This window comes from Limnobacter olei (assembly GCF_029087225.1).
GTDB classification, from domain to species: Bacteria; Pseudomonadota; Gammaproteobacteria; order Burkholderiales; family Burkholderiaceae_B; genus Limnobacter; species Limnobacter olei.
The window spans coordinates 57672-115342 of sequence record NZ_JARFJD010000017.1 but is presented as its reverse complement, the minus strand read 5'-3'; the positions used below and the strand labels follow the sequence as shown (position 1 = coordinate 115342).

At 53.6% G+C, this 57671-nt stretch carries 50 protein-coding genes (2 of these 50 cut by a window edge); 25 read left to right on the top strand and 25 right to left on the bottom strand.

Translation table 11 applies throughout. The features are described 5' to 3' along the window. Together ppc and zwf are read right to left on the bottom strand one after the other, a co-directional pair. Window positions 1-984, bottom strand: partial view of a phosphoenolpyruvate carboxylase gene (gene ppc, locus PY990_RS11830; protein WP_275271770.1) — the start only. 1761 nt of this gene lie to the left of the window's left edge; 984 of the gene's 2745 nt are visible here — the first part of the coding sequence; the start codon lies at window positions 982-984; the stop codon falls past the left edge of the window. Then, a complete protein-coding gene (gene zwf, locus PY990_RS11825) occupies window positions 981-2447 on the bottom strand; it encodes a glucose-6-phosphate dehydrogenase (protein ID WP_275271769.1) in 1467 nt (488 codons plus the stop codon). The genes ppc and zwf overlap by 4 nt, the downstream gene beginning before the upstream one ends. A gap of 107 nt (window positions 2448-2554) precedes the next feature. On the opposite strand from zwf, the gene edd reads away from it, so the two are divergent. Both edd and PY990_RS11815 read left to right on the top strand, forming a co-directional pair. Continuing rightward, window positions 2555-4348, top strand: coding sequence for a phosphogluconate dehydratase (gene edd, locus PY990_RS11820; RefSeq protein WP_275271768.1), 1794 nt, complete (start codon window positions 2555-2557; stop codon window positions 4346-4348). A gap of 14 nt (window positions 4349-4362) precedes the next feature. Further along, window positions 4363-5031 (top strand): bifunctional 4-hydroxy-2-oxoglutarate aldolase/2-dehydro-3-deoxy-phosphogluconate aldolase, encoded by a 669-nt coding sequence (locus PY990_RS11815; protein WP_275271767.1) that lies wholly within the window; start codon window positions 4363-4365, stop codon window positions 5029-5031. Between the two features lie 11 nt (window positions 5032-5042). Here the strand turns inward: PY990_RS11815 and PY990_RS11810 are convergent, their stop codons facing one another. From PY990_RS11810 to def, 11 genes are all read right to left on the bottom strand, one after another. Beyond that, a complete protein-coding gene (locus PY990_RS11810; protein WP_040511986.1) occupies window positions 5043-5291 on the bottom strand; it encodes a BTH_I0359 family protein in 249 nt (82 codons plus the stop codon). A gap of 83 nt (window positions 5292-5374) precedes the next feature. Continuing rightward, window positions 5375-5782, bottom strand: coding sequence for a GTP-binding protein (locus PY990_RS11805; RefSeq protein WP_275271766.1), 408 nt, complete (start codon window positions 5780-5782; stop codon window positions 5375-5377). Next, window positions 5779-7239: a TrkH family potassium uptake protein gene (locus PY990_RS11800; protein WP_275271765.1), complete on the bottom strand. Its 1461-nt coding sequence runs from the start codon at window positions 7237-7239 to the stop codon at window positions 5779-5781. Before PY990_RS11800 ends, PY990_RS11805 begins: the two co-directional genes overlap by 4 nt. A gap of 15 nt (window positions 7240-7254) precedes the next feature. Then, entirely contained in the window at window positions 7255-8631 is a 1377-nt protein-coding gene (trkA, locus tag PY990_RS11795; protein WP_275271764.1) for a Trk system potassium transporter TrkA, read from the bottom strand. Next, window positions 8628-9350 (bottom strand): response regulator, encoded by a 723-nt coding sequence (locus PY990_RS11790; RefSeq protein WP_275271763.1) that lies wholly within the window; start codon window positions 9348-9350, stop codon window positions 8628-8630. Before PY990_RS11790 ends, trkA begins: the two co-directional genes overlap by 4 nt. An 18-nt stretch (window positions 9351-9368) precedes the next feature. After that, window positions 9369-11642, bottom strand: coding sequence for a sensor histidine kinase (locus PY990_RS11785; protein WP_275271762.1), 2274 nt, complete (start codon window positions 11640-11642; stop codon window positions 9369-9371). Further along, complete coding sequence (locus tag PY990_RS11780; protein ID WP_275271761.1) at window positions 11639-12256, bottom strand: DUF4390 domain-containing protein; 618 nt, start codon at window positions 12254-12256, stop codon at window positions 11639-11641. The genes PY990_RS11785 and PY990_RS11780 overlap by 4 nt, the downstream gene beginning before the upstream one ends. A gap of 9 nt (window positions 12257-12265) precedes the next feature. Beyond that, window positions 12266-13633, bottom strand: coding sequence for a 16S rRNA (cytosine(967)-C(5))-methyltransferase RsmB (rsmB, locus tag PY990_RS11775; protein ID WP_275271760.1), 1368 nt, complete (start codon window positions 13631-13633; stop codon window positions 12266-12268). Next, a complete protein-coding gene (gene htpX / locus PY990_RS11770) occupies window positions 13630-14487 on the bottom strand; it encodes a zinc metalloprotease HtpX (protein ID WP_275271759.1) in 858 nt (285 codons plus the stop codon). The genes rsmB and htpX overlap by 4 nt, the downstream gene beginning before the upstream one ends. 98 nt (window positions 14488-14585) lie before the next feature. Beyond that, the gene (fmt, locus tag PY990_RS11765; RefSeq protein WP_275271789.1) at window positions 14586-15557 is read right to left on the bottom strand and encodes a methionyl-tRNA formyltransferase; all 972 of its coding nucleotides are present in this window, start codon (window positions 15555-15557) and stop codon (window positions 14586-14588) included. Between the two features lie 26 nt (window positions 15558-15583). Continuing rightward, window positions 15584-16093: a peptide deformylase gene (gene def, locus PY990_RS11760; RefSeq protein ID WP_275271758.1), complete on the bottom strand. Its 510-nt coding sequence runs from the start codon at window positions 16091-16093 to the stop codon at window positions 15584-15586. A gap of 95 nt (window positions 16094-16188) precedes the next feature. Here def and dprA point away from each other — a divergent pair, with 95 nt between their 5' ends. After that, window positions 16189-17277, top strand: a complete 1089-nt coding sequence (gene dprA, locus PY990_RS11755) for a DNA-processing protein DprA (RefSeq protein ID WP_275271757.1) — start codon at window positions 16189-16191, stop codon at window positions 17275-17277. A 122-nt stretch (window positions 17278-17399) separates the two neighbouring features. Beyond that, the gene (locus PY990_RS11750) at window positions 17400-19964 is read left to right on the top strand and encodes a DNA topoisomerase III (protein WP_105027792.1); all 2565 of its coding nucleotides are present in this window, start codon (window positions 17400-17402) and stop codon (window positions 19962-19964) included. 28 nt (window positions 19965-19992) lie between these two features. On the opposite strand, the gene mnmC1 is transcribed toward PY990_RS11750, so the two are convergent. Beyond that, on the bottom strand, window positions 19993-21087 hold the full coding sequence (gene mnmC1, locus PY990_RS11745) for an FAD-dependent 5-carboxymethylaminomethyl-2-thiouridine(34) oxidoreductase MnmC1 (RefSeq protein WP_275271756.1): 1095 nt from the start codon (window positions 21085-21087) through the stop codon (window positions 19993-19995). A 114-nt stretch (window positions 21088-21201) separates the two neighbouring features. Here mnmC1 and PY990_RS11740 point away from each other — a divergent pair, with 114 nt between their 5' ends. Together PY990_RS11740 and PY990_RS11735 are read left to right on the top strand one after the other, a co-directional pair. Next, window positions 21202-21630, top strand: coding sequence for a YeeE/YedE family protein (locus PY990_RS11740; RefSeq protein WP_275271788.1), 429 nt, complete (start codon window positions 21202-21204; stop codon window positions 21628-21630). Between the two features lie 28 nt (window positions 21631-21658). Then, entirely contained in the window at window positions 21659-22069 is a 411-nt protein-coding gene (locus PY990_RS11735; RefSeq protein WP_105029749.1) for a DUF6691 family protein, read from the top strand. Here PY990_RS11735 and PY990_RS11730 read toward each other — a convergent pair. From PY990_RS11730 to PY990_RS11720, 3 genes are all read right to left on the bottom strand, one after another. Continuing rightward, a complete protein-coding gene (locus tag PY990_RS11730) occupies window positions 22052-24256 on the bottom strand; it encodes a CHASE domain-containing protein (protein ID WP_275271755.1) in 2205 nt (734 codons plus the stop codon). The genes PY990_RS11735 and PY990_RS11730 overlap by 18 nt on opposite strands. 88 nt (window positions 24257-24344) lie before the next feature. Further along, a complete protein-coding gene (locus PY990_RS11725) occupies window positions 24345-25349 on the bottom strand; it encodes an MBL fold metallo-hydrolase (RefSeq protein ID WP_275271754.1) in 1005 nt (334 codons plus the stop codon). 66 nt (window positions 25350-25415) lie between these two features. Next, window positions 25416-25997: a cytochrome P460 family protein gene (locus PY990_RS11720; RefSeq protein WP_105029748.1), complete on the bottom strand. Its 582-nt coding sequence runs from the start codon at window positions 25995-25997 to the stop codon at window positions 25416-25418. Between the two features lie 278 nt (window positions 25998-26275). Here PY990_RS11720 and PY990_RS11715 point away from each other — a divergent pair, with 278 nt between their 5' ends. The 7 genes from PY990_RS11715 to PY990_RS11685 all read left to right on the top strand — a co-directional run bounded on the left by PY990_RS11715 (window position 26276) and on the right by PY990_RS11685 (window position 35322). After that, complete coding sequence (locus tag PY990_RS11715) at window positions 26276-26827, top strand: cache domain-containing protein (protein ID WP_105027788.1); 552 nt, start codon at window positions 26276-26278, stop codon at window positions 26825-26827. A gap of 10 nt (window positions 26828-26837) precedes the next feature. Further along, the gene (locus tag PY990_RS11710; RefSeq protein WP_275271753.1) at window positions 26838-28484 is read left to right on the top strand and encodes a methyl-accepting chemotaxis protein; all 1647 of its coding nucleotides are present in this window, start codon (window positions 26838-26840) and stop codon (window positions 28482-28484) included. Window positions 28485-28600: 116 nt separating this feature from the next. Then, a complete protein-coding gene (locus tag PY990_RS11705) occupies window positions 28601-29989 on the top strand; it encodes an alkaline phosphatase PhoX (protein WP_240605650.1) in 1389 nt (462 codons plus the stop codon). 33 nt (window positions 29990-30022) lie between these two features. Continuing rightward, window positions 30023-31765 (top strand): alkaline phosphatase D family protein, encoded by a 1743-nt coding sequence (locus tag PY990_RS11700; RefSeq protein WP_275271752.1) that lies wholly within the window; start codon window positions 30023-30025, stop codon window positions 31763-31765. Between the two features lie 71 nt (window positions 31766-31836). Continuing rightward, window positions 31837-32754: an acetyltransferase gene (locus PY990_RS11695; RefSeq protein WP_275271751.1), complete on the top strand. Its 918-nt coding sequence runs from the start codon at window positions 31837-31839 to the stop codon at window positions 32752-32754. Window positions 32755-32824: 70 nt separating this feature from the next. Then, window positions 32825-33169, top strand: coding sequence for a hypothetical protein (locus tag PY990_RS11690; protein WP_275271750.1), 345 nt, complete (start codon window positions 32825-32827; stop codon window positions 33167-33169). A gap of 92 nt (window positions 33170-33261) precedes the next feature. Beyond that, complete coding sequence (locus PY990_RS11685; RefSeq protein ID WP_275271749.1) at window positions 33262-35322, top strand: TonB-dependent receptor; 2061 nt, start codon at window positions 33262-33264, stop codon at window positions 35320-35322. Between the two features lie 15 nt (window positions 35323-35337). Here PY990_RS11685 and PY990_RS11680 read toward each other — a convergent pair whose 3' ends face one another. From PY990_RS11680 to PY990_RS11665, 4 genes are read right to left on the bottom strand one after another with little or no spacing between them, the layout of a single operon-like run. After that, window positions 35338-35892, bottom strand: a complete 555-nt coding sequence (locus PY990_RS11680; protein ID WP_275271787.1) for a copper chaperone PCu(A)C — start codon at window positions 35890-35892, stop codon at window positions 35338-35340. A gap of 5 nt (window positions 35893-35897) precedes the next feature. Then, window positions 35898-36599, bottom strand: coding sequence for a DUF4197 domain-containing protein (locus PY990_RS11675; protein WP_275271748.1), 702 nt, complete (start codon window positions 36597-36599; stop codon window positions 35898-35900). A gap of 23 nt (window positions 36600-36622) precedes the next feature. After that, entirely contained in the window at window positions 36623-37318 is a 696-nt protein-coding gene (locus PY990_RS11670; protein ID WP_275271747.1) for a response regulator transcription factor, read from the bottom strand. Window positions 37319-37340: 22 nt separating this feature from the next. Beyond that, a complete protein-coding gene (locus PY990_RS11665; RefSeq protein ID WP_275271746.1) occupies window positions 37341-38300 on the bottom strand; it encodes a patatin-like phospholipase family protein in 960 nt (319 codons plus the stop codon). Between the two features lie 191 nt (window positions 38301-38491). Here PY990_RS11665 and PY990_RS11660 point away from each other — a divergent pair, with 191 nt between their 5' ends. The 7 genes from PY990_RS11660 to PY990_RS11630 all read left to right on the top strand — a co-directional run bounded on the left by PY990_RS11660 (window position 38492) and on the right by PY990_RS11630 (window position 47619). Next, complete coding sequence (locus PY990_RS11660; RefSeq protein ID WP_275271745.1) at window positions 38492-40213, top strand: NADH-ubiquinone oxidoreductase-F iron-sulfur binding region domain-containing protein; 1722 nt, start codon at window positions 38492-38494, stop codon at window positions 40211-40213. Continuing rightward, entirely contained in the window at window positions 40210-42948 is a 2739-nt protein-coding gene (gene fdhF, locus PY990_RS11655; protein ID WP_275271744.1) for a formate dehydrogenase subunit alpha, read from the top strand. Before PY990_RS11660 ends, fdhF begins: the two co-directional genes overlap by 4 nt. A 154-nt stretch (window positions 42949-43102) precedes the next feature. Further along, window positions 43103-44971, top strand: a complete 1869-nt coding sequence (locus tag PY990_RS11650) for a hypothetical protein (RefSeq protein ID WP_275271743.1) — start codon at window positions 43103-43105, stop codon at window positions 44969-44971. An 83-nt stretch (window positions 44972-45054) separates the two neighbouring features. Then, a complete protein-coding gene (cfa, locus tag PY990_RS11645) occupies window positions 45055-46215 on the top strand; it encodes a cyclopropane fatty acyl phospholipid synthase (RefSeq protein WP_275271742.1) in 1161 nt (386 codons plus the stop codon). A gap of 86 nt (window positions 46216-46301) precedes the next feature. Then, entirely contained in the window at window positions 46302-46739 is a 438-nt protein-coding gene (locus PY990_RS11640; protein WP_275271741.1) for a MarR family winged helix-turn-helix transcriptional regulator, read from the top strand. Beyond that, window positions 46736-47152, top strand: a complete 417-nt coding sequence (locus PY990_RS11635) for a PaaI family thioesterase (RefSeq protein ID WP_275271740.1) — start codon at window positions 46736-46738, stop codon at window positions 47150-47152. Before PY990_RS11640 ends, PY990_RS11635 begins: the two co-directional genes overlap by 4 nt. Continuing rightward, complete coding sequence (locus PY990_RS11630; RefSeq protein WP_275271739.1) at window positions 47152-47619, top strand: PaaI family thioesterase; 468 nt, start codon at window positions 47152-47154, stop codon at window positions 47617-47619. The genes PY990_RS11635 and PY990_RS11630 overlap by 1 nt, the downstream gene beginning before the upstream one ends. Window positions 47620-47628: 9 nt before the next feature. On the opposite strand, the gene PY990_RS11625 is transcribed toward PY990_RS11630, so the two are convergent. The 4 genes from PY990_RS11625 to dnaA form a co-directional block, all read right to left on the bottom strand. Next, window positions 47629-49131 (bottom strand): MFS transporter, encoded by a 1503-nt coding sequence (locus tag PY990_RS11625; RefSeq protein ID WP_275271738.1) that lies wholly within the window; start codon window positions 49129-49131, stop codon window positions 47629-47631. A gap of 93 nt (window positions 49132-49224) precedes the next feature. Continuing rightward, window positions 49225-51750, bottom strand: coding sequence for a DNA topoisomerase (ATP-hydrolyzing) subunit B (gyrB, locus tag PY990_RS11620; protein WP_275271737.1), 2526 nt, complete (start codon window positions 51748-51750; stop codon window positions 49225-49227). Window positions 51751-51782: 32 nt separating this feature from the next. Beyond that, complete coding sequence (gene dnaN / locus PY990_RS11615; protein WP_105027770.1) at window positions 51783-52889, bottom strand: DNA polymerase III subunit beta; 1107 nt, start codon at window positions 52887-52889, stop codon at window positions 51783-51785. Between the two features lie 228 nt (window positions 52890-53117). After that, a complete protein-coding gene (dnaA, locus tag PY990_RS11610; protein ID WP_275271786.1) occupies window positions 53118-54506 on the bottom strand; it encodes a chromosomal replication initiator protein DnaA in 1389 nt (462 codons plus the stop codon). A 283-nt stretch (window positions 54507-54789) separates the two neighbouring features. On the opposite strand from dnaA, the gene rpmH reads away from it, so the two are divergent. The 5 genes in view from rpmH to mnmE are tightly spaced (at most 33 nt apart) and all read left to right on the top strand, a layout consistent with a single transcriptional unit that may run on beyond the window. Further along, on the top strand, window positions 54790-54924 hold the full coding sequence (rpmH, locus tag PY990_RS11605; RefSeq protein ID WP_008247028.1) for a 50S ribosomal protein L34: 135 nt from the start codon (window positions 54790-54792) through the stop codon (window positions 54922-54924). Window positions 54925-54957: 33 nt separating this feature from the next. Beyond that, window positions 54958-55317, top strand: a complete 360-nt coding sequence (locus tag PY990_RS11600; RefSeq protein ID WP_168426848.1) for a ribonuclease P protein component — start codon at window positions 54958-54960, stop codon at window positions 55315-55317. Then, window positions 55224-55529, top strand: coding sequence for a membrane protein insertion efficiency factor YidD (yidD, locus tag PY990_RS11595; protein WP_339384329.1), 306 nt, complete (start codon window positions 55224-55226; stop codon window positions 55527-55529). Before PY990_RS11600 ends, yidD begins: the two co-directional genes overlap by 94 nt. Before the next feature lie 28 nt (window positions 55530-55557). After that, window positions 55558-57258: a membrane protein insertase YidC gene (yidC, locus tag PY990_RS11590; RefSeq protein ID WP_275271736.1), complete on the top strand. Its 1701-nt coding sequence runs from the start codon at window positions 55558-55560 to the stop codon at window positions 57256-57258. After that, window positions 57230-57671 carry the beginning of a tRNA uridine-5-carboxymethylaminomethyl(34) synthesis GTPase MnmE gene (mnmE, locus tag PY990_RS11585; RefSeq protein ID WP_275271735.1) on the top strand. 938 nt of this gene lie beyond the right edge of the window, so the window shows 442 of its 1380 coding nt (coding positions 1-442); the start codon lies at window positions 57230-57232; its stop codon lies beyond the right edge, outside the window. The genes yidC and mnmE overlap by 29 nt, the downstream gene beginning before the upstream one ends.

The following is a 57671-nucleotide window of genomic DNA, read 5'->3' as shown; positions in this document are numbered from 1 at the left end:
GCGGTGGGCTGAATCTTCCCCCGAGGCATTGGCCAATTCGGTCAAAGGCGGGTTGGGTTTCAAGAAATAATCGGTCACGCTGAATTCGCGAATCAGGCAATTCACCTCGGCCAAATAATGCTCCAGCACCTTGCGACTTTGAATTTTCAACGTGGTGTCCAGCACCTGCGCAGTCACAAACGGGTTGCCATCGCGATCGCCACCAATCCACGAGCCCACTGTAAGAACCTTGCCCAGTGGGTCCTCATTCACTGGCAAAAAGTTGTCCGTACTGGGCAAATTCAGGAGGCTTTGCAGCTTGCGGTACACCTGCGGCACCTGCGCAAAAAAAGTGGAGTCGAAATAGGCCAGCGCATTGTTGACCTCGTCAATCACACTCAATTTGTTTCGGCGTAACAAGCGGGTTTGAAACAAGCGCTGCACAGCTGCTTTCAGTTCATCCCGCCAGGCGTTGGCCTCTTCAAGCGTCAATTGAATTTCATCGCGGTGGCGGATCAGGGCGATGATGCTTTGCTGCGCATCCAGTACGCTTTTGCGCTGTACCTCAGTGGGGTGCGCGGTAAGCACTGGCACAGATTCGGTTTGTTTCAGGCGTGCAAGCACTGCATCACGATTTACACCCACGCGTTGCAACTCGGGGATTGTGTAATCCAGACTGGCTTCGCGCGCAGGCATTCCTGCCAACTCATGCTGGCGATTGCGGCGAATCAAATGGCAGTCTTCGGCAATGTTGCTCAACATCGAAAAAATCGAGAAAGAACGAATCAGCGAAATGGTCTCGTCTTGCGACAAGGCTTCAAGCCGCGCCTCCAGTTTGGCGCGCGCTGCATTGTCATCAAACCGCCGGTACTGCACCGACAACTGTCGCACTTCTTCAATGGCTGCGAACACTGGCAAGCCCTGTTGCTCGGCAATAATTTCACCCAGCAATGCGCCCAGCAGGCGAATGTCGTCGCGCAGTTGGGAGTCTTTGTCATCGATCACAAACCATCCTCCGACCACAATGCACCAGCCCGCAAAGCCATGGCTGTGGCCGATGAAGGGCCATAAGTGCCGCTGGTGTAAGGCACAGGCTCCATGCCGTGGCTTTTCAAGTCATTCAAAATACGGTCTACAAATTGCCACTGGGTTTGCACCTCGTCCCGGCGCAAAAACAAGCCCAGGCGACCACGCAAAATATCGGTGATCAATCGCTCGTATGCATCCCGCACGGGAATTCGCCAGGTGTTGAAAAAGTCCAGGTCCAGTGACACCGGCTTCAAGCGTTCTCGCTCACCTGGCGTTTTTGCAAGCAGCTTCAGTTCAAGTTTGTCCTCGGGTTGCAGGTGAATCACCAACTGGTTGCCCACCCATTGCCCGCCCACAGGTTCAAACAGGGGCTTGGGCACATCGCGAAACTGAATCACAATTTCTGCAAAACGGCGCGGCATGCGTTTGCCAGTGCGCACCAAAAACGGTACGCCCGCCCAGCGCCAGGTTTGTACTTCGGTCCGGAAACTCACATAAGTTTCCGTGGTGGAATTGGCCGCCACACCCTTTTCATTGCGGTACTTGGGCACAGCCTGGCCTTTCACGTAACCCTCTCCATACTGACCCACCACAATTTCAGGTACGCCTGTAATTTGGGGCACTTTCAGTGAACGCAGTACCTTCAGTTTTTCATCCCTTAGCGAATTGGCCTCAAGGCTGACGGGCGGCTCCATGGCCACAATGGCCAACAGTTGCAGAATATGGCTTTGAACCATGTCGCGCAGCGCGCCAGCATGCTCATAAAAGCCGGCACGGTCTTCCACGCCCAAATCTTCGGCCACGGTAATTTGTACATATGCCACATGCTCGCGAGTGAGCAGGGGTTCGAATATACGATTGCCCAAACGCAACGCCAACATGTTCTGCACAGCCTGTTTGCCCAGGTAGTGATCGATGCGGTACACCTGCGATTCATCCAGCTTCGCGGCCACAGCTTCTTCAATCAGGGCAGATTCTTTCGCATTGAAACCCAGTGGCTTTTCCAGCACCAGGCGCAGTTTCTCGGGGTCGCGCACCGTGGGAATACAATTGATCAAATCGATGAATCGTGACGAAGGCAGGGCGGCGTAATGCACCACAGGTTCAGGGCTGCCGGCCACCGCATTGGCCATTGCTCTGCAAGATTCCGGCGTGCCAAGCACCACTTGCAAGGTATGCAGGTAGGGCAACAAAGCCGGAATCGATTCGCGTGCTGCTTCGTCGCCAGCTGCTTTCAAGAACGAATCGACTTGTGTCAAAGCCTGTTCAGGACTTAGGGTTTCGCGTTGGGCAAAAATGATTCTGGATTCCGCGGAAAAGTATCCCGATTTTGCCAAGTGCGCCAATGCCGGAATTATTTTACGCTTGGCCAAATCGCCGCCCGCCCCATGCAACACAAAGGTAAAAGCGCCAACGGGCAGGGGGGAATTGTCAGTCATTTTAATTTCCGGCTCAATTGTTCAAGTTAGTTACATTAATTGCTAGTTTTTTGTAATTATGTTACAAACAAGGCATATTCACAAGTAATCTTCTCGAGGTTTGCGCCATGGCAACTACTTTGAACCCCACATTGCAGGCGCTTCGCGAACGCATCGAAGAACGCTCCAAAGCCACGCGCACAGCCTATTTGAACAACTTGCCACAAGGCCCGCAAAACCGCACAGCTGTTGGCTGCGCCAACCTGGCCCACACCACCGCAATTTACCCAAGCACCACCAAACGCCTTATTTCATTGCACAAGTCGCCGCACCTTGGCATTGTCACTGCATACAATGACATGTTGTCGGCCCATCAGCCATTTGCGGTTTACCCTGAATTGATCGCCAAACACGCGCGTGCATTGGGCGCCACCACGCAGGTAGCGGGCGGCACACCGGCCATGTGCGACGGTGTAACCCAAGGCCGCGAAGGCATGGAGCTGTCGCTTTTTTCACGCGATGTCATTGCACTGTCAGCCTGCATTGGCCTTTCTCACGATGTATTCGACGGCGCCATTTTGCTGGGCGTGTGCGACAAAATTGCACCCGGCCTGTTAATTGGCGCACTGGGCTTTGGTCACCTGCCTTTTGTATTTATTCCCGCCGGCCCCATGGAAACAGGCTTGTCCAATGCCGAAAAAGCCAAAACCCGCCAACTGGCTGCGCAGGGCAAAGCAAGCCGCGAAGACCTTTTACAGTCTGAGGAAAAGGCATATCACAGCCCGGGCACCTGCACGTTTTATGGCACGGCCAATTCCAACCAGCTCATGCTTGATTTCATGGGCTTGCAGTTTCCCGGTGGTGCATTCGAGCCACCCAGTAGCCCGCAGCGCCAGGCGCTGATCGGTGAAAGCGTACGCGCACTTGAAAGCGCCACACGCAACCCGGCATTGAAACTGGGCACACTGGTCGACTCCCGCTGCCTGATGAATGCACTGGTGGGCCTGATGGCCTCGGGTGGTTCCACCAACCACACCATTCACTGGGTCAGTGTGGCCCGTGCGGCTGGCTACTTGATCGACTGGACCGACCTTGAAACCATTTCTAGCATCACCCCCTTGCTCACACGCGTATACCCCAACGGCACCGAAGATGTAAACGCATTTCAGGCCGCAGGCGGTACCGCAGGTTTGCTGGCCACGCTGATGGATGGCGGTTTGGTAGATGGAGACGCGCTCACCGTGTGGGGCACCACCATGGCCAACACCGTGGCCGAAGTATTGCCCACGGCTGAAACCTTTTCAACGCGCAAGCCGGGTGCATCGCGCAATACAGAAGTATTGCGCCAGCACACCAACCCCTTCCAGCCCGATGGCGGCATTCGCCTGATGAAAGGCAACTTGGGCCGAGGCGTGTGCAAGGTGTCGGCTGTTAAACCAGAACACCGATTTGTTGAGGCGCCCTGCCGTGTGTTCACCGACCAACACCAAGTGATTGATGCGTTCAACAAGGGCGAATTGACTGAACCTGTGGTGGTGGTACTGGCCCACCAGGGCCCGCGTGCCAACGGCATGCCCGAGTTGCACAAGCTCACGCCCATTCTGGGTATTCTGCAAGACCAAGGCTTGCCAGTGGCCTTGGTGACAGACGGGCGCATGAGTGGCGCATCGGGCAAGGTGTTGTCGGCCATTCATGTGTGCCCGGAAGCCAAAGCCGATGGGCCCATCTCACGGCTTCGCGATGGCGATGTGGTGCGGGTAGATGCCAATGAAGGCGTTTTACACACCACCGCCGACTTGAGCGTGCGCGAACCCATGCCTACACCTGCGCAGGCAGTCAGCCATGGGCGCGGATATTTCCAGGTGTGGAGAAACACAGTGAGCAGTGCCGAGGAAGGCGCAAGCAACCTGTTTCCCCAATAAAACAAGGACAAACCATGAACACGCAACTTTCCCCCGACACCCGAATTGAACGCACACGCAGCTGGCTGCGCCAGGGTGTGTTGCCCGTGGTGGTTATTCCCCATGTTAAACAAGGTTTGGAAATTGCCGAAGGCTTGTGTGCGGGCGGTATTACACAAATTGAAATTACACTGCGCACCCCGGAAGCACTGCAAGCCCTGGGAGAAATTGCCAAGCGATTTCCTGACATGCAAGTGTCTGCCGGCACGGTGCTGACACCCGCGCAATTTGATCAAGCCGCTGACCTGGGTGCAACGCTGTTCATCTCTCCAGGCTTTACCGAAACCCTGGCCGAACATGCCCTGAGAAAAAGCTATGCCTGGGTGCCCGGCGTGGCCACCGCTTCGGAAATGATGCGCGGGCTTGAAATGGGGTTTGAGTTGCTGAAATTTTTCCCAGCCATGGCGGCAGGCGGCCCCAAAGCTCTTGCTGGTATTACAGCACCACTGGCGGCAGCGCGCGTAGTGCCCACTGGGGGCGTAACACTTGAAAACCTGCCGCAATGGCGCGAAATCAAGGCGGTGCAAGCCGTAGGCGGCACGTGGTTAACAACGGGGTTGGATCAGGTTGCCAATGTGGCCAAGGTGGTTGAGCAACGTGCAGTGCAGGCTGTAGCAGCTTGGAACGGCACGGTGCTGGTTTAACGTGGTTATTATCAGTGCAACGTTACAGGGTGTTGCATCCAGGGTTTGTAGCTTTCAATAAAAGCTTCGATGTCGTCGATATCGGGTTCTTGGGCGGCAAGGTATTTCACCTCTTCGCGGAATTTTTCAGCGGCATCGCCCTGCAAAAACAGTTCGCGCTGATTGTTCTTGTCCACGATTTCAATGCCAAGGCTGGGTTGCCCCTCGCTCATGACCAAATCCACCACGCAGTAAAAGGGGCTATCAATCATCATTAACATCGCAAACCTCCAAATAATACTTTCAGGTTGAATATGGTGATCTATCTAGCAATTTCAAGGCCACGCCTTGGGCGTCTAACCCCTTACGCAACATCCTCCACAAGTGTTATATCGGCAAACCAATCATTCCATTGAGGCTCTTTTAATAACTGTAACACCTGTTCCGGGTGGCTTTGGCTTTCCAGTTCCATTAACAATACATTGGGTTGATTCAATCTTAAGGTGCGAGCTAGGTGGGTTGTTAGCACTAGTTTGGAGGAACAACACAAGCAACCGGGGCTAAGCCGAAGTACATGAATGCCGCGCGCTTTGCGCTCAATGTCCAGACGGAACAACTCTGCTTGAGCCTCCACAGAGGTGTAGGAAAAAATTTCGGTGCTGGCCATCAATGTAATTTTGCCAACGCCGGCCTGCTCGGAAAGCAGTGCTTCGATTCGCCGGGCTCGCGCTTCCGGGTTGCGGCCAGACACCAGGAAAACATGTGTTTTCATTTGCGCCAGAAGGCTGGCGTGAACAGCACCAGAATGGTGAACATTTCCAGGCGGCCCAACAACATGGCAAAGGAGTACACCCAGGTTTGGAAATCACCCAAACTGGCATAGTTGGATGCAGGGCCGAGAACTCCCATGCCAGGGCCCAAACAGTTGATCATCGCAATCGTGCCGGTCAGCGCTGCAATCGGCTCCAGACCCGTAAACATTTGAATCATGGTGATGGTGATGATGCTCATGCCGTACATCAACATGAAAGCAAGCACGCCTGAAATAACCTGCGAATTAATCGCTGTTCCCCGAATTCGAACCGGGTTAATTGCACGTGGATGCAAAGTGCGAGACAACTCACCAACAGCATGCTGAAAAAGAATAACAGCGCGTAACATTTTAATGCCGCCACCGGTGGAGCCTGCTGCGGATGCAAACACGCTTAGAAAGATCATGAACAAGGGTGCGAAAACAGGCCACAAGGCGTAGTCGGTGTTGGCGAAACCGGTTGTGGTAGCTACCGAGACAACATTGAACAAACTGTAGCGAAAAGCTTCACTGAAAGTAGTGTATTGCTGATGTGCCATCAAAAATACGGTGATCAGCATCACTGATGCGAACATCAAAAGCAGAAACCACTTGGTTTCCGGGCAAACAGCATAAGGTCGAAATGACTTCCCGCGCCACGCTAAAAAATGGATGGAGAAATTAATACCTGAGATCAGCATAAACGCCACAGCCACCATTTCAATCGCCGCCGAATCGAAGTAGGCGTAGCTCGAGTCATGTGAAGAAAAACCCGACAGGGACATGGTGGTACCCGAGTGCATGAATGCATCCAGCCAGGTCATGCCAGCCAACTTGTAACTGATCGCACACGCAAGCGACAACACAAAATAAACCAGATACAAAGACTTTGCAGTCTCTGTAATACGAGGGGTCAATTTGCTGTCTTTCATCGGCCCTGGGGTTTCGGCTTTGAAAACCTGCGAACCCCCCACACCCAGCAGGGGCAAAATGGCCACCGCCAGAACCAAAATACCCATACCGCCGATCCAGGACAACAAATGTCGCCAGATATTGATACTGGCAGGCATGGTATCGAGACCCGTAAGAACAGTGGCACCCGTGGTTGTTAGACCAGATACCATTTCAAAGTAGGCGTCGGTAAAACTGAGCGTGTCAAAAAACAATACTAGCGGAATGGTGCAAAATGCGGGGATCAGAGACCACACTGCCGACACCAGCAAGAAACCATCGCGAGGTTGTAATTCGCGCTTGAATCGACGAGTTAAAAAGTGGGCAAGAATGCCCACCACGAATGTAACCAAAAACCCGGTAGCAAATGCCTCTACTGTTGGCTCACCTGCAATGAACGCGTAGACCAATGGGACTAAAAAGGACACGGAAAACAGTGCCAACGCGAAGCCCAAAACGGTGACGACCGGAAATATCGAGTTCCTCATGATGCCAGCGCCACGCTAGATGAACCCCACACCGACCTGGAACAGTTTTTCCACCTGCGGCACCAATTTGCGGTTTTCTACAAAAGTAATGATGTGATCTTCAGCCTCAATCACCGTATCGTGGTGCGCCATGATCACTTTGTCACCACGTACGATTGCACCAATCACTGCACCCTTGGGTATGTCGATTTTTTCAATGGCACGGCCTACCACTTTCGACGACTTGGAATCGCCGTGCGCAATGGTTTCAATGGCTTCCGCTACACCGCGACGCAATCGGTGCACAGCCACCACATCTCCCCGGCGGATGTGCTTGAGCAATTCACTGAGTGTGGCATTCGAAGGCGCCAGTGCAATGTCGATTTGCCCACCCTGCACCAGCTCGGCATATACCTTGCGCTGAATCAGGGCGATAACCCTGCGTGCGCCCATGCGCTTGGCCAACAAGGACGACATAATGTTGTTTTCATCGTCATTGGTCAGTGCAATGAAGGTGTCTACGTCTTGCACATTTTCTTCGGCCAGCAAGTCTTCGTCGGTGGCATCGCCATACAACACGAGGGTGCGTGAGCCCAGCTGACTCGCCAGGTCTTCACAACGTTTGCGGTCGGCATCAATCACCTTCACCTGGTAGTTTTCTTCCAGGCTACGGGCCAGGCGTAAACCAATGTTGCCGCCACCGGCAATCATCACCTTGGTGACCGGTTTGGACATGCGGCGAAGTTCCGCCATCACCGTGCGCACATGCTCGGTGGCCGAAAGGCAAAACACCTCGTCGCCGGGCTGAATCATGGTGTAGCCCTCAACCGCCACAGGCTGGTTTTCGCGGAACAACGCCACAATGCGAACGTCTACTTTGGGCAAGTGCTTGCGAATGTCTTCAATGGGGTGGGAAACCAACGGTCCGCCAGCGTAAGCCCGCACAGAAACCAATGTTACTTTGCCGTTTGCGAAATCAAGCACCTGCAAGGCATCGGGAAACTCGATCAGGCGTTCAATGTGTTCGGTCACGCTTTGCTCGGGGCAAATGACGTGGTCCACATTAAAGCCCTCGTCACCATGCAAATGCGCTTGCTCCATCATTTCTGGCGAGCGCACACGGGCAATTCGGCGGGGCACATTGAACATCAGGGCAGCCATGCGGCAGGCCACCAAATTCGTTTCGTCGCTGCGAGTTACAGCCACCAGCATGTCGGCATCTTCGGCGCCTGCCTGTTTCAGCACGCGCGGCAAAGCGCCGTTGCCAGCAATGGTACGCAAATCGTAGCGGTCTTGAAGATCGGCGAGTACCCTAGGGTCCGGGTCGATCAGAGTGATGTCGTTGTGTTCGGACACCAGGCTTTCAGCGAGGCTGGCCCCCACACGCCCGGCGCCGACGATGATAATTTTCATGCGATATTTTTGCGCGCCGTGCGGCCTACTTCTACGCCCAGCTGCTTGAGTTTGCGATACAAGTGTGTGCGCTCAATGCCGGTGCGCTCGGCCAGACGCGTCATGCTGCCATTTTCCAGCCGCAGGTGGTATTCAAAATAAATACGTTCAAATGAATCACGGGCATCGCGCAGTTGGGCATCCAGGTCGAGTGTCGACAACTCGGCCAGGGCCTGGCCCAAGGGGCTTGAGTCGGGCGCTGCGGCCACACCACCACTTGCAGAAACAGATGCGCCACTGGCCTGGTTGGAAGCGCTACCCATGCCGTTGGCCTTGGGCTGGGACTGCATCAGCGCGCGAGCCGATTGCACCATTTTTCCGCGCGCCAAACCTTTCTCTACCGCACCCAGCAACTTCTGCAGGGAAATTGGTTTTTCCAGGAAATCAAGCGCACCAATGCGCGTGGCTTCAACAGCTGTGTCGATCGTAGCGTGGCCACTCATCATGATCACTGGCATGGTCAGCAGACCTTTCACTGACCACTCTTTCAGCAAAGTAACGCCGTCAGTGTCGGGCATCCAGATGTCGAGCAACACCAGATCGGGCTGCTCTTGGTCACGAAGTGCGCGCGCCTGACCTGCATTTTCAGCAAGCAGCACCGCATGCCCTTCGTCGCCGAGAATCTCGGACAAAAGTTCTCGAATTCCAATTTCGTCATCGACAACGAGAATGGTCGCCATGGTGAGAGAGTTCCTTCTTTATGCGGCCTGACTATGTTCGGCATTGTTCAAGGTGTCCTGCAACACGGGGAAAGTTAATTCCACCGCCGCACCAACCACCCGCCCTTGTGCATCTACCCTGTTTCTAATGGCTATTCGCGCCTTGTGTTCATCTGCAATTTTTCTAACGATTGCCAAACCCAAACCGGTGCCTTTGGTTTTCGTGGTGATGTAAGGCTCGAAAGCTTTTGCCAGCAGGTCGGGATTGAACCCCGGCCCGTTGTCAGCCACCACCAGCTTCACGCCCACCAACTGTTCCTGTTCACCTTCCGGTGCTTTCAAACCTTCGGTTCGCACTTCTACTTTGGGTTGATCGCAATCGACACATGCGTCTAGTGCATTTTGCAACAAATTATGAATCACTTGGCGCAACTGCGACGAATCTCCGGCCACCAGCGGTAATTTTTCAGTCAATTTTGGAATGAAGCGGGTTTCCACCTGTTCTTCAATGCCCACATGCACATCGTACAGCGCGAGCACATCGACCACCAAGTCATTCAAATCCAGCGGCTTCAGATCAGCCGGCGGCAGTCGCGCATAGTCGCGGAAATCGTTGACCAGACGTTTCAGTGATTCCACCTGGTTCACGATCGTACGGGTGGCACGCTGCAAAATGCCGGATTCCGGTTCTTGCAGCTTGTCAGCCAACTTCATTTGCAAACGCTCGGCAGAAAGCTGAATCGGGGTCAGCGGATTTTTAATTTCGTGGGCAAGTCGACGCGCTACTTCACCCCAGGCCGCCGTGCGCTGCGCAGAAATCAAAGCAGTAATGTCGTCGCATACCAGCACGTAACCGGCCTTTTCACCAGGCAGGCGAGAGCCACGCACCAGAATGGATTTCGAACTTTGCGAATCAAAAGCACGGGGAATTTCCAGCTGCTTTTGCCAAATGCCGCTTTCTTCTCCTTCATTGCCCTGGTTGTCGGCCACGCTGGCACGCACTGCCATGGCAAATCCCTCCAGGCCGGGCATGTCGTCCAATGGATGACCCTGGTTCTCGGCCAGTGAACGATCAAAAATTCGCAGTGCACCATCGTTGTACATTTTCAGGCGCAGCTTGTGATCCAGCACCAGCACACCCGCCGACAAACTGGTCAGCAAACTTTGCAGGAAATCATTGTTGGCAGCGAGCTGGTTTTGATTGGCCTGCAAGCGGCGTTGCGCTTCCGACAGCTGCCGGGTCATGGTGTTGAACGAATCCACCAACTCGCGCAACTCATCATCAGCATTCACAGGCTGCATGGTTTTGAAGTTGCCACTGGCCAGGGCTTTGGTGCCCTCGGCAAGCCACAACAAAGGCGACGATAATCTGGATGAAAGCCAGAACGCCGCAGCCACCGACACAAACACAGTGAGCAACAGTGCCAGGGTCAGCGTAATGCCATAAATTTTCCGCAAGCCCGAGCGCGACAGTTGCAGTTCCTGATAATCGCGATACACACTTTGAACCGCATTGGCCCGCTGCGAAAGTGTCGTGGGCACCGGGTGCATAATTTGTACATAGCGCTGACCCAAATCAAAACTGGTCAAAGGTGGCGCAATCGGCACCACCACGCGCATGTACAGGCGGCCGTCGGGGTCTTCGGGGTCAGGCTCAATTTGCTGAAAAGGCCTGGTCATCAGCGCCTGGCGCAGCATCACCTGCGTGGGCAGGCTGGGCAACAGGCTATCAAGTGCGCCTCCTGAACTTCCCAGAATTTGCCCGGTTTCAGACAGCAAGGTGAGTTCTTGCACATTGGCCGCATCACGAAGCCGGGGCAGTTCCAGCAATTGCTCGCTGGGTGTGGCACGAGACAATTCAATTGAAATGGACTGCCCTTTCAAAGCCAGCTCATTGATCAAACTGTCCAGCGCAGTCTGGCCAAGATTCAAACCCGATTCCAGTGCGCCGTCGACCCGCACATCGAACCAGCTATCAATACTTTTTGCCAGAAACTGCACCGACACCAGGTACAGCACAAAGCCGGGAATCAGCCCCATGAGGGCGAATGACAGCGACATGCGCAGCATCAGCCTCGAACCAAACACACCTGCGCGATACCTGCGCACCATGCGCACGATCAGCAAGATCAGAATGCTGAACAAACCCGCAGCGATGATGCCGTTCAAGGTAATCAGCAACGGGTAATTGCTTTCAAAAAAATCGGTGTTCGATGAGGCCGAGGCCAGCAGAAACAGCAAAACCCCACCTAGGCTACCCAGAATCAGCAGCGTGTAACGCAGCCATCGGGTATTTTCCAGCCAGGGATTCATTTCAAGGCCTCGCGCTTGGGTGTGAATTCAAACGACAGCCATTCTGACGATAAATCCCATTCGCTGTTGACCAGTGCACTGATCTGGAAAGGCTTGGGCAGTTCTGTCAGAAGCAGTCGAAACCGCACCTGCGCGGTGTAGGGTTGGCCGATCTGGATTCGGTCACGCGGAATAACCGCCCAGTCGCGCACCTTGGTCATGTGCTGCATGGCGTCTTCAAGCGTGGGGGTGTTGTAGGTGTTGTTGGGGGTTACTACGCGGTAAGTGCGGGTCAGGGCGTTGTACGACAAATTCAGTGGATAAGTGGTGCTGACCACTTCTTCGTCCACCCAGTACCAACGGGAACGCATCAGCTGGAAATCGACTGTGAACTGCAAAGGCAGGCCGCGATCAACGGCCTCCCGCAACTTGTAGCCCAACTCAATTTCGAATTCTGCTGCCAGGTTCCATGCCGCAGAGGCGGGAGCCTTACTGGGCTCAAGTTTAACCGCGGTGACCCGCGTTGAAGAATCAAGCTGGGCCAAACCCACGGTCAGGACACACATCAGCACCAGGCCGAGCAGCCCATGCGCAATGCGGGTCCATGACGAAGGTAGGGCCAAGCTAAATTTCAAGGCACGCCCTCAGGAACTTGGAGATTTTTCGAACTTGGCGTAGAAGAATCCGTCAGGAGACGCATCAAAGCCTTGCTCGGGATTGCCCGGTACCGCCGGCAACACCCATCCGGGCGCAGTTTGCGCCAGGGCGTCGGGATGATTGTCTTGAAAAGCTTTTGCCAACTGGGGCCCCTCTTCAGGAAAGATGGAACAGGTCACCAGCAAAAGTGTACCGCCCGGCTTTAGGGTAGACCACAAGGCATTCAGTATTTTGTGTTGAATCTGCGACAACTTGGCAATATCGTCCGGTCTGCGCAACCATGGAATGTCGGGGTGGCGACGAACCACGCCTGAACCCGTACAAGGCACATCGGCCAAAATACCGTCAAAAGGCACACCGTCCCACCAGGTATCCAGCAACTCGGCCTGCGCCACCTTCAAGCGCAAATCCCATTTGCCATTCAGGGTGGGGGCGATTCGGCGAATATTGTCTTCCACCTTGCCAAGGCGCTGAGGACTCGAATCGAGTGCGACCAGTTCAATGTCGGCCAGCTCGAGCAAGTGGCCTGTTTTACCACCCGGTGCAGCACAGGCATCCAGAATGCGTTGTCCGTTCTGCGGGTTCAGCAACTGAGAAGCCAATTGCGCAGCACTGTCTTGTACCGACACCTGGCCCAAATCAAAACCGGGCAGGGCAGAAACAGGCACCGGCTTGGCCAGCAAAACGGCCTGCTGACCGATCACACAGGCTTCCATGCCTGCGGCGTTTAACTGCTCGGCATAGGCGGGCGCTGAAATACTGCGGGTGTTTACGCGGACCACCAAGGGCGGGTGGCTCTGCGCCTGTGCCAACATTGTTTCCCAGTGTTGCGGATGGCTGGCCTTCAGTTTTTCAATCCACCAAACAGGCAAGTTGTGCTGCGCCAGCGGGTCTTCAAAAGCCTTGGTTCGCCAGGTATTTGAATCGCGCAAAAAGTTGCGCAAACAGGCATTGGCCAGGCCCTTGGCGCGTGCAAACTGCTCGCTGCCCGTGCAGGCATACACCATTTGGTCCACCACAGTGTGCGCTGGGTACTTCGGGTTTTTGTCATCCCACAGCAACCCAAAACCCAAGGCCATCAATTCATTCAAGGGCTCGGGGTTTAGCAGCGCTTTGCCGCTGATCAAGCGGGTTAACACTTGCCCACGGCCTAGGTTGCGCATGCCGAAGTAAGCCAGGTCTTGAATGGCACCCAAAGCCTGCGGGGTTTTCACACCCTTGGTTTCTGCGGCCAAGGCTTGGTCAAGCGAGCGACCTTCCCGCAGAACCCGGGTCATGACTGCCGCGGCCTTGAGCAGGGCAAACGCCAAACTGGCTTCTGTCAGTTTGGGTGGCGTGCTGTGAACCGGCTTCAACGCGGACCGCCAGTGCGGGCCATTTCCATCAAGCGGGCGATTCGTTCTTCAGTGGGTGGGTGGGTCGAAAAAAGGCTGGCTATGCCTTGTCCTGACAGTGGATTCATGATCATCATTTGAGCGGTTTCCGGGTGCGCTTCAGTAGTACGGAACGGAATGCCCTTGGCATACCGTTGAATTTTGTCCAGCGCGCTGGCCAAAGCCGCCGGGTCGCCGCAAATTTCTGCGCCTCCACGGTCAGCCTCGTATTCACGGGCGCGCGAGATTGACATTTGAATCAGTGATGCGGCCAGCGGCGCCAGAATGGCCAAGGCAATGCTGGCAATCGGGTTCATCGGCTGGCCGTTCTCATCTCGCCCACCAAAAAACAGCGCAAAGTTGGCCAGGGCCGAGATGGCACCTGCCATGGTGGCCGAGATGGTGGAAATCAGGATGTCCCGGTGCTTCACATGGGCCAGTTCATGGGCCATCACGCCACGCAGTTCACGCGCGGAAAGCACCTGCAAAATACCCGTGGTTGCAGCCACAGCCGCGTTTTCCGGGTTGCGCCCGGTTGCAAATGCATTGGGGGCGCTGTCATTGATCAGGTACACACGCGGCATTGGCATGCCTGCGCGCTGCGCAAGTTCAGCCACCATGTTGTAAAACTCCGGGGCATTGCTGGCATCGACTTCCTTGGCTTTGTACATGCGCAAAACCATTTTGTCGGAAAACCAGTACGCACCAAAGTTCATCACCAGTGCAAAGCCCAAGGCCAACAACATGCCGCCACGGCCGCCCATCATGCCACCCAGCACCACGAAAAGGGCGGTGATGGCCGCCATCAACATGAAGGTTTTCATCCAGTTAAACATGATCTTATTTATCCTGGCCAATCAGCGGCCTGTTGATTCGACAACTTGAAAATAAGGCTTTTTCGCGCAATTTCAAGTTTTGCGCGTGCCACCTTTGCCTAGTTGGAGGCCGATTCGCTCAATTGGTTTCCGGCCTGCAAACCCAAAGCCTGTGCCACCTGCTGCGCAGGTTGGCGTTTGCTGCCGGCCTTCTGAAGGGTTCGAATACGCAACACACCCTGCCCACATTGCACCTCTATGCCTGCGGAATCAACAGACAAAACCTCGCCCGGTTTACCCATCAAGCCAGCCAACGCGACAGTTTCAGGATCAAAACACTTCAAGAGTTCACCACCCCACGTTGTGTTTGCACCAGGAAAAGGGTCGAAGGCACGCAGTGTACGCTGAAGTTCAACTGCACTGCGATGCCAGTTGATCACGCCCTCCGCTTTTGTGATTTTCTCTGCGTAGGTCACTCCCACTTCAGGTTGTGGAACCAAGGGCAGTGTTGCCACCTGAAGGGAGTCCAGCGCCTCTACCAGCAAATCACCGCCCAGCTCGGCCAGTTTGTCGTGCAGGGTGGTGGTGGTGTCGGTGTGTTCAATCTGCAAGGCCCGCCACAGGCGAACGGGGCCAGTATCAAGCCCGGCCTCCATTTGCATGATGCACACGCCAGTTTCAGCATCACCCGCTTCAATACACCGCTGAATTGGGGCAGCGCCACGCCAGCGCGGCAGCAAGCTGCCATGAATGTTCAAGCAACCCAAGCGCGGAGCATCCAAAACCGTTTGCGGCAAAATAAGCCCGTAAGCCGCCACAATCAACACATCAAGAGGTTGACCATGTACAGCGGTTTTCAAGGTATGCAAGGCGTGTTCGGCTTCCTCGCCTTTTTTTAGGCTGACCGGTTGCAACACGGGGATACCGTGTTGCTGTGCCAGCTGTTTAACAGGGGAAGCCTGCAACTTCATGCCCCTGCCAGCGGGGCGGTCGGGTTGGGTCAGCACCAGGTGCACTGGGTAACCGGCGGCAATAAGCTTCGCCAGCGCAACCCGAGCAAACTCGGGTGTGCCAGCGAAACCCACATTCAGGGTTCGATTCATGGGGGGTTGGGCGATCAAGCGGTTTGAAGCTTTTCTTGCTTCTTCATCTTGGTTTTGATGCGGGTTTGCTTCAACTGCGAAAGGTATTCAACAAACACTTTGCCATTGAGGTGGTCAATTTCATGCTGAATACACACGGCAAGCAACTCGTCGCAATCAATTTCAAACCACTCACCCTTCACATTTTGTGCGCGTACCTTCACCGTATCGGGGCGTTCAACCTTCTCGTAAATGCCAGGCACGGACAAACAACCTTCTTCGTACACTTTGCATTCTTTGCTGGCGTCGATGATCTCGGGGTTGATGAATACGGTCAGGCCCGATTTGTCATCGGTAACATCAATCACGATGATTCGCTTGTGCACATTCACCTGCGTAGCGGCCAGACCAACGCCTGGCGCGTCGTACATGGTTTCTGCCATGTCTTCAGTCAGCTTGACAAGCGCGTCATCAAACTGGGTGACAGGGGTGGCAACCGTTTTCAAGCGCGGATCCGGATAACGCAAAATTGGGAGTAAAGCCATGCTTTCAAAAAACCTTCACAGTCAACACTAAAAGGATATACCTTCTGTGGCAAAAATAGTTCGCAAATTCCATCACTTGTTGCTCGGCACTTTGCATGGGTGAGCTGCTCAACGCCATGAACCTGGCTTACAACACCACAATCAAGGCGCGTGTACGCTACGAACTGGCCCAACAAGGCCCAGGTTGCAGTTTACCCGCCCCATGCGAAGCAGTTCGACTTTGGCATGCACTGGCCAGCACTTGGTTGCTGCAAAGCAACAAAAGATTTTGGGTGGGCATTCACAGCCCGGCTTACCCGCAAAGCCTGCTTGCACTGAAAGACCCGCCCCTGATTCTGTTCGGTGAAGGCCGCCTGGATTTGTTGAAAACCCGGGGCATCGCAATTGTAGGCAGCAGAAATGCCACACGCACCGGCTTGAGCAACGCGCATGGGTTTGGCAAGGCTTTTGCGCAAGCCCAATGGGTAGTTGTCAGCGGCTTGGCCGAAGGCATTGACGGCGCAGCACACGCTGGTGCACTTCAGGCCCTGGGTGCCACCATTGCCGTGCTGGGTTGTGGGCCAGACGAGGTTTACCCCCCGCACCACGCCGGTCTTAAAAAGCAGATTGTCGAACAAGGTGGTTTGGTGTTGTCCGAATACCCACCCGGCACCGCGCCGCAAGCTGGCTTTTTTCCCCGTCGAAACCGCATTATTGCTGGCTTGGCCGATGCACTCCTGGTGGTCGAGGCAGCCATGCGTTCAGGTTCCCTGATCACGGCAAGAGTCGCCAGTGAACTGGGGCGCCCGGTAGGGGCCATTCCTGGCTCCATTCACAGCAGCCAAAGCAAAGGCTGCCACGACATGATCAAAAAAGGCGCCTTGCTGGTAGAAACAGCCCTGGAGTTGATGGAAGAGGCCAAGGCCAGCCTGCCACAGTACAAACAGGCCAGCGTGTTGCAAGAAGATGACAGCGATTGCCACACCGAAATGACCTGCACCGTGGACACTGATGCTGAACCCGATGAAGAACTGGGCCGGGTATTGCAATACCTCGGGCACGACCCGGTGCACACGGACACATTGGCCCGGCAATTGGGTTTGGACACGGAAGACACCCTGGCTGCACTGACCGAACTGGAGCTGCTGGGGCTGGTGCTGGGTGAAAGCGGTAACCGCTGGGTGCGTTCAAATGGTGTATTTTAAAAAAAGGCCGTTGCAACAACAGAATTGAAGATTCTAGAGAAAGCCTTGATTTGTTGAAGGACTGACACTTACACTTCGGCGCACAAGGCCTTGAAATTACACACACCGACGAGTTGGACTAATTGAGTAGCGAAAACCCCAAAAAACTGATCATCGCGGAAAAACCCTCCGTGGCCGCTGACATTGCGCGCTCCCTCGGTGGTTTCACCAAACACGACGATTACTTTGAAAGTGATGAGTACGTGCTGTCATCGGCCGTGGGCCATTTGGTGGAAATCAAGGCGCCCGACGAATTTGAGGTGAAGCGGGGCAAGTGGAGTTTTGCCAACCTGCCCGTGTTGCCAACACACTTTGACCTGAACCCGATTGCGAAAACAGAATCGCGCCTGAAGGTGCTGAACAAACTGATTAAACGCAAAGACGTGGTCGGCCTGATCAACGCCTGTGACGCGGGCCGGGAAGGTGAGCTGATTTTCCGCCTGATCGCGCAATACGCGAAAAGCAGCAAGCCGGTTGAGCGCCTGTGGTTGCAATCAATGACACCCGCAGCCATTCGTCAGGCCTTCTCGAGCCTGCGCAGCGATGCCGAGATGATGCCACTGGCCGATGCAGCGCGCTGCCGCTCGGAAGCAGACTGGCTGGTGGGTATCAATGGCACACGTGCCATGACTGCATTCAACAGCAAAGAAGGCGGGTTTTACCTGACCACGGTGGGCCGGGTGCAAACCCCCACACTGGCCATTGTTGTGGAACGCGAAGAGAAAATTCGCAAGTTTGTGCCGCGCACTTATTTCGAGATTCGCGCCAGTTTTGGTGCGCAGGCTGGTGCCTACGAAGGCAAATGGTTTGACCGAGACTTTAAAAAAGCAGAAGACCCTGAGCAACGTGCAGACCGGCTGTGGGACGAAGCAAAAGCCAAAGCCATTGTGGCTGCCTGTGACGGCAAGCCCGGCACAGTAGAAGAAGAAAGCAAACCCACCACGCAAATTGCGCCTCAGTTGTTCGATTTGACTAGCCTGCAACGCGAGGCGAACAGCCGTTTTGGTTTTTCAGCAAAGAACACCTTGGGCTTGGCGCAGGCGCTGTATGAAAAACACAAAGTGTTGACCTACCCGCGTACTGATTCAAAGGCCTTGCCCGAGGATTATATGGGCACTGTGAACCAAACCCTGAAAAGCTTTGTGGGTCTGGATTCAGGCCACATTGCCGGTGCGTATGGGCAGTTTTGTGAACAAATCCTGAAAAACAACTGGGTCAAGCCCAACAAGCGGGTGTTCGACAACAGCAAAATTTCAGACCACTTTGCGATTATTCCAACCCTGCAAGTGCCAAAAAACCTGAGCGAACCCGAAGCCAAGCTATACGACATGGTGGTGAAACGCTTCCTGGCAGTATTTTTCCCGCCAGCGGAATTCAACGTCACCACACGCATTACCACGGTTGAAGGCCACCCCTTCAAAACCGAAGGCAAGGTGCTGGTGAAGCCGGGCTGGCTGGCCATTTACGGTCGCGCAGCCGCTGCTGCCGGCGATGACAGCCTGGTGGCTGTGGATGCCGGTGAAAAAGTAAGTACCGACGAAATTGATGTACACACCCTGAGCACCAAGCCACCTGCACGCTACAGCGAAGCCACGTTGCTTTCCGCCATGGAAGGCGCCGGCAAATTGGTGGAAGAAGAAGAACTGCGCGATGCCATGGGCACGAAGGGCTTAGGCACGCCAGCCACGCGCGCTGCCACCATTGAGGGTTTGATTAACGAAAAGTACCTGGTGCGTGAAGAACGCGCTTTGGTACCCACAGCCAAGGCGTTCCAGCTACTGACCCTGCTGCGTGGCCTGGACGTTGAAGAACTGACCATGCCTGAGTTGACTGGCGAGTGGGAGTACAAACTTTCCCTGATGGAAAAGGGCGAGCTCTCGCGCGAACAATTCATGCAGGAAATTGCCAAGATTACGCAGAACATTGTTGACCGTGCGAAAAACTACACAGAGGAAACCATTCCTGGCGACTACGCCACACTGGTGACACCTTGCCCGAACTGCGGCAGCGTGGTGAAGGAAAACTACCGCCGCTTTGCCTGCACAAAATGCGAATTCTCGATCTCGAAAGTGCCAGGCGGGCGTCAGTTTGAAGTGGCTGAAGTTGAAAAGCTGTTGCAAGACCGCGAGTTGCCAATGCTCGATGGTTTCCGCAGCAAAATGGGCCGCCCGTTTGCCGCTGTGCTGAAGCTGACTGATGAACACAAGCTGGAGTTTGACTTTGGCCAGGCCAAAGACGATGACAATGGCGAACCCGTCGACTTCTCTGGTGAAACCCGACTGGGGCCATGTCCCAAGTGTGCATCCAATGTGTATGAACAGGCCACCAGTTATGTGTGCGAAAAATCAGTAGGACCAAGCAAAAGCTGTGACTTCCGTTCAGGCAAGGTGATTTTGCAACAACCCATTGACCGCGAACAGATGGAAAAACTGTTGCTCGACGGTAAAACTGATTTGCTGACACGGTTTGTTTCATCGAAAACCCGCCGTGCGTTCAAAGCGTTTTTGGTCAAGAAACCCGACGGTGCGATTGGTTTTGAGTTCGAGGCAAAAGCCGAGAAGAAGCCTGGTGCAGCCAAAGGCAAAACTGCGGCCAAGCCAGCGACAAAAACCGCAGCCAAAGCCAAGGCTGCCAAAGAAGCGTCATGAATTTTGCGTTTTGAACGCTTTTTAAAACTTACGCCCTCGCAGCGCGGGGCGTAATTTTTTTCAAGAGTTTCGACTCGATTGGGCTGCCCTTGAAGTAGTCAGCCACCACACACCCACCCAAAGCCGCCCACAGCAATCCACGCGACCCAAAGCCAGTGCTCATGTACACCCCTGGCATATTCGGCACGGGGCCGATGGCGGGCAGGCGATCGTGCCAAACCGATCGCACTGCGCAGCGATGATCAAGCAACTCTCCAAGTGGTAACTCAGGAAATGCCGCCTTGAACCGGGCGATGTTCAACTCATCGGCCTCGGCGGTGGGGTTCAAGTGCACCACAGGCCGCTCGTAAGTGGCCCCCAACACCAACCAGTCTTCAGTTGCTGGAGCAATCGCGTAACTTTCACCCGACAACACGACACCCGGTTTTACTGCACACCGAAGTTTGCTGATTTGGCCTTTGACAGCATTTGCGCAAGCACCGGGGATCGGTGCCAATTCAAGTGAATTTTCAGCCACACACACCACCACCGCCGCGTGTTGTTCCCGCAAGGGGCCTATATCGCCAATGGTGCTGTTGTAATGGGTATGAAGCAACTCACCACAGGCCTGTAGATTGGCCGCTACCCAACGGGCTGGTTTCACCCAACCACCTTGCGGGAAAAACAGACCACTCAAGGGTGTGGGCAACAGGGCATTGGGCTGCGCCCAGCGCACCAGTGTTTGCGGAAAATTCAACAACTCCAGTGTTTCACGCGCGCGGTCGGCCTCTTCAGGTGGCACGGTTTGCAAGTGCCCTGGGGTGTCCCAATCGACGCCTTTTTTCAGCAAACCTTGTGCGGTCAAATCCTCAAGCGCCAGCAAGGTGTGTTCAAACCCCAAACGTGTCAATTGCGACAAGGGCGAATCGCCACGGGTAATGTGGGGGTGAAGAGCGCCCACCCAGTTACCGGAAGCACCCGCTGCGGGGCCGCTGGCTGAATCATGCAAGTGCACCTGCACACCCAGTTTGCAAAGCGCCAGCGCCACACTACTGCCCGCAATGCCCGCACCAATTACCGCGACCGTTGAAGGCGGATAAAGCACAGGGAACAGGGCTTGGGAAGGTGTTTCCGAAGAGGGCATGAGGTTATGTGGGCAACAAGACAGACGCCGCATTGTAACTCACACCTATTCTGGTGATTATTTTTTGCGCATGATAATATGAGCGAGTAATCATACTTAATCGGGATCACGATGTTGACTGTCAATTGGGAGGCTTTTACGCCCTACCCGGCTTTGTTCGGGGGGTTGTTGATCGGCTTGTCGGCCGTCATGCTGATTCTGTTGACTGGCCGCGTGGCCGGGATCAGCGGCATAGTGGGCGGTTTGCTCAAGCCGCAACACGGAGAAATGCAGTGGCGACTTTCCTTTGTACTGGGCATGGTCGCAGCACCCTGGCTGTACCAAGCAGTGGTGGGAAGTTTTGAATTTGAAAGCCCACGCGGCACGGTTGCATTGGTTGTTGCTGGGCTGTTGGTGGGTTACGGTACACGGCTGGGGTCGGGCTGCACCAGTGGGCATGGCGTGTGTGGGCTTTCACGCCTGTCGCTGCGTTCGCTGATTGCCACGGGTGTTTTCATGGTCACCGGTTTCGTGGTGGCCTCAGTGCTTATGCATGTTATTTGAGGGAAACTAAATTGTGAAAAATAACAACATGCGTTTTGCCGTGGCAAGCGGCCTGGCAGGCTTGGTTTTTGGTTGGGGCTTGATCATCTCGGGCATGGCCAACCCGGCCAAGGTGATAGGCTTTCTTGATCTTTCAATGCCCTGGGATCCTTCACTAATGTTTGTGATGGGCGGTGCAATCGCCCTTGGGTTGCCCGGGTTTTTGTTGGCCAAGCGCCTGAAAAACAGCCTCATGGGCTTGCCCATGAATTTGCCCACCAACACCCATGTCGACAAAAAACTTTTGCTGGGTGCGGCGTTATTTGGCGCGGGGTGGGGCATTGGCGGTTTTTGCCCCGGCCCTGCAGTAGTGGCTGCGGCCAGCCTGGCCACCGATGGCCTGATTTTTATGGCTGCCATGCTGGTGGGCATGTTCGTATTTTCAGTGCGCGCCCAGTAATTGCCGGCTCAACACCTGCCGCAGTTTGGGCACGTCCACTGGTTTGCTTAAAAACTCGTTCATGCCAGCATTCATGCAGGCCCGTTCATCTTCCTGAAGGGCACCCGCAGTCAACGCCACAATTGGCAACAGACTGGCTGGGCCGGGCAACTGGCGAATTGCAATGGCGGCGTCAATGCCGTTCATCACCGGCATGTGAATGTCCATCAACACAAGGTCGATCGACGAATCTGCACGCACGGCGTCAACGGCCATTTGCCCGTTGTCGACCAACAATACATCTGCTTTCATTTTTGAGAGCAAGGCTTTGATCACATGCTGATTCAGCTTGTTGTCTTCAACCACCAGTATTTTTTTACCCTGAAGTGACTCAGCCGCTGTGGGCAACAGGGCGGTTGAATCGCCCGTTTGTACAAACACGGTTTGAACCCGCAAGGTGAAACCAAATACGCTGCCAGCCTGCGGCACAGAGGCCACAAACAGTTCGCCACCCATTAACTCGGTCAATCGCTTGCAGATCGCCAAACCCAAACCACTACCGCCAAACCGGCGTGTGGCGGTGTTGTCCGCCTGCTCAAAGGGGCGGGTAAGGCGCTCGAATTCATTGACATCGAAGCCGATACCCTGATCGTGTACCTCAGTGCGAATTACTGCCTCATGCATGTCCAGCCTGTCGGCCTGCACTTTGACCCGCACCACGCCACTGTCAGAAAACTTGATCGCATTGTTCAACAAGTTCGATAACACCTGCCCGTAACGCGCAGGGTCACCTTTCACCATCAGTGGTGTCATTGCATCCATTTCAAGTTCAAGGTTTAAACCTTTGAGCTGTGCTTTTGCAGTAAACAGGCGCAAGGTTCTGCGCACCCTGTCATGCAAATCAAATTCAATATTCTCGATCCGTATTGAACCTGCCTCAATCTGCGAGAAACTCAGCACATCTTCAACCATGCCCAGCAATTGCTCTGAAGCCTCTTGAACCTGCTTCACATACTCTTTGGCCTGCGGATCTGTCAGCTGTTCTCCCAACAAAGTATTGAAACCCAGAATGGCGTTGAGCGGGGTACGGATTTCGTGGCTCATATTGGCCAGAAACTGGCTTTTCGCATTGCTGGCGCTTTGTCGCCTGCGCTGTTGCACCAAAGAATAGATGGTGAGAAACAGCATCAAATCAATTGCACCGCCGGCGAGCAAAATCAGGTTAGGCAGGGAATTGTGAACATCCCGGTCAAAATCGGGTGTACTTTCAAAACGCGCGGTCCACGTCCGCCCAGACCACTCAACGGGGACTGTCACTGCATGGGTGTGATCAAACAGTTGAAGTTGCTGTGGGGTGTCAACACCACTGGCGGAATCATAAATCAGCGATTCCGGCACCATGCTTTCAGCGTCATACAATTGAAAGTGAAGAGGAATTTTTTCATTGCCCAACACATTCTGCATCAGATCCGAGGCAACAAAGGGGCTATACACAAAGCCGCGAATAGCCCGCCTGCGAGAATCGACCGAACTTAAATCTACACCTTGGGTATACACAGGCAGATAAATCAGAAAGCCCGGGGCGGGGTTTCTCTCGTCGCCCTGCTTTAACTGAACCAAACCCGACACGGTGGGCTGACCCGTGTCCATGGCCCGGCGCATGGCCTCGCGGCGTACAGGCTCGGAAAACATGTCATAACCAAAAGCACGCTGGTTGCGTTCATCAAACGGCTCGATCAATGTGATGGGAAAGTAAACCTCGCGTTCACCAGGAGGGGTGACCGAATAATTTGGAAATCCCTCGGCACGTATGCGGTTTTCGTATTGTTCTAAAGTATCTGGTGACACACGTTCGGCGAACGCGAAACCTTGCACGCCTGGCAACTCGCGTTGCAAGTTGAGCGAGGCCACGTACACCTGCCAGTGTTCTCGATTCACACTGGTGTGCGCATCAAAAAAAGCCACTCCACCGCGCAAAATTTGTTGGTACTGGTTGATCCGGCTCTGAATGCGCTCTTGGGCATCTCGAACCTCAAATGAAAACCTGTCGTTGGCGCGTTTCTCGATGGCTTGGCTGGACAACACCCAGCCCAGCGCAGTGATGACAATGGAAAGCACCAACACCAACCACGCTGTGACCTCGTTGTGAAATAGATCCGCAAAGTTCTTTTTATTGGCGTCGGTGTGCAGACTGCTGGGGTTCGGCATAGTTACTTACATTTCAGCGAATCGCGCTGGTCACGCATGCCACGCAGCATGCGGTTTTAGTATGCACTCAAACACCGGAAACTGTGGATCAAAAATGGACTATTTGCCATGCATCCAGCACATGAAGAGTCACGCCATCGCGTTCTGAAAACATCTTTAACAATTCAAGGGATCTCGGGAAGTCATCCAGCAACTTGGGCATGGGTTTTAATGCGAGCGGCTCGCCCTGTTTCATCAAGGGTTGGGTGAAATCATCCCAGTGAATCAGATACACATGCTTAGCTCCGGTAGCGACCACCATTTCCCGCCAGTAATTCTCAATGTAGACGTCGCTTAATTTACCCAAACCACCCATTCCCAAAAACACATGCTTCACCGCAATGCCTTTGTTTTGGCCTTCAACATAACCTGCGCTAGGCTGAATAAGCGCGAATGGCCCAGGCCCCAGGCCGGGGTGAGACACTACAAATGAAAAGCTGATTCCTTCTTTGAACTGCAAGGCATGGGCCGGAAGAAACACAGGTTTGGTGTTAAACCCACCCGTGAATCCGGTGGGCGCATGGGCAGATTGAATCAACTGAATATCAAACTCGCCCAACTTCACGCGGCCACTGCCCGTAAAAGCATCTATTTGTGTTGTCGGCACATCTTGCCCTTTGGCAATTTGCAGAGTCGATTCCGAACCCACCACCCGCGCGCCATATTGTTTCGCCAGAAAAGGAGCATCCAGGGAATGATCGTAATGCGAGTGCGCCACCACAATACCACTCAAGGCACTGGGCATATCCAGACGCTTGAACATTTCTGCGGCCACTGCACCAACCTGGTTTTCATCAACGTTCAGTCGGGTAAAAGCAACTTCGGACAACGGTTGTCGCGAGAAAAAACCATCCACCAGCCAGGTGCTCTGCCCATCGGTCCAGGCCATAGACGAGGTTCCCAAAAACAAGGTTCGCACACTGCCAGCGGGGCCTGGTTTCAACGATTCAGGCAACTGGACAGCGGGATAAGACTTCAGCAGGAAAACCAGAGCGCCCAGCCCCAGTAAAACGATTGCAGACAATGCATACAAAGCGAAACGCAGAATGCGCATGGAACACCCCAACAAAAAAGCCACCCGGCCTTGGGTGGCTTTTATTGTACGGAAATAGCCAGTGGTTTACTTGGTAACCAAAGCAGCCAGGTGGGCTTCTTCAACAGACATGGCTACTTTGCCAGCATGACCGTCCAGAATCTGGGCGCTCTTGCGTGTGTCAAAATATTTGTCGTAATGGAAAATGTAGTCTTTGTCGGCCAATGGCAGGTGGCAACCACGGCAGGTGGCGTAATCCGCTTTGGCGGGCTGGCCATTGGGTTCAAATGCTGCATACACCCAGTCGCCTGTCTTCATGCCTTCTGGCGCAGTGCTGCCCCAGTTGTTGCCCTTGTACATGACGAACACTTTTTCAAGACCAGCCTTGGTCATTTTGTCGCCGGTTTTGGTGGCTTTGTAAATTTCCATCACGCTCACGGTGCCATTGGCAAAGGCTTCGCCTTTCTTGGCGGCAGCGCCAGTGGGGTTGATGTAAATGTCACGAATGTGGCCAGTGGGCTTTTCGATTCCGGCCAGGAACACAGGCCAGGATTTGTAATCGGTGGGCTGGGCCAATTCACCGTCTTTCGGGGCTGGGCCAAACATACCGCCAGCCGCACAACCTGCCAATACAACAGCTGCCGAGGCAGCAAGCATCAATTTTTTCATTTTTTCCCCTTTTTGTTTGCGCAACAGTTGTTACCCGCTCAAACATAGCGCCAACCCTTGTTCTGCGCAACTGTTACGTCAAGTCAAACTCAGATGCAAGGGTTTACCCTATACCCCCTCCATTTGAGCCAACGAATTTTAGTAAGGCCTATTCCCGTTGCTTATCCATGAATTGTTTTCAGAATCAGATCCTTAATCTTGTTACATCCCCCTTGTGGCGGAAAAAATTTAACAAACAACTGATTGAGACCCACGCTCAATCCCATGGAGCACAACACATGAACCGATTCCAGTTTTTTGCAAAGGCCAGCTTGGCCACTCTCATTCTAGCCACTGGCAGCGCCGTATTTGCGGGCACCGCCAACGACGTGCTGCCTGAAATCAAGGCAATCGCCGCCAAACCCGAGGTGATTGCCGCAGTTAAAGCCCAAAACGGAAAAGGACTGACACTGGACGCCATCAAGGCGATGGACAGCAAGTGGATCGCTGCATCAGGCGGTTTGCCAGAGGGAAAAGCCATGATGGAAAGCCCAGTGTCCAAAGCCCTGCTGGCTGCTGAAAAAGCCAAACCTTATTTCACCGAAACCATTCTGACCGACAACCAGGGAGCGAACGTAGCCATCAGTTCCATGACTTCCGATTACTGGCAGGGCGATGAGCCCAAGTTTGTAAAAGCATGGGCAGATGGCAAAGGCGATGACTACATTGCCCGTGCAAAAAAGGATGAAAGTTCCGGTGCGGTGGTTTCTCAGGTCTCCGTACCCGTGATGGAGGGCGGCAAAGCCATTGGCACTTTAACCATCGGCGTGAATCTTCAAGCCCTTCCATGAGCAAGTAGCCATGACTTACTCTTTTATGAACAAAATCATCAATACCAGCCTGAATGTTCGGCTGGGTATTGTCATGGGCATACCCATTGCGGCCTTACTCGCCTTGAGTGTGTTTGCTGTTTATCAAATTCATGCCCTAAACCAGTTCAACCAGGAAAACACCGAAAAGCAGGTTTCCCTGCTAACGCAGGTGTCCAACTTGGGCAGTAAATCAGCATTGTTGGCGCGCGAAGCCCGCAATGTGATACTCGCTGATGAACAGGAGCGGTTTGATTTGGCCAAATCACGCATGCTGGCGCTGGATGCTGAAATTGATTCGCTGGGCCAAAGCATGCAAGCCAGCGCGCCTGCTGGCGAAACCCGCAAGCTGATCGAAACCATTAACACCGACAATTCAGCCTTGCACACGGTGTACCAAAAAGTGATTGAACAATCCGAGTTGGGTGAAGTACAGGCTGCCACCTTGATACTGCTGGGCGAAGGAGACCCCCTGGAACAGCAGATTGACAACACCATGAATGCCTTGAACTCAAACGTGAAAAGCACCATGGAAGCCGCAGCGGTCCGAGGCGATTCCGTGTTCCAGAATGCCCTGATTACCATAGGAATTGTGTGTATCGCCATTGTGCTGTTGTGCGGTATTACGGTTGGCATTGTGGCTTCGTCGCTTCGCAAGCAAATTGGTGGCGAACCCGCCAAGGCGCTCAATGTTGTGGCTACCATGGCGCAAGGTAACCTGACTCAGTCTGTTCCGAAATGCGAAAGTGGCTCGCTAATGGACGGCATGCAACAGTTGCAAGTGCGTTTGCGGGAAATCATCAAGCAGGTGTCACAGGCCTGCGGCACTTTCAAAACCGCTTCAAGCGAACTCGTGAACGTGGCGTCGGGTTTGTCAGGTTCTGCTGAAAAACAGGCCGACAGTTCCAACGCCACGGCAGTCAGCGTGGAACAAATGAGCGCCAGCGCCAAGTCCATTTCCGATTACGCCCACAAAACCGAAGTGCAGGCCAAACTGTCGGCAGACACGGCCAAAAACGGCATGAAACTTATGCAGGCACTGCAGGGCAAAATGAATGACATGGCAGGTCAAATGCAAACCACCACTCAGGAAATTGCTGGGCTTGTAGAACGCTCTGACCGAATCAACGGTATCGTGTCGGTGATTCAGGGAATTGCCCAGCAAACCAACCTGCTGGCTTTGAATGCTGCCATTGAAGCCGCTCGCGCTGGTGAGCAAGGGCGTGGCTTTGCAGTGGTAGCCGATGAAGTACGTAACCTGGCACAGAACACCGCCACGGCCACCGATGAAATTCGTACCTTGATCGGTGAAATTTGCACCTACTCAGAACGTTCCAACAAATCGGTGGAACAAGTGGGCGAGCACATGAGCGAAAACATGCAGTACGCCGACAAGCTTATGGGTGGTCTTCAGGAAATTGTTCAGCACTTTGAACAGTCTGTGGAATACGCCTTGGCAGTGGCCAACTCCACCAAAGAGCAGGAAGCGGCCAGCCAGGACATTTCCGAACGGGTCAGCGACATATCGGCTTTGTCGGAACGTCTGAAAATGGCCAGCATGCAACTGGAGGGGCAATCCCGCCAGGTGGAAAGCATGTCGGAAGATTTGCAGCGCGCTGTGTCTTACTTCAAAACTTGAAGGGCTGCACTTCAGTGTGACAAATCAGTGAATCGTCACACTGAAGATTGCTTCGGAAACCGAAACTCAGTATGGCGGGTATTACAGGTTGATGTTGTTCAATCTGGATGTATGCCATGCCGTTTTCACCTGCTTTGCTTCCCAATACCCGCCGACGCAATCTACTTAAAACTTTCTTGTACGGAGCCAGTGCCAGCACCCTTCCCTGGCTTACCGGTTGCGGCAGTGACAATCCCTCAGGTTCCGCCAGTGGCCGGGTTGGTGTCTCAGAGACCAACAGGTTTGGCGGCACAGCGCTGAACAACAACCAGTTTCGATTCCGAAACATTGGCCCGTTGGGCGATCCTGATGCCAACGGCGTGCGTACTGCCGCTGGTTTTTCCACCCGGGTAGTGGCCATCAGCAACCTTCCGCCTGTTTCAGGCGCGACACCTTGGCATATTTTCAATGACGGTGGCGGCGTGGTGCCCCGTGAAGATGGGGGCTGGATTTATTGCTCAAACAGCGAGATTCCAGGCTTCGGCACACTTGGTTTCACCGTACCTGAACTGGCACCTGTTGGAAATTTGCTCGAAACATTCAGCCCCGGACTGGGCGGAGCAAGCGCTCTTGTGTTTGGCCCCGATGGCACGATTGAAGACAGCTATCGAATATTACAAAACACTACTTTTAATTGTGCGGGCGTAATAACACCCTGGAAAACCTGGCTCAGCTGTGAAGAAATTCCGACCGGCTTGGTGTGGGAATGCGATCCGTTCGGTATTCAAGCCGCACGCCCACTGCCAGCTCTGGGGCTGTTCAGCCATGAAGCCGTAGCCATCGACAGCGAGCGCCGCGTGTTCTATATGACTGAAGACATGCCCGACGGCCGCTTCTACCGCTGGGTACCCACCGCGGGTGACTGGCCCGCTGGTGCCGAGCGCGCCAACATGAATCAGGGACTACTGCAGGTATTGAAAGTGGAGGGCGATGTGGCCAATGCATTGAATGGCCCTGTGCGCTACAGCTGGGTGAACGCAGCCAACCCAAATGCACCGCAAACCGAGAACCGCCTGCCCGACACTGCTGTGTTCGACGGTGGCGAGGGTGTGTGGTACCAGAATGACCGCGTGTTTTTTGCGACCAAAGGTGATGACCGCTTGTGGATGCTGAACACCACTGCACAAACCATTGAGGTGGTTTACGACATGGCCACCGCCACCGCACCCAACAACATTCTTTCTGGCGTTGACAACATCACCATGACGCCATTTGGTGAAGTGTTGGTAGCAGAAGATGGTGGCAGCATGCAAGTGGTGGTTGTGTATCCTGACGGCAAGCTGGTGCCGCTGCTGCAAATTGTTGGGCAAGACCAGTCTGAAATCGCCGGAATCGCCTTCAGCCCAGACGGCAAACGCATGTATTTCACCAGTGACCGCGGAGGCCCCAACGGGCAAGGCGGCTATGGGCTTGGGCTGGGCATGCTCTACGAACTGATGATTCCCGACACTCTACCCAACGCATAACAAACAGCTTCAAACTACCAAGGAATACACGCCATGTCAGGTCCACGCCGCAAACGCAGTCGAATTCAAAAACGCCCGGGCATTACCCGCCGCTCCTTCCTCAAAGGTCTTGGTATTGGTACCGCCAGCGTTGGCGGGCTAAGCCTGCTGCAGGGTTGTGGCAGTGACAACGATTCGACCACAGCAACCGATAACCGCACCACACCCAGTGACAACACCCCCACTCAGAATGTGCAGTTTCTGCATAGCATAGCCAGTGGCGACCCTGCCTTTGACAGCGTGGTGTTGTGGACTCGCATTACGCCTGAAAACACCAACCGCACCGTGGCTGGCCGGGTGGATGTGTTCAAGGACGAAGCGCTGACCATGTTTGTCAAATCCATGGACTTTCAAACCACCGCAGCGCAAGACTTCACCGTGAAGCTTATTTGCAACGGTCTTGAACAAGACACCGTGTATTTTTACCAATTCCGCAGCAACGGCAAAACCAGCCCGGTGGGCCGCACCCGCACAACGCCCGCCGCTGGCAACAAGCGCCCCCTGAATTTTGGCGTGGTGAGCTGCTCCAGCCTAGCCCATGGCTTTTTCAATGCCTATGCCAAACTGGCCGAACGCGACGACATCGACGCCATCATTCATCTCGGCGACTATATTTATGAATATGGCACTGGCCAGTACGGCAATGTTCGCGAGTATGAACCAGCGACGGAAATAATTACGCTATCCGACTACCGCACCCGCCACGCCCAATACAAGCGAGATGAAGACCTGCAAAAGCTGCACGCGCGCTTTCCCTTCATCACGATTTGGGACGACCACGAGTCGACCAACAACTCCTACCGCGACGGCGCAGAAAATCACACCGAGGGTGCAGAAGGTGTGTGGGAAGAACGTAAGGGTTTTGCCCAGCGCGCATACGACGAATGGATGCCTATTCGCTTGCCCGAACCCGGTAACCGCGCCAAGATTTTCCGCCGCGTGCAGTTTGGCGACATGGTCGACATGTTCATGCTGGACACCCGCCTGTTCGACCGCGACCTTGAGGCAGCCACGCCCATCAATCCCACCGATGGAGTTTCCAGCCAGCCCGACCGCACGATGATTGGAGAGGAACAGTACAACTTCTTGATTAACGGCATGCGTGCCTCGCAAGCCCAGTGGAAGCTGATAGGCAACCAGGTGGTGTTTCATCAGTGGATCATCAAACCTGGCTTGAACAACCCGGCTCCCAGCCCTGTGGGCGACCTGCTGGCCCCCTCAGGCCTGAATGGTGACGCTTGGGACGGCTACAGCGCCGAGCGCCAGCGCATCATCAATGCCCTGCGCGGCGACGATGGTGGCGAGGCTATCAACAACGTGGTTATTCTGACTGGCGATGTCCACAGCGCCTGGGTGGCCGACATCACCGATAACCCCAACCAGCCGATTGATGCGGCAGGCGGCTACAACCCAGTCACAGGCCAAGGCAGTGTGGCCACCGAGTTTGTGGTGTCCTCCGTCACCTCGCCAGGACTGGACGTACCCAACCAGGTCATTGAGTCCATTCGCTTGACCAGCCCACACATCAAACACGTGAACGTCACCGAACGCGGTTATAGCGTGCTGCGCGTGGCCGAGGACAAAACCACTTGCGAGTATTGGGCAGTCAGCACCATTCTCGAGCGCGGCGGCTCTGAAACCTTGTCAGCCACCTTCGAGGTAGCCGACGGCGCCAACCGCATCAGTCAACAAGGTGTGTTCCCTGTGGACGTGGTCACTGGCCTGTTGGGTGTTTAAGGGTTTCTGGGGTAAGATCCGGGCTGTTTGATTGAACAGCCCGCAAAGCTACTTCGCCCCGGATCCCCAAAGTGCCTCTGTCCAGAATTCTTCCTGCCCCTATCATTGGTGTCCTCACCGTCACCTTGATGAGCCTGTGCATCACCTTCTGGTTCATCGTGATGTTCCCGTTTATCCTGTTGCGCCTTGTGCCGGTGTACAGGCTGCAACGCTTGGCGTCGAACTGCTGTGTGCAAATTGCAACCTGGTGGGTAGGCTCAGACAAGCAACTGTACAAACTGCTGCACGGTCAGCAGGGGCAGGTTGAAATTCATGGCGACTTCAAACCGCACAGCAGTTATCTGGTGATCAGCAACCACACGGCCTGGGCCGACATTGTGGTCTTGTTCGATGTGCTGCACGGCCATGCGCCTTTTGGCCGGTTTTTTCTGAAGAAAGAACTGATTTGGGTTCCTATTGTGGGCGTGGTGTGCTGGGCCATGGATTTCCCCTTCATGAAGCGCCACAGCCGTGCCGCCATTGCGCGCAATCCGGCACTGGCCAGCCAGGACCTGGAAACCACCCGCAAAGCCTGCGAGATTTACAAAGAAAGCCCGGTTACCGTGATCAACTTTCTGGAAGGTACCCGCTTTACACCCGCCAAAAAAGCCAAAACCAAATCACCGTATACTCGCCTGCTGGGCCCCAAATACGGCGGCTTGTCCGCATCGTTGAATGCCATGGGTGAGCAGTTTGCAGGCATGGTGAATGTCACCATTGCCTATGGCCCCAGCCAGGGCAACATCACGTGGAGCTGGCTGTGTGGGAAGCAACCCAATATGCAGGTACATGTTGAAATTCTGCCCATTCCTGCCGACATGATCGCAGGCGACTTTCGCAACGACCTGGAATTCAAGAACCGGTTTAAAACCTGGATTGGCAACATCTGGACCCTGAAAGACGAACGCCTCGCGGAGATGCGCCGCAAAGCCGGACACCCTTCAACGTGAACCACACCAGCACCGGCTTGACAGGTTTGTTAAACTACTCGAATTGCAGTCAAACGAAGTGATCTCCCCAATGCGCACCCGCTGGTTCCAACACATGCTGATCGCGCTGGCCGTACTGGCCACGCAATGGGCAGGTCTTGCCCACAGCATTGAGCACCGGGACACGCTGCAAGCAGAATCGCACGGCCACGCACACAGTTACAACAGCAAACACGCTGCCGCCAGCGATTTACTGCATTCCTGCCTGCTGTTCGATGGCCTTGCCACCGCACAGGCTGCGGTTTCCAACCCACCCAACAGCTGCGCATTGCCCCTGCTGGCCCAACTGGGCATTCAAAGTAGTGCGGTCACAGCGCCCAGAAATACCCTGTTCGCGCAACGGGTGCGGGTCCGCGACCCGCCCAGTTTTTCCTGAAGTAAAGAATCCCCTTTATTTTTGTCGCTTTCCGAACCCTTGTGTTGTCAAAACCGGGCCGGACAGCGGCATGCTGTATTTCAGGATAGAACATGAACAAATCCCAATTTCAGCGCCGTGCTGTGGCGCTGGCCAGCTTGCTTTTTATTGCACAAACCCAAGCCCTGGCCCAAGAAGCCTTGCTTGAATCTGTGGTGGTCACCGGCACAACCGAACAAGCAGAATCCATCACCAAACCTTTTTCAATCATTACCGCCGATGAGCTGAATGCCAATGGCGCCAGCACCGTGGGCGAGGCGTTGCGCTATCAACCGGGAGTGTCCGCCACAGGTTTCGGCCCCAATTCAAGCCGCCCAATTGTGCGTGGCCAAGATTCAGACCGAATCAAGATCCTGCGCAATTCAGCCGCCACGGTTGATCTGTCGGCACTCAGCTTCGACCATGCCCTGCCCGTAGATCCCTTTGCATTGCACCAGGTTGAAATCCTTCGTGGCCCTGCTGCGCTGGCCTACGGCGGCAATGCAGTCGGCGGTGTAGTGAACCTGGTCGACCAACGCATTGCACGCAAGCCTGTTCAAGGCCTTCAAGGCGAAGTCAACTTGCTGGGTGGCGGCGCAGCCGATCAAACTGCCGGCGGCTTTAAGCTGGATGCCGGCTTGGGGCAGGGCGTCAGCATTCATCTGGATGGATTCAAACGAACCACGCGCGACCTTGAAACCCCCACCTTCACTGATCCAGACGGAGTGACCGGAGACCGGGTACAAAACTCATCCTCGAAATCCGATGGCGCAGCCATTGGTGCATCGTTTCAAACCGGCAATGGCTATATTGGCGTGTCGGCTGAACGTTACAACAACGAATACGGTGTACCGAAATCCCTCGATGTGCGCATTGGCATGGAAAGCGAACGCTATGCACTGGAAGGTGAGCAAAATTTTAACAATGCTGCCTTTAAACAGGTGAAATACCGCCTGGCCAAAACCGATTACCAGCACCAGGAATTTGAAGACGGCGCGCCGGCCACCCTGTTTGTGAATGATGGCGTGGACGGCCGCGTGGAAGTGGCCTTGCAGCAGTTTTCAATTGCCGGCATGAACATCAACACCAGCACGGGCGTGCAGTTTGAGCGGACCGATTTTTCGGCGATTGGGGATGAAGCGTTTGTGCCCAGCACCAGCACCGATCAAACCGGGCTCTTCACCATCTTCCGTGCCAGCCGCGGACAGGAAAACAGTGGGGTATTCGAATTCGGTCTGCGTGGAGACCAAGTGGATGTGAATGCAGCCACCAGTGGTTTATCGCCCCTGAATGGCCCTGTCGCGGGCGCCGGTGTAGACGCGGGCCCTGGCATTAACCGCAGTTTTAGCCCGAGTTCCGTTTCCTTGGGCTATACAGCGCCTATTGGCAACGGCTGGTCGCTGGGTGGTTCAGTGTCTCGGGTGGAGCGCGCGCCCTCTAGCTTCGAGTTGTATGCCGACGGCGTGCATGTGGCCACGGATGCCTACGAGAAAGGCAATCCGAATTTGCAGGAAGAGCGCGGCCGTCACCTGGAATTAACCAGCACCTGGGCACAAGGTGAATCCAAATTCAATGCCACCGCCTTCGCAAGCCGATACAGCAATTACATTGCCTTGATTGGACGCACAGGTGCCGATGCCGAATTTATTGAAGCGCCCGGAGAACCGCCCATTCAAGTGTTCGACTTCACAGCGGTTCCCGCAGAATTTCAAGGCATTGAACTGGGGTACCAAACCGCCTACGCCATGGGTACCGGCAAGCTGCGGCCGTCCATTCAATACGACCTTGTACGTGGCAAACGCACCGATGGGGGCGGCAACCTTCCGCGCATCAGCCCGCAACGTGTGGTGGCCAGCGCCGCTTACACACAAGGTGGCTGGACCGTTACGCCTGAACTGATTTGGGTCAGCGACAGCAAAGCGGGTGCGGGCGATGTTGAAGTGGATGGTTACGAGTTGGTGAACTTGCGAATCGGCAAAGCATTCACCTGGGGCCGCACCGGTGGCGAAATATTCGCCAACCTTCAAAACCTGACTGATGAGCTGGCGTTTTCAGCCACAACGCTGAACACCGTGCGCGGTTATACACCGCTGGGCGGGCGCTCTGCGCTGGTGGGTGTGAAACTGGCCTTCTAAGGCAAGGCTGGGCATTTAGTGTTTGTGATCACCGCCGCCACCATGGCTGTGGTGGTCACCTGCTGCATTCTGGCTTGCCACCGCTTTCACCGGCATTTCAATTTTGCTGCCATCGGCTTTCTCAAATTGCAGGCTCAGTTCAATTTCCTGGCCAACCTCAACCGGTGCGGTTAAAGCCATCAGCATCACATGGTAGCCACCCGGCTTGAGTTCCAGCGGTTCGCCTGCCTTCATTTCAATGCGCTCGGCCATGCGCATGCGCATGATGTCGCCGTCCATTTTCATTTCATGCACTTCGGCAATTTCAGCGGCCGGGGTGGCCACGCCAACCAAGGCCATGGGTTCCTGACTGGTGATAGTCAAATAGGCACCAGTGGCGTCCTGCTCGCCCACAGTGGGGCGCACCCAGGCGTTCTGAACCGAAATTCCGTCTTGCACCTGCACGGGTGTTGTCGCCTGCTCTGCTACAGCAGGCGCATCGTGAGAATGGCCCGACTCTGCACCATGGTCATGATGTTCAGAACAGGCTGCCAAAGCCACCGCGGCAGACAAAACCGCCAAATGAATCATTTTCTTCACTTCAAACTCCCAAACACTTTTTTAAGCACGGCACTGCCCGCCGCAACCGGGTTGGCCCGAATCGCTTTCTCTTCCTCAGCCACCATCAAAAACAACGCATCAAGCGCCTTGTTGGTGACATAGCCTTCCAAGTTGGCGTCTTCGGCCTTCACCAAGCCAAAGCGGCTTCCCTTCTCGGCCAAGGCATTGTATTGCTGGGCCAAACCCACCTGTGCGGTTTTGCCTTTCACAATCGGCAGCAGCTGAGTGTACAAATCAGCTTGGGATTTGCTTCTGAAAAAGTCAGTCACTGCGGTGTCGCCGCCACTCAGTACTTGTTTGGCGTCTTCAACTGTCATGTTTTGAATGGTCTTTTTCAGTATGGCTTTGGCCTGTGGCACCGCCGCTTCCGCCGCGCGGTTCATGCTGATTTCCATTTGATCCAGCTGTGAACCCATGCCCACCATTTTCAGCAAACCCTTGCTGTTCTCCAGGTACTCCGGCAGTTTAATTCGCACTGCCGGGTTGCCCAAAAAACCATCGGCCTTGCCCAAGCTGCCCACTGCGGCATCGGCACCTTTGCTGAGCGTGGTACGCAAGGCAGTTACTGCCTCTTTGCTGGTGATGCCGCTTAAATCTGCGGCCGCCACTGTACCGGCGAAGACCAAGGCAAACAGGGCCACGAAAAAGGCAAGTAAGGAACGCATCGAACGGATCATCTTGGCCTCCCAGCCAGCGGTGTTCAAGAATCGAGCAAGCGCGCTTTGCGTTCAGCCCGAATGAAAATATCAACAGCCTGACCTTTGTTTTTTGCACCCAAGCGCAAGAATATTTCCTTGATGTGCCCACGCACCGTATCCGGGCTGATGTCCATTTCACGCGCAACCTCTTTGGCCGACAAGCCTTCGGCGGTTTTTCGCATGATTTCCACTTGCTTCCAGGTCAAGGGTTTGTCCGAGCCCGGCGCATAAATGTTGGAATGGTATTCGTTGGCTGCCTTCTCCGCGCCTTTGGGCACATCGTCAAGCACACCCGCCTGTATCAGCAAATTTTGAAGGGCACGAAGCAGTTCAGGGTAGGTGCTGGCCTTGTTCACATAGAAATAGCCAGCCCGCTCAGCCTCGCGCGCCAGGTTTTTGTCCAGCACGCCCGAACAAATCAGTTTTGGGCATTGTGGAAACAGCACTGCGAATGTGTTGATGGTGCTCACACCCTTGGAGTCGGGGAGGTCGAGGTCGGCGATGACCAGGTCTGGTTCAACCTGAATCCCTCTGGCTTTCTCCATGCTCTCCACCACAATGATTTCACTGTGGGTGACCAGCTGGTCGATCATGTCGGCCAACATGATTGAGATCATCGGGTGGTCTTCAGCGATCAAAATTGTGGGTTTGTCCGTCAGCGAACCCATGTCTGCATGCCCTGTTTTTTCTTTTGTCATCAAGGCATTGTACTGCGAAAATTTAGAGCCGTGCCTGCGGGTTTGCCTGTGCCATCAGCCGTTCACGGCTTCCCTGTATGGCAGCCTGAATTTTTGGCACCAGTTTCTGCGCCACTTTTTCACCTTCCAGCAAAAACTCATGGCGCTGGTCCAGGTTCAATGCATCAGCGTGTTGCACACTGGGTTGTATCACCACATCGGCCCGGGCCAACTCGGCACGAATGGCTTGCTGGCTCAGAATATTGATGCTTTGGTCGAGCAACCCCCACCATCCCATGGCGCCTGCTCCAGTGCGCGGTTTTGCAGAAATATCCACCGCAATCACCACATCGGCGCCCATTTCACGGGCAGTCAGCACGGGTACAGGGCTTACCAAACCACCATCCACAAACTGGCGTTTTCCGATACGGGTGGGTAAAAATACGTTTGGAATGCTGCACGACGCACGCACTGCCTGCCCGGCGTTTCCGTAGTTAAAGGCAACCTTCTCACCACTTTCCAGGTCGGTGGCCACAGCTGCAAAACGAATCGGAAACTGATGGATGGCCTTGTTTTTCACTTGCGTATTCACATACTGCTGCAGTTTGTCACCGATCAAGAACCCCTGGCTGCTCAAGGTCAGGTCGCGAATGTCGGCTTCCTGCATACCCAAAGCTACGCTTTGCAGGGTGTAAGCATTCATGCCACTGGCATACAAAGCACCCACAAAGCTGCCTGCACTGGTACCCACCACAATGCTGGGTTTGATACCGTGGCTTTCCAGCACCTTGATCACGCCCACATGGGCAAAACCCTTGACACCACCACCGCCCAGCACCAAGGCAATCACAGGCTCGCGGGTTTTCGGTACAACGGGGTCTTGAGCCTGAGCAGCCGGTACAGGTTCAGGCAAGGGCGCCACTGGCGGTGCAACCGTGGCACAGGCAGACAGCACCAAGGACAACAAGGAAGCCAGGAAAATGCCAAAAGGCTTGTTTTTCATACACATTTTTCGAAAACTGATTCAAGAACAGGATGCTACCGCAGCGCAACAAACTTGGGTTGACAGAATCCACTAACGGCAAATTGAGCTGCAGGTTTACGATGAACTTCACCGCAACCCCTTGGTCCTAGAAAGGACCGTGTAAGTTCAATAGCGGCCTAATAGGGCGAACAACAGAAGGCGGAGATGAGATGAACCCAGCAATCATACCGATTGCAACTGCTGTTGACTTTACGCAACAACACCGCGGCAAACCAAAAGGTCGCCAAGCAAACCCACTCTGCGTGTCCGAAGTTCTTGCCGTTCTGGGTGGGGAAACATTGCGCCGCGACCTGCTGATTGAATACCTCCACCTGCTGCAGGACCACCTCGGCTGCCTGCCGAAAACTCACCTCGCTGCGCTGGCTGAATGCCTGAAACTGTCACAAACCGAAGTGTTCGAAGTGGCTACCTTCTACCATCACTTCGATGTAGTGGACTCCAAACACTCCGCAAACCACGATCTCACTGTGCGTGTTTGCAATGGCCCGTCTTGTTGCATGGCGGGAGCAGAGGAACTGATCGAGAAATTGCCTGCACTGCTCGGCAGTACCGTGCGGGTTCAAGCGGTACCCTGCATTGGGCGTTGCGAGCAAGCCCCGGCTGCTGCTGTGGGCCAGCATGAAATGGGCTGGGCCAATCACCATGAAATTATGGAAGCAGCATTTGGTCAGCACACCAAGGCCTTGCCACCGCGCCACACTGGTGTGGCGCAATACAAAGCCGCAGGGGGTTATCAACTTCTGCACGAATGTGTAACGGGAAAACGCACAGTTGAATGGGTCATCGACACACTCTCAAGTTCAGGCCTGCGCGGCCTGGGTGGCGCGGGTTTTCCAGCCGGCAAAAAGTGGGCCATTGTGCGCGAGCAACACGCACCCCGTTTGATGGCTGTGAACATTGATGAAGGCGAACCCGGTACCTTCAAAGACCGCAGCTACCTTGAACACAACCCACATCAATTTTTGGAGGGTATGCTGATTGCCGCTTGGGCCGTTCAAGCCAGCGCCATTTACATTTACCTGCGCGACGAATACCACGCCTGCCGGGCCATGCTGCAAAACGAACTGGCCCTTCTCAAAGCCAACCCACCCATGGCCAACATGCCCACCATTGAACTTCGTCGTGGCGCAGGCGCCTACATTTGCGGTGAAGAATCGGCCATGCTGGAGTCGATTGAAGGAAAACGTGGCCTGCCCCGGCTACGCCCGCCTTACGTGGCTCAAGTGGGTTTGTTCAACAAACCCACACTGGTTCACAACTTTGAAACCCTGTACTGGGTACCCGCGATCCTGGAAAAAGGGGCAGGCTGGTTTTCCGAACAGGGTCGCCACGGGCGAAGTGGTCTACGGTCGTATTCTGTATCAGGGCGCGTGAATAAACCTGGCGTTCACCTGGCCCCGGCAGGTATCACCCTGAACGAGCTGATTTCCGAGTACTGCGATGGCATGCTGCCCGGCCACACCCTTTATGGCTATTTGCCAGGCGGAGCATCTGGCGGAATATTGCCTGCAGTACTGGCCGATGTGCCACTTGATTTCGACACCCTGCAGACCCACGGCTGCTTTATCGGCTCCGCGGCTGTTGTGGTGTTCTCTCAAGCGGACAGCGCTGTGAACATGGCCCGCAATCTGATGCGGTTTTTCGTGCATGAAAGCTGCGGGCAATGCACTCCCTGCCGCACCGGAACCGCCAAAGCCCTGGCCTTGATCAATCAACCCAAGTGGAATGTGCCTTTGCTGCAGGAGCTCTCTGCCGTCATGCGCGATGCCTCCATTTGCGGTCTGGGCCAGGCGGCCCCCAATCCGATTGATTGTGTCATTCGCTACTTTCCTCAGGAATTGGAATTCGAGCCAAGAGGCAACAAATCATGAACGCCTCGCAAATGATCCGCTTACAGCTCAACGGCGAAACTGTTGAAGCCCTGCCTGGTGAAACCCTGCTGCAAGTCGCCCAACGCGAAGGCATCCAGGTACCCCACCTTTGCTACAAAGCCGGCCTTGAAGCCGCTGGCAACTGCCGCGCCTGCGTGGTCGAAGTGGAGGGCGAGCGCACCCTGGCCGCCTCGTGTTGCAGGAAGGTCGTAGCGGGCATGGTGGTGCAGACTGATTCAAACAAAGCCATCGCCGCGCAAAAAATGGTGCTGGAACTGTTGCTGGCCGACATGCCCAACCATGCAAACCCAAAAGCGCTGAAAACCGACAATGAATTGACCCACTGGTGCCAGCAAATGGAGATTGAAGGCAGCCGGTTTGACGCGCGAGCAGCCGTGCCTGCCGACCTGTCCCACCCAGCCATCGCGGTAAACATGGACGATTGCATTCAGTGCACCCGCTGCGTGCGCGCCTGCCGTGACGTGCAGGTGAACGATGTCATTGGCCTGGCTTTTCGCGGTGAACATGCCGCAATTGTGTTTGATCAAGGTGATGCGCTGGCCCAATCCACCTGCGTGGCCTGCGGCGAATGCGTACAAGCCTGCCCCACGGGTGCGTTGAGCCCAGCCAAAGCTGCGGCACACCAGCCCGCAGATAAAACAGTGGATTCCGTATGCCCTTATTGCGGTGTGGGCTGTCAGCTTACTTACCACGTGAAGGGCAATACCATTTTGCGTGTCGAAGGTCGCAAGGGGCCCGCCAATGAAGGCCGCCTGTGCGTCAAGGGACGCTATGGCTTTGACTATGTTCATCATGAACAACGGCTCACCCAACCGCTCATTCGCCGCGAAGGAGTTACCAAAAACCCGGTCGATCTGTTGGATCCAGATCAAGTGAATAGCGCATTTCGCCCAGCCACTTGGGACGAAGCACTGGCCTTGATCGCCGGCCGGTTCAAGCAAATTAAATCCACGCATGGCGGCCATGCACTGGCTGGTTTTGGCTCTGCCAAATGCAGCAACGAGGAAGCCTATCTGTTTCAAAAACTGGTTCGCACCGGTTTTGGTACCAACAATGTTGACCACTGCACCCGCCTGTGTCACGCCTCGTCAGTGGCCGCATTGCTGGAGGGTATTGGGTCGGGAGCCGTGTCCAACCCGGTGATGGATGTAAACCAGGCCGAAGTGATCTTCGTAATTGGTGCCAACCCCACAGTGAATCATCCTGTGGGCGCCACCTGGATTAAAAACGCGGTTAAAAACGGCGCCAAACTGATTGTGGCTGACCCCAGGCGTTCAGACCTGGCACGGCACGCCACCCATTTTTTACAGTTCAAGGCCGACAGTGACGTGGCATTGCTCAATGCCTTGTTGCACATCATCATCGAAGAAAACCTGATTGATCGGGAATTCATTGATCAACGTACCGAAGGCTTTCAGGAACTGAAATCGAATGTAGCCAGTTGTACGCCCGAGGCCATGTCATCCATCTGTGGCATTTCACCGGTTGAATTGCGTGCAGTGGCCCGCCTGTATGCCACATCCAGTGCATCCATCATTTTGTGGGGCATGGGTATTTCACAGCACACCCACGGCACCGACAACGCGCGCTGCCTGATATCACTGGCACTGATCACCGGTCAAATTGGTCGACCTGGCACGGGCCTTCATCCCTTGCGCGGTCAAAACAATGTGCAGGGCGCATCAGACGCCGGGCTGATCCCCATGATGTACCCGGACTACCAACAGGTGTGCAATCCCGAAGCACAAAAGCGGTTCGAAGCCCTTTGGAACACAGCACTTTCCAACACCCCCGGGCTCACCGTGGTCGAGACCATGCAAGCCATTCTCGCTGGTGAGGTCAAAGGCATGTACATACTCGGTGAAAATCCGGCCATGTCCGACCCCGATTTAAACCATGCCCGAAAGGCACTGGCCGCACTCGATTTTCTGGTGGTGCAAGACATCTTCCTGACCGAAACGGCAAGCCTTGCCAATGTTGTTTTACCCGCCAGCGCCTTTCCTGAAAAAACCGGCACTTTCACCAATACCGATCGCCTGGTTCAACTTGGGCAACAAGCCATCGACCCGCCCGGTCAAGCACGGCAAGACCTTTGGATTATTCAAAGTATTGCTCAAGCCATGGGGCTGGACTGGGATTACAACAGTGTGGAAGAAGTATTTGATGAAATGCGCCGCGCCATGCACAGCATTGAGGGCATCACCTGGCAACGCCTGCAACGCGAGCACGCTTTGGTTTATCCCTGCGCCCATGAAGGAGACATTGGCCAGGCCGTGGTGTTTACCGAGCACTTCCCGACACCCAATGGAAAAGCTCGCCTGGTGCCAGCCCGATACCGTGGGGCCGCTGAAACACCTGATTCCGAGTTCCCCTTTGTATTGATCACCGGACGACAACTGGAACACTGGCACACTGGCAGCATGACCCGTCGCGCCAGCGTTCTGGATGCCATTGAACCCGAACCCACCGCACTGCTTCATCCCGAAGATTTAAAAGCCTTAAACATTAAGGCTGGCAACACCATTCGGCTTCAATCCCGCCGCGGTAAGGTAGAACTGTTTGCACGCGCCGACACGGGCACACCACCGGGCCATGTGTTTGTGCCTTTTTGTTATGCCGAGGCAGCAATCAACAAACTAACCCACGCAGCACTTGACCCCGACGGAAAAATTCCCGAGTTCAAGTACTGCGCTATTGCGGTGCACAAAAAATAGGGGAAACCCTGATTTTGTCAAACTTTAATGAATAAAGTGACACACAACGAGTGACACCTATTTGCCCGCTTTTGGACAAATTCACAGTTTGTGACATGTTTAGGGTCAAAGAAAAAATGAAATGCACTCGAACTGTGCGTTCTGGAGACCTGTCGTGGCCCTGCAAATTACTGTCTCACCGAACATGATCACGCCCGCGCTTGACCGTGGGATGAAGAACAATATTGCCCGTAAATCAGGCAATAAACACGTGCATGGTGACGTCTATAAACAGCGCACTGCCTGGAAAAAAATCTGTGACTTTGTGAGCTCCACGCGTGCCATTCAAGTAGTTGCAAAAGCTCATTTTGAATCCAAACAATACTCCGAAGCAGCCATTCTGCGGAAAGACTACCAAGCAACCCAAAAATCAAACGCGCTGGGCCGCGCACTGACAGAAGACGAGTATGACGACGCAGTGTGGAATTCCAGCGGTGTTCAAAACCGCTTGATGCGGGAAGACTATATTCGCTACAGCCCCAATTACTACAACAAGGAAAACGGAACCACCTCTCGCAACCTGTGGGCCCGTCGATTCTCCAAGTTAAGCCATGCCTTGCATGGCCTTTGCGAAATGAATGCCGCACCCACCGGCATGACTTACAACGTGATGCGCAACACTGCTGCCCATGGTGTTGATGAAAAAAGCACCAAGAACAAACTTTTCATGTTTGGAATGCTTGGGTTCATCGGTGTGGCCACTACCGAATTATTGAGCGCAATACGGGGCCTGTCCAGCAACAGTGCCACTTTCCTGGGTCAGGGTATTTTGACTTTGCTCATCGCGTTCCCTGTGGCTTCTTCTGCCTTGGGGTTCTTGGGCTTTTGCGCTGGCCTGGCCAGCCAAATCGCAGTTCAAAAACACAAGGTCAACACGAAACAGAAAGAAAACCTTTCAAAAGACGTCAGCGAAAATCTTCAAAAAATACTGTCACAACTCAAATCCATCAAAGGCAAACCCGAGCTGATCCAGATCATGGCCAAAGCAATGCAAGGCAAACATCACATTCTGAAAAAAATCAAATCGAACAGTCTGGATGCTCAAGGTGTTCCCATTATTTTGAATGCTGCACTGGCCGCAATTGACCCCGGCAAAAGCGACCTTGAAAACATGCAGGCCCTTAAAACTGCCTTAGGGCATTACATGCAGGTTGAAAAACCAGCAGGCGAATCAGCCACCCTTTGGGCACGCTACCGCTATGCCAAAGCAGTCACCACCAAAGAAAGCCACTATGTTGCGCTGGCAAGCACTGTAGACCACATGGATGTTGACAACCCGCATGCCAAAGCCATTCAAGATGCCCGTCGACAAACCGAAGAAATTCTTGCGCCTGCCATCCACAATTTTGCCCTCAAAACACTTGCCTACCCAGCGGCATTGCTTGATCGCGTGGCCAACACCCAAATAGCGCCCACCTTGCGAAAATGGGCCAGCGAGAGCTACCAAAAAGCACAATCCAAGAAAATGAGCGACCCCAGCAGAGCAGCAAAAAACTGCTTTAAAGGCGAGTACATGGCCAAAAATATTCACCAGTACGGCCCCGTCACACGTGCCTGTATAAAAATTGCCGAAGGCATGCGTTTGTTCAACATGAACGTGGTCTTGGCATCGAATGCCAACCTGTCGCGAATATTCAACAACATGGCACTTTTTGTGAACAACGCTGTGGGTACAAGCCCTGCGTCACGTTCCATGTGCAACAGCCTGGGGCGCTTTTTCGGGGGCGCCGTGTTGGCACTTATCTTCGGTACTTTCATTCCGATTGCCGCCGACGCCACAGGCGGCCCCACGACTGTCAGCACCGACGGAAACTTCCCGGTGAATTTTTCCATGACCAACATTGGCATCCTGATGTTCCTGCTGTCCGCCCCTACCTTGCTGGTTCAGGGGCTCGCACACGTGGCCGCACGTATAGAAGGCTGGGAAGGCAATATCAACAAAACACCCCCGGCAGGTGTTCCCGCATTCCGGTTTGCACGCTGAACTCTTGCCCCGACAGCTTGTTTGGCAAGCATTAGTCAAGTCTGCAATAATCGGTTTGTCGTCATAGCCACTTCACAGGTTCTATGAAAACACACCCGCACGATTTGGTTGATGCCCAAAAGGTACCCAAGCCTATTGCAGGCCTGTTGCACAGCGCTGGCATACACATTAACGGCACTGAGCCCTACGACATTCAGATACTCGACGAACGCTTGTTCAACGCTGTACTCAGCCATGGTTCTATCGGCCTGGGCGAGGCCTACATGAATGGTTGGTGGACCGTGGCGCGACTCGACGAAATGATGTTTCGACTGATGCGAAACAATGCCGACGAACACACCAAAGCCTGGACCAAAATGCAATGGTTGATGCTTGCTTTGCGCGAGAAAGTCATTAATCTGCAAGCGCCCACACGCGCATTTCAAGTGGGGGAACACCATTACGACACTGGCAATGACCTGTTTGAAGCCATGCTCGATCCTCTCATGATCTATTCATGTGCTTACTGGGAACAAGCCCGGAATCTTGAACAGGCACAGTTGCACAAACTCGACATGATTTGCCAAAAATTGCAGTTGCAGCCTGGTGAAAAATTGCTGGACATCGGTTGTGGCTGGGGTGGGTTGGCTTGGTACGCAGCAACTCATTTTGATGTGCAAGTACTGGGCATTACCGTGTCAGCCCAGCAACAACAATATGCCCGGGCGCGTTGTGCTGGTTTGCCTGTAGAAATTGAATTGATTGATTACCGCGACTTGCAAGGCCAATACGACAAAGTGGTATCCGTGGGGATGTTTGAACATGTGGGCTTAAAAAACTACCCAGCCTATTTTGAAGCGGTGCACCGTCTTTTAAAACCCGATGGTCTTTTTTTGTTGCACACCATTGGCGGCTTTAATAAAACCGAGGCCACTGATCCCTGGATCGACAAATACATTTTTCCGAACGGAAAAATTCCATCGCCCAGCGAAATTGCCGAACATGTTGATGGCAAACTGGTGCTGGAAGACTGGCACAACTTTGGCACGGATTACGACAAAACACTGATGGCCTGGCATGCCAATTTTGAAAAGGCTTGGCCCACACTTCAAGCCAATTACGATGAACGTTTTCATCGCATGTGGACGTATTACCTGATGACCTGCGCAGCTTACTTCCGTGCCCGCAAAGGCATGCTGTGGCAATTGGTTTTCAGTCACCGCGAGAACTCACAGGTCTACCGCAGTAAACGACCCAGGTTTTAACTCCGTTTGATTTATTACACACACGTATTAATTGACGGCCCTGCTTAATTTCAATATATTACGCATACGTAATAATTGGAATGTACATGGATCGTCGTCTTTTTTTCATGCTGAACCGCGCGCGCGCTGTACTTTATCGCCACGCCGACAGTGGTGTTGAACAAGCCATTGGTGTACCGGCGGCACAAGTCAGTTTGCTGTTTGCGCTGGATAAATTTCCACAGGCTTCCATGCAAGAACTTGGCGAAGTGCTTGGTTTGAACAGCTCTGCCATGACGGGTCTGGTGCAACGCATGAAAACCGCCAAACTGATTGAACGGGTGGTTTCAAGAGAAGATGCCCGCGTGGCTCACCTGAGAATGACCAACAAAGGCAGGGACAAAATGCAGGCGGCCAAACCCTTGTTGGTCAAATTAAACAAACAACTGGTCGAAGGTTTCACCACGGAAGAAATTGATACCGTGCTGAAGTTTTTGAATGCCGTACACACGCGTTTCTCGCAACCCAAAGGAGACACTGAATGAACACCACGCGCCTGGCCCAAACATTGGCCAGCAGTCCTTTTTTCCAGTTTGCCAAACTGAGTACTGTGAACAAAAACTCAGAAGAACATGTTCAACTGGGTTTTGATTCTTTTCTGGAAAACCACATTGGAACCCTCCATGCTGGCGCCTTGTTTACCGCCGCTCAAGCAGATGCAAAAGTGCAACTGCTACAAGCATTGGCACTGCACAGCCATGGCTGGAAAATCGCGGCTTATACCAGCAGAATCGCTTACAAACGACCTGCGAAAGGGCCTGTTTGGATCCACACCACAGCGCCCACAATTGATTTCGACAACAGAGTGGCGCACACGGTGAGCACCTTGAACAACGAGGCCAACGAACCCTTGGCGGAACTTCACATTCAGTTCCGCTTGACCCAAGGAGAGCAATAATGCTGGACACACTGCTTACCCTGATCATGCGACCCCTGGTCAACATGCAAATGGATGGCAAAGTACCTTTTGCCAAAGCCTGTGGCGTGCGCTTAAGCAGCATGGGCGATGGCGTGGCGCGTTGTGAAATGGCACAGAAGCCCGAACTGCTAGACGACACCGGCAAGCTTGCTGACGGTGCTCTGTTTACCTTGGCCGAGACATGCTCCGGTGCGGCCATGGCGGGCGGCTTTGCCTCGGTTATTTTGGGAGTTCGACCAGTGGCCGCCCAAGTCGAATTTGAGGTGCTGAAACCCGCACTTGGCCTGATCAATGCCCAGGCCAAGGTGGCGCAAGCCATTTCACCGCTGAAGAAGACACTCCGCACTACTGGAAAAATCAATTTTCCAGTTGAAGTGGAGGTCAGCGATGCGAGCGGGCACAGCGTGGCCCGCATGCGTGTTACCTGGAACCTGAAGAAAAATTAAAGGGTCCGCCTAATGCGCAGTAGGCAGGTGTTTCAGGCTTTTGTACGCCAGTACACTGGCCAGCAACATGAGCACCGCGCCAGCGATTGAAGTCAGTTGCATGCCTTCCATAAAGGCATGCCTGGCGGCCTGTAACAAACTGATTTGTTCAATCGCGGGCAATTGAACGGCAGAAGCCACGGCCCCACCCAGAGTGTCCTGGGCCGCACGCTGAATGTCGCTCGGCCAGGCTGGGTTTAATAAACTCTCCATGCGATCACGGTAAATAGCCACACCTATGCTGCCGAATACCGCAATGCCCACGGCACCTCCGAATTCAGCGCCGGTTTCTGCCAATGCAGAAGCCGCGCCAGCCTTCTCGGGTGGGGCACTGCTGATGATCAATTCTGTGCCCAAAGTAAACATTGGGGACAAACCCAAAGCAAGTATCACCGTGGCCAACACCAGCAATCCCATATCCGCTTTAATGCTCAACAAAGCCAGGCCTGCAAAGCCAATCGCCGTACCCAATAATCCAAACACAACCAATTTGGCGTGCCCCAATTGTTTGGCCAGCCAAGGCGTGATGTTGGTGCCCACCACAAAAGCCAGGGCCCAGGGCACTGTCCAGGCACCTGCCACCAAAGGTGTCAAGCCCAGCACCAATTGCAGGTATTGGGCAATGTAAACATAGACACCAAACATGGTCAGGCAACTCAACAGGTAAGTGCCCAGCACAGCCTTGAAGCCGGGTGCCTTGAACAGGTTTAGATCAATCAACGGGTCCCTCAAATTAGCCTGCCTGCGCACAAACCACACGCCAAGCGCCAAACCCCCTCCGAAACTCAAGGCGCCCATCGTGTTCACGCCCTGTTCGGCAGTGTTTTTCAATGCATAAATGAGGAGAAGTACCGCACTGAGTGAAAGCGCTGCACTGGGCAGATCCATGCGACCTGCAGATTCATCCTTGTATTCAGGCAACAGGCGTGGCGCAAGTACCAACAACAAAATCATCACCGGAACATTGATCAAAAAAACCGAGCCCCACCAGAAATATTCCAGCAATACCCCACCGACCAAAGGCCCCATCACTGCGCCAATTGAAAAACTGCTAATCCAGATACCAATCGCTTTCATGCGCTCGGCGGGATCATCGAACATGTTGCGAATCAGCGAAAGCGTGGAGGGTGCAATTGTGGCGCCTGCCAAACCGTGCAAAGCACGGGTTACGATCAACATTTCAGCACTGTTTGAGAATGCCGCCAAAACCGAGGCGACTCCAAACGCAGCGGCACCAATCATCAACAAACGCCTGCGACCTATTCGGTCACCCAGTGTGCCCATAGTGATTAGGGCACCAGCCACCATGAATCCATAAATATCAACAATCCAAAGTAGCTGTGTGCTACTGGGTTGAAAGTCTGCGCTAATTGCGGGTATTGCGAGATTCAATACCGTCAGGTCCATGGAATAAAGTACACAAGCCAATGCAATAACAGACAGGCCTATCCACCTTGCTTTGCTGGATTCCATGAATTTGCATCCCCAATAAAAAAACCCCACAACAGAGTGTGTGGGGTTTGAGCTTAATCGAAGATAGTGATTACGCGATCAAGAGCGTTGTGCTTAAACGTCAATATTGCCGGCTTTCAAAGCGTTGCTTTCGATAAACGCCCTGCGAGGTTCAACTTCATCGCCCATCAGAGTCGTGAAAATTTGATCGGCAGCAATCGCGTCTTCAATTTGAACGCGCAGCAAACGGCGCACGGTTGGGTCCATGGTGGTTTCCCACAATTGTTGTGGGTTCATTTCACCTAAACCTTTGTAGCGCTGTTTGGTAATCGCTTTTTCTGCTTGTTCGCGCAACCATTGCATGGCCTCGCGGAAACTTTGCACTGCTTGTACCTTTTGCTTTTCACCCTCGCCACGCTGAATTTCAGCGCCTTCAGAAATCAGGCCTTTGAAGGTTTTTGCAGCATGAGCCAACAAGGGGTAATCCGCACCATGAACAAAGTCAGGATCGATTGTGGTGACACGCACATTGCCATGGTGGCGACGGTGAATCAACACACGGTGTTTGTCACTTTGCTCATCAAACTGTGAAAACACAGTCATGATTGCGGGGTCGAGTACTGCTTGCAAACGGGCTGCGCTGGCCTTGGATGCTTCTTCCGAATCAAGATCCAGTTCAACACCTTCCACAATCGCGTTCAATACATCAGGATCAATCATTCGGCTTAAACGACGCACCACTGCTTCCACAGTCACAAATTGTCGGGCCAGCTCTTCTAGCGCTTCACCCTTGATCGGCTCTTTGCCTTCACTTGGAATCAAGGCTGCTTTTTCCATGGCAATAGTCAGCATGTACTGCGCCTCTTCCTGATCATCTTTCAGGTAGCGCTCGTCTTTACCGTGCTTTACTTTGTATAGCGGCGGTTGAGCAATATACACATGGCCGTGTTCAACCAGTTCCGGCATTTGGCGATAAAGCAGAGTCAGCAAAAGGGTACGAATGTGTGCGCCGTCCACGTCCGCGTCGGTCATGATGATGATGCGGTGGTAACGCAGCTTGGCCAAGTTGAAATCGTCCTTGCCAATGCTGGTACCCAGGGCTGTAATCAAGGTGGTGATTTGTTCTGAGGTCAACAGCTTGTCAAACCGCGCTTTTTCTACGTTCAATACCTTGCCGCGCAGCGGCAAAATGGCTTGAAACTTGCGGTCGCGGCCCTGCTTGGCCGAGCCACCCGCGGAATCCCCCTCGACAATGTAAATTTCACATTTGGCGGGGTCGCGTTCCTGGCAATCGGCCAGTTTGCCTGGCAAACCCACACCATCCAGCACACCTTTGCGACGCGTCATGTCGCGGGCTTTACGCGCAGCTTCGCGAGCACGCGCTGCTTCAACAATCTTGCTGCAAATCAGCTTGGCATCGTTAGGCCGTTCTTCCAAGAACTCACTGAGTACCTTGGCCACAATGTCTTCCACAGGTGCACGCACCTCGCTGGACACCAGCTTGTCTTTGGTCTGGCTTGAAAACTTGGGTTCAGGCACTTTCACAGACAGCACGCAGCACAGGCCTTCGCGCATGTCGTCGCCAGTCACTTCTACTTTCTGCTTCTTGGCAATTTCATTGACTTCAATGTACTTGCCAATTACTCGGGTCATGGCAGCACGCAAGCCGGTCAGGTGTGTACCACCATCGCGTTGCGGAATGTTGTTGGTGAAACACAGCACCGATTCATTAAAGCCGTCGTTCCATTGCATCGACACTTCAACGCCAATGCTGGTACCGGGAATACCACCGTAAGTTTCTGCAGGACGTTCACCTGCCGCATAAAACGTATTCGGATGCAAAATTTTCTTGTTGGCATTGATGAATTCAACAAAACCCATCACGCCGCCACTGCCGGCGAAATCGTCTTCTTTGCCAGTGCGCTCGTCTTTTAGGCGAATGCGCACGCCGTTGTTCAGAAAGCTAAGTTCACGCAGGCGCTTGGCCAGAATTTCATAGTGAAAATCGTTGTTGTGCTGAAAAATTTCAGTGTCGGGCAGAAAGTGAACTTCAGTACCACGCTTGTCAGTGGTACCCACAATTCTCATGGGCGACACATCCACACCGTCTACCTGCTCAATGATTCTGTTCTGAACAAAACCACGGGCAAACTCCAGCTGATGCACTTTGCCTTCACGGTTAACAATCAGACGCAACCAGCTCGACAAGGCGTTCACACAACTTACACCGACCCCGTGCAAACCACCGGAAACCTTGTAGCTGTTCTGGTTGAATTTGCCGCCAGCATGCAATTCAGTCAGCGCAATTTCAGACGCAGAGCGCTTGGGCTCATTCTTGTCGTCCATTTTTACACCGGTCGGAATGCCCCGCCCGTTGTCAGTCACGCTGATTGAATTGTCTGCATGAATCGTCACCACGATGTCATCGCAGTGACCCGCCAAGGCCTCGTCAATCGAGTTGTCAACGACTTCGAACACAAGGTGATGCAAACCGGTGCCATCGGAAGTGTCACCGATGTACATGCCGGGTCGCTTTCGGACCGCTTCCAGGCCTTCAAGAATCTGGATTGAACCTTCGCCGTAATCTGCGTTGTTGCTTTGTACGGGCAAATCACCGCCGTTCTGTGTTTCTGAAGTCATAAGAGTGTTGTTGTTTTCGTTTTATTGTCGTTTTAAATACGCATGGGCATGACGACATACTTGAAATCGTCTTTGCCTGGGGTGGTCACCAGTGCACTGCTGTTTCCGTCTTGTAACGTAAACTGCACGGTTTCCGACTTGAGGTTGTTCAACACATCCAACAGGTAGTTTACGTTAAAACCCACGTCAATCTCAGGACCTTGGTACTCGACTTCCATTTCATCCCGGGCTTCTTCCTGATCCGAGTTGTTGGCCACAATAGTCAAACCATTGGCACCCAGCACCCAGCGAATACCGCGGAATTTGTCACTGGTCAAAATCGAGGCCCGTTGAAGCGAGTGCAACAAGGCGTCGCGAGAAATAACCACGTGGTGCTGATGGGTTTTGGGAATCACGCGTTGATAATCGGGGAACTTGCCTTCCACCAACTTGGTGATCAGGGTGATATCCGAGAAAGTGAATTTGGCCTGGTTACTCGCCAAATCAATCGTTACAGTGTCATCGGTGTCATTTAATAAACGTGACAGCTCAAGCACGGTTTTACGCGGAATAATCACCTCATGCTTGGCAGTGCCACCTTGACCAGGTGCATCGGCATAAGCCAGGCGGTGTCCATCGGTGGCCACAGCGCGAACACAAGCACTTTCAATCACCAACAAAACACCGTTCAGGTAATAACGCAGGTCTTGTTGAGCCATGGAAAAGTGAACCATGCCCAACAGGTTCTTGAGCATCTTTTGCGGCAAACTGATTTGTGTCACCCATTCTTTGGGTTCCTGCACCAGCGGGAAATCTTCGGCAGGCAGGGTTTGCAAGGCAAAACGGCTTTTCTTGGCCTGCACAGACATCTTTTTGCCGTCCAGTTTCACCATTACATCCGAATCTTCTGGCAGTGATCTCAAAATATCCAGGAATTTCCTCGCAGCCACGGTGGTTGCAGTGTCTTCACCACCCGCACCCACTTCTGCACTGGTTTGTATCTGCATTTCAATGTCTGAAGACAGCAGTGTCAGCAGGCCGCCCTGTTTTTTCAACAGAATGTTGGCCAACACCGGCAAGGTGTTTCGACGTTCCACGATGTTGCTGACGATTTGCAGTTTTCGAACCAATGCATCGCGTGAGCTATGAATTAATTCCATTTAATATTTCCTTATAGGATTAGTTAATAGAGTTGATTCAATTCTGTGGACAACTCTATTTTTTCCTTTGAATTGAGCTTCTTAGGTTCTTTCAAAATGGGTGTAGAACTTCCGGGACTCGATCTGCATACTGTGGATAACTTTTTTCGAATTTTCCAGGTTCTTTTTTTTCTGTGGATAACTCGTGTTGTTCTGCACGCTTATTACACAGTTATCCACAATTCTAAATCAACCCTTCAGGGTTTGGTCCAGCACGTGCAGCGCATGGTTCAACTCTGAAGACTGATTTCGCAATTCCGATATCTTGTTTACCGCATGCAGCACCGTGGTGTGGTCTCTCCCACCAAACAACTCACCAATTTCCACGTAACTTTTCTCGGTTAATTCTTTGGCCAAATACATGGCGACTTGGCGCGGCAGTACGATTTGCGCTTGCCTGCGCTTTGAAAACATGTCTGCCACCTTGATTTTGTAGTAATCAGCCACTGTTTTCTGAATACTCTCAACCGACACTTGGCCATGGTGGACTGAAATCATGTCGCGCAAAGCTTCACGCACCAGGTCCATGGTCACCGGCTTGTTGTGAAAACTGGCAAATGCCATGATTCGTCTCAAGGCGCCTTCCAGCTCGCGAATGTTGCTGCGCATGTGTTTGGCCACGAAAAAGGCCACATCTTCCGAAAACAGTATTTTTTGCTGTTCGGCTTTCTTCAGCAGAATGGCCACCCGCATTTCAAGTTCGGGAGGTTCAATGGCCACGGTCAAACCGCTGTTGAAACGCGAAATCAGCCGGTCATCCATCCCCTGAATGTCTTTGGGATAGGTGTCGCTGGTGATGATAATTTGCTTCTTTGCGGCAATTAACTGTTCAAATGCATAGAAAAATTCTTCTTGCGTTCGGCTTTTGCCCCCGAAGAACTGAATATCGTCGATCAAAAGCAGGTCGAGCGAGTAATAAGAGCGCTTGAATTCTTCAAATGCCTTTTTTTGATAGGCCTTGACCACATCGCTGACGTACTGTTCAGCATGGATGTATCGAATTTGGGTATTTGGATTTTGCTCTAGCAGGCGGTTGCCGATGGAATGAATCAGGTGGGTTTTGCCCAAGCCCACACCACCATACAAAAACAGTGGGTTGTAGCTAACGCCCGGGTTGGACGCCACTTGTTCTGCAGCGGCGCGGGCTAGCTGGTTTGCGCGGCCTGACACGAAGTTGGAAAAACAAAGGTCGCGATTCAAGCGGCTGCGTTCATAGACCGTGGCAGCGATCTCATCGCGTTTTACGGCTGCCACTTTGGGTGCACCTTGTGCTACGGCTTCATTGCTGTTTTTGGCTGTGGCTGGGGCAGGCGCGGTTAGAGGACTGGCCTGTTTTGCTGCCACTTGCCATTGGATGGCCATGTCGCAGCCAAAAAACTCGGTGGCCAGTTCATTAAAACGGCCGCCATAATTGTTGAGCACCCAATCCAGCTTGAATCGGTTCGGGGCAGCCATGCTCAGGCTGGCGGTGTCTTCATCAAATTCAACCACAGTCAGTGGTTCGATCCACAGTTTGATCTGTTGGGCTGGAATTTCCTTCCGAAGCGCTTCAACACAGTGGTTCCAGAATTGATCAATCACGTTATGAACAGCCTTATTATTCGGATGAACTGCTTTGCAGGAATTAAAACTCAGCGCTCCATTGTATCCAAACCCCCACGGATTGAGTGAGCGATTGACCGCCTTCACGCGAACTTGCAGATTTTTCTAGGTTTTTCCAGAATTTGCCTCTATAATTTTGGGTTCCCTTGGCATGAGCTTCGATCCTTATTGGCTTCGTCTAATATGCCAAGCCAAGGGCCAAACCAGTTTTAACCTATTTTTCGCCAAATTTTAAGCCCATGTGGGCCAGAGGCTTGCCATGAAACGCACTTATCAACCTTCTAAAGTTCGCCGTCAAAGAACACACGGCTTTTTGGTACGTTCACGCACCCGTGGTGGTCGTGCCGTGCTGCGCGCACGTCGCTCCAAGGGCCGTGCACGTTTGTCCGTATAAGCCTGGCGCTTTGAACATTCTGAATTGCACAGGGTGGGTTCCGGGTCGCATGCGACAAAAATCACTCGATCTGAAACATTTGGTGGTCTGTTAAAAACCAGGCCAGTGGCCAAAACAGATCGATTGATGCTTCACGCACTGTTCGAAGACACCCCACCGCAGTTCGGAATACTGATCCCCAAGCGCTTGGCCAAACGTGCCGTGGATCGAAATACGCTAAAACGTTTGATCCGCCATGCCTGCCAAGAAGCACTGGGCAACTACCAAGGCAAATTCCTGGTTCGCTTAAGCAAGCCAGTGTGTGCAGTAGGTCATTCAGATCGAGCGGCGTGGTGGATAGAACTCCAACAACTTTTCAACGATCTCTCACGGCGCGTGCCATCACAGCACTGATCCGTGGCTATCAGCTTGCTGTCAGTCCTCTTTTCCCGCCTTCTTGCCGTTTTTACCCCAGTTGCTCGGAATATGCCCTTGAAGCAGTTAAAATTCATGGCGCATGGAAAGGCGCGGCTTTGTCTTTAGGCCGCATTTGTCGATGCAATCCCTGGAATGCTGGCGGTGTGGACCCTGTTCCTGAAACGCGCCGCACCAGTCGCGACTCTTAGTCATTAAGCTCAGTAATTAAGGATTTAAATGGAAACGCGCAGGCTAGTCCTCTTGATGATATTCAGTTTGTCTCTCATCATGCTTTGGGACAATTATCAGGCTTCTATTGGTAAGCCAACCTTGTTCGGCCTCAGCACTGGCGCGCAAACCAGCGACAAAGGCGATGGTTCTAAGGGTAGCGGTTCGTCAGCTGGCTCTGGCGCGGCCAATGACTTACCTCAGGCATTGGCTCCAACGGCTGGTGATGTTCCAGCTGATCCGAATGCAATCGCTTCGGGCACTGCACAAGCCGCACCCGCTGCGCAAACAATTACTGTTAAAACCGATGTGCTTGAACTGCAGTTTTCAAGCCAGGGCGCACAACTGATTACTTCAAAGCTGCTGAATCACCCTGCTGCCGAGAATCCGGAATTGCCGGTTCAACTGTTTGAACAAACAGCCAATCGAACCTATGTTGGCCAAGCTGGCTTGGTGGGTGTACCTGACGCGCCCAACCACCGTACCTTGTTTGAACTGGTGTCGGGCTCTACCGAGTTTGCGCCCGGCCAGGATCAATTAAAGCTTGTATTCAAAGCCACAAGCGGTGGTGTTGAAAACACAACAACCTACACAATTTTCAAGAATCGCTACGACATTGACCTTGTGATCAATGCACGCAACATAGGCACAGAGCCCGTATCACCCAGTGCGTATGTACAAATTACGCGTGACGGCAACCCGCTTGAAAGTGACTCTTCTCTGTATGCAACATTCACAGGACCGGCTGTGTATACGCCTGAGAAGAAGTACCAGAAGATTAAGTTTGAAGACATCGCCGATCGCAGTGCAGACTATGTAAAAACCGCTGATTCCGGCTGGTTGGCCATGATTCAGCACTACTTTGTGTCGGCCATTATTGGTCAGGATGGTCCCCGCGAGAATTACACGCGCCAGGTAGATTCCAACCTGTATTCCATTGGTTTGGTCAGCAGCCTCGGCACTTTGGCGCCCGAACAAACTGCGGCATATGCAGCCAAACTCTATACCGGTCCGCAAGATCAAAGTGTGCTGGAAGCTCTGTCACCCGGGCTGGATCTGGTGGTGGATTATGGCTGGCTCACTGTAATTGCCCAGCCCATTTACTGGTTACTGGAAAAAATTCACGGTTATATTGGCAATTGGGGTTGGGCCATTGTGGTACTGACCATTTTGATCAAGTTGGTGTTTTTCCCCTTGTCGGCAGCCAGCTACAAGTCCATGGCAAAAATGCGCAAAGTTGGCCCGCGCATGCAAAAGCTGAAGGAACAATATGGCGATGACAAAATGGGTTTCCAGCGCGCCATGATGGAAATGTACAAGCGCGAGAAAATCAATCCTTTGGGCGGATGTATGCCCATTCTGATTCAGATCCCAGTGTTCATTGCTCTGTACTGGGTATTGCTGGCCAGTGTTGAAATGCGCAATGCACCGTGGTTGGGTTGGGTAACCGATTTGGCTGCGCCGGATCCCTTCTACATTTTGCCTGTGATCATGGCGGTAACCATGTTCATCCAGACCAAGTTGAATCCCACGCCACCCGATCCCGTTCAAGCCAAAATCATGATGGTCATGCCTTTGGTGTTCTCGGTCATGTTTATTTTCTTCCCGGCTGGTTTGGTGCTGTACTGGGTTGTTAACAATATTTTGTCGATTGCCCAACAGTGGGTAATTACACGTCAAATTGAGTCTGCACCAGCCACTGCACGGTGATCCCATCGTGGCCATCGCCACCGCGCCCGGTAAGGGCGGGGTGGGGGTGGTGCGGTTTTCTTTTCCTTCTTCTTCCTGTTTTCAGACTTTTTGCATGGCGTTTTGTGGCAAGTTGCCCAAACCGCGCTTAGCAACTCTTTTAACACTTCGTGATTTTGACCAGCATGCCATCGATGAAGGCATTGCCCTGCTGTTCAATGCGCCCGCATCATTCACGGGCGAGAATGTGCTTGAGTTTCAGGGGCATGGTGGTCAAGCCGTGTTGCAAGGTGTGGTGGGGCATGCTCTGGCCTTGGCCCGGCAGCTGAATATTCCCTTGCGCCACGCCATGCCAGGTGAGTTTACGCAACGCGCATTTTTAAACGACAAGCTTGATCTGGCCCAGGCCGAAGCGGTGGCCGATTTGATCGATG

Excerpts from the sequence above, each read along its gene's own strand:
- PY990_RS11700 (WP_275271752.1), top strand. The coding sequence starts at position 30,023 with ATGTCAGGTCCACGCCGCAAACGCAGTCGAATTCAAAAACGCCCGGGC.
- PY990_RS11665 (WP_275271746.1), bottom strand. The coding sequence starts at position 38,300 with ATGAAAAACAAGCCTTTTGGCATTTTCCTGGCTTCCTTGTTGTCCTTG.
- htpX (WP_275271759.1), bottom strand. The coding sequence starts at position 14,487 with ATGTTTAACTGGATGAAAACCTTCATGTTGATGGCGGCCATCACCGCC.
- PY990_RS11735 (WP_105029749.1), top strand. The coding sequence starts at position 21,659 with ATGCGTTTTGCCGTGGCAAGCGGCCTGGCAGGCTTGGTTTTTGGTTGG.
- PY990_RS11800 (WP_275271765.1), bottom strand. The coding sequence starts at position 7,239 with ATGAGGAACTCGATATTTCCGGTCGTCACCGTTTTGGGCTTCGCGTTG.
- PY990_RS11670 (WP_275271747.1), bottom strand. The coding sequence starts at position 37,318 with ATGACAAAAGAAAAAACAGGGCATGCAGACATGGGTTCGCTGACGGAC.
- PY990_RS11705 (WP_240605650.1), top strand. The coding sequence starts at position 28,601 with ATGCCGTTTTCACCTGCTTTGCTTCCCAATACCCGCCGACGCAATCTA.
- PY990_RS11660 (WP_275271745.1), top strand. The coding sequence starts at position 38,492 with ATGAACCCAGCAATCATACCGATTGCAACTGCTGTTGACTTTACGCAA.
- PY990_RS11715 (WP_105027788.1), top strand. The coding sequence starts at position 26,276 with ATGAACCGATTCCAGTTTTTTGCAAAGGCCAGCTTGGCCACTCTCATT.
- def (WP_275271758.1), bottom strand. The coding sequence starts at position 16,093 with ATGGCTTTACTCCCAATTTTGCGTTATCCGGATCCGCGCTTGAAAACG.
- PY990_RS11730 (WP_275271755.1), bottom strand. The coding sequence starts at position 24,256 with ATGCCGAACCCCAGCAGTCTGCACACCGACGCCAATAAAAAGAACTTT.
- edd (WP_275271768.1), top strand. The coding sequence starts at position 2,555 with ATGGCAACTACTTTGAACCCCACATTGCAGGCGCTTCGCGAACGCATC.
- PY990_RS11805 (WP_275271766.1), bottom strand. The coding sequence starts at position 5,782 with ATGAAAACACATGTTTTCCTGGTGTCTGGCCGCAACCCGGAAGCGCGA.
- PY990_RS11685 (WP_275271749.1), top strand. The coding sequence starts at position 33,262 with ATGAACAAATCCCAATTTCAGCGCCGTGCTGTGGCGCTGGCCAGCTTG.
- PY990_RS11690 (WP_275271750.1), top strand. The coding sequence starts at position 32,825 with ATGCGCACCCGCTGGTTCCAACACATGCTGATCGCGCTGGCCGTACTG.
- PY990_RS11710 (WP_275271753.1), top strand. The coding sequence starts at position 26,838 with ATGACTTACTCTTTTATGAACAAAATCATCAATACCAGCCTGAATGTT.
- cfa (WP_275271742.1), top strand. The coding sequence starts at position 45,055 with ATGAAAACACACCCGCACGATTTGGTTGATGCCCAAAAGGTACCCAAG.
- PY990_RS11725 (WP_275271754.1), bottom strand. The coding sequence starts at position 25,349 with ATGCGCATTCTGCGTTTCGCTTTGTATGCATTGTCTGCAATCGTTTTA.
- PY990_RS11675 (WP_275271748.1), bottom strand. The coding sequence starts at position 36,599 with ATGATCCGTTCGATGCGTTCCTTACTTGCCTTTTTCGTGGCCCTGTTT.
- PY990_RS11680 (WP_275271787.1), bottom strand. The coding sequence starts at position 35,892 with ATGATTCATTTGGCGGTTTTGTCTGCCGCGGTGGCTTTGGCAGCCTGT.
- PY990_RS11790 (WP_275271763.1), bottom strand. The coding sequence starts at position 9,350 with ATGGCGACCATTCTCGTTGTCGATGACGAAATTGGAATTCGAGAACTT.
- PY990_RS11815 (WP_275271767.1), top strand. The coding sequence starts at position 4,363 with ATGAACACGCAACTTTCCCCCGACACCCGAATTGAACGCACACGCAGC.
- rpmH (WP_008247028.1), top strand. The coding sequence starts at position 54,790 with ATGAAACGCACTTATCAACCTTCTAAAGTTCGCCGTCAAAGAACACAC.
- dnaN (WP_105027770.1), bottom strand. The coding sequence starts at position 52,889 with ATGGAATTAATTCATAGCTCACGCGATGCATTGGTTCGAAAACTGCAA.
- fdhF (WP_275271744.1), top strand. The coding sequence starts at position 40,210 with ATGAACGCCTCGCAAATGATCCGCTTACAGCTCAACGGCGAAACTGTT.
- zwf (WP_275271769.1), bottom strand. The coding sequence starts at position 2,447 with ATGACTGACAATTCCCCCCTGCCCGTTGGCGCTTTTACCTTTGTGTTG.
- trkA (WP_275271764.1), bottom strand. The coding sequence starts at position 8,631 with ATGAAAATTATCATCGTCGGCGCCGGGCGTGTGGGGGCCAGCCTCGCT.
- mnmC1 (WP_275271756.1), bottom strand. The coding sequence starts at position 21,087 with ATGCCCTCTTCGGAAACACCTTCCCAAGCCCTGTTCCCTGTGCTTTAT.
- PY990_RS11635 (WP_275271740.1), top strand. The coding sequence starts at position 46,736 with ATGAACACCACGCGCCTGGCCCAAACATTGGCCAGCAGTCCTTTTTTC.
- dprA (WP_275271757.1), top strand. The coding sequence starts at position 16,189 with ATGGGTGAGCTGCTCAACGCCATGAACCTGGCTTACAACACCACAATC.
- gyrB (WP_275271737.1), bottom strand. The coding sequence starts at position 51,750 with ATGACTTCAGAAACACAGAACGGCGGTGATTTGCCCGTACAAAGCAAC.
- PY990_RS11625 (WP_275271738.1), bottom strand. The coding sequence starts at position 49,131 with ATGGAATCCAGCAAAGCAAGGTGGATAGGCCTGTCTGTTATTGCATTG.
- yidC (WP_275271736.1), top strand. The coding sequence starts at position 55,558 with ATGGAAACGCGCAGGCTAGTCCTCTTGATGATATTCAGTTTGTCTCTC.
- PY990_RS11810 (WP_040511986.1), bottom strand. The coding sequence starts at position 5,291 with ATGTTAATGATGATTGATAGCCCCTTTTACTGCGTGGTGGATTTGGTC.
- PY990_RS11720 (WP_105029748.1), bottom strand. The coding sequence starts at position 25,997 with ATGAAAAAATTGATGCTTGCTGCCTCGGCAGCTGTTGTATTGGCAGGT.
- PY990_RS11630 (WP_275271739.1), top strand. The coding sequence starts at position 47,152 with ATGCTGGACACACTGCTTACCCTGATCATGCGACCCCTGGTCAACATG.
- PY990_RS11785 (WP_275271762.1), bottom strand. The coding sequence starts at position 11,642 with ATGAATCCCTGGCTGGAAAATACCCGATGGCTGCGTTACACGCTGCTG.
- PY990_RS11640 (WP_275271741.1), top strand. The coding sequence starts at position 46,302 with ATGGATCGTCGTCTTTTTTTCATGCTGAACCGCGCGCGCGCTGTACTT.